A 56948-nucleotide genomic window follows, 5' to 3' on the forward strand; every position below is an offset into this window, starting at 1 on the left:
CCCCCCCCCCCCCCCCCCCCCCCAACCCGGGCCGCCAGCCGCCCGGCCGGCCCGGGCCGGTCGGGGGCCGAGGTCGGTCGGGGTGGGGGCGACCCAGCCCGGGGGTCAGCGGACGCTGCGGGCGAACTGGCGGGCGGCCCAGTAGACGCCGGCCGCGGCGAGCACCGCGATGATGGTCAGCCCCTGCCAGACCCGGTCGTCGCCGATGTCGCCGTTGAACAGGGCACGGGTGCCGTCGACCGCCCAGGAGAACGGGTTCCACTTGGCGACACCCTGCAACCAGCCCGGCGCGAAGGCGAGCGGCAGCAGGATGCCGGAGAGCAGCAGCACCGGCTGGGCCACGGTGTTCATCAACGGTGCCAGGGCATCCTCACTCTTCACCTTCAATGCGACGCCGTAGGAGACCGCCGAGGTCATCAGCGCGATCAGGGCGAGCATCAGGTACGCCAGCAGCAGGTCACCGATGAACACTCGCAGGTCGAACAGGAGCGCGAGCAGCGTGATGATGACGGCCTGGGTCATCAGCGACACCACGTCGCGCAGCGACCGGCCGAGCAGCAGGGCGAGCCGGCTGACCGGGGTGACCCGGGAACGTTCGATGACCCCGGCGCGTAGCTCGGCGATGAGGCCGAAGCCCTGGAACAGGCCGCCGAAGATGGCCAGCAGGACCAGCAGACCAGGCACGAAGATCTTGTACGCCTCGGCCTGGGTGGGCGCGTTCAGTGCGGGCTTGAGCAGCGGGGCGAAGAGCAGCAGGTACATCACCGGCTGGAAGACGCCGACGAAGACCCACACCGGGTTGCGCAGCAGCAGGTGCAACTGCCGTTGGAAGATCAGCCAGGTGTCGCGAGCGAGCTTCATGAGATCTCCGGGTCGGGTCAGGACTCGCGCAGCGAGCGGCCGGTCTTGGTGAGGAAGACGTCGTCGAGGCTCGGGCGGTGCAGCTCGATCGACCTGAGGTCGAGCCCGGCCGCGTCGACCCGGCGCAAAATCCGTGGGATGGCGGTGGCACCCTCGTCGACGAAGAGCCGCAACCCGCCCTCGTCGAGCAGTTCCAGCCGGTTCACGTACTCCTCGCCGGCGAGCAGTTTCTCGGCCTCGCCGGTGGCGGTGACGTCCAGGCCGACCTGGACCACGTCGCCGGAGATCTCCCGCTTGAGGTCGGTTGGCGTACCCTCGGCGACCACCTCGCCGTGATCCATGATCGCGATGCGGTCGCAGAGCGCGTCGGCCTCGTCGAGGTAGTGGGTGGTGATGAAGACGGTCATCCCGTCGGCGCGCAACCGGCGGATCTCGTCCCACATGTGTGCCCGGCTCTGCGGGTCCAGCCCGGTGGTGGGCTCATCCAGGAAGACGATCTTCGGCTCGTGGATGATGCCGAGCGCGATCTCGACCCGGCGCCGCTGGCCACCGGAGTACGTCTTGCACTTGCGGTCGGCGAACTCGACAAGTTGGAACGCCTCCAGCGCCCGGGCGGCCCGTCGTTGCGCCTCGGTCTTGCGGATGCCGTACATCCGGGCCTGGAGCACCAGTTCCTCGCGGCCGGTGGATTCGTCCCAGGTGCTTCCGCCCTGGGCCACGTAGCCGATCCGGCGACGCACCTCGCCCGGATCCTTGAGCAGGTCGGCGCCGGCGATGGTGGCCTGGCCCCCGTCCGGCTCGATGAGGGTCGCCAGCATCCGCAGCGTGGTGGTCTTGCCGGCGCCGTTCGGGCCCAGGAACCCGAAGATCTCACCGGCCGGGACGTCCAGGTCGACGCCGCGTACCGCCTCGACGGTCTTCGTCTCCCGACCGGCCCGGCTGCGGAACGACTTCCGCAGCCCTCTGGTCTCGATCATGTCGTGCTCCCCGCTCGTGGCCTCTGTCGGCCATCATCGTCACCGGCACTCGACCACATCGGTACGACACCACGCCGCTCAATTACCTCGCCCGGGCAGTGCGCCATCCCACACTGAGCGATCGTTAGGGCCATCGGGGTGCCCGATAAACTCCCGGTCAGTAACCCGCCGGGAGGAGCCACCAGGTGCGCAAGGTACTCATCGCCAACCGAGGCGAGATCGCCGTCCGGGTCATCCGCGCCTGCCGGGACGCGGGCCTGGGCAGCGTCGCGGTGTACGCCGACTCGGACCGGGACGCCCTGCACGCCACGCTCGCCGACGAAGCGTACGCCCTGGGTGGTGACACCGCCGCGGACTCCTACCTGCGCGTCGACAAGCTGATCGACATTGCCGGTCGTTCCGGCGCGGACGCGGTGCATCCCGGGTACGGCTTCCTCTCCGAGAACGCCGACTTCGCCCAGGCGGTGATCGACGCCGGCCTGACCTGGATCGGCCCCAGCCCGCAGGCGATCCGCGACCTGGGTGACAAGGTGACCGCCCGGCACATCGCCCAGCGGGCCGGCGCCCCACTCGTCCCCGGCACCGCCGACCCGGTCGGCAGCCCCGACGAGGTGCTGGCCTTCGCCGTCGACCACGGACTGCCGGTGGCGATCAAGGCGGCCTTCGGCGGCGGTGGGCGCGGGCTGAAGGTGGCCCGCACCATGGAGGAGATTCCGCAGCTGTTCGAGTCGGCCACCCGGGAGGCGGTCGCCGCGTTCGGGCGGGGCGAGTGCTTCGTCGAGCGGTACCTCGACCAGCCCCGCCACGTGGAGGCGCAGGTCCTCGCCGACCAGCACGGCAACGTGATCGTGGTGGGCACCCGGGACTGCTCGTTGCAGCGCCGCCACCAGAAGTTGGTCGAGGAGGCGCCGGCGCCGTTCCTCACCGCCGCACAGCGGGCCCAGATCCACGACAGCGCCAAGGCAATCTGCCGGGAGGCCGGCTATCACGGTGCCGGCACCGTGGAATACCTGGTGGGCAGCGACGGCACCATCTCCTTCCTGGAGGTCAACACCCGACTCCAGGTGGAACACCCGGTCACCGAGGAGACCGCGGGCATCGACCTGGTCCGCGAGCAGTTCCGCGTCGCCGACGGCGAGAAGCTGCGGTTCACCGAGGACCCGACCCCGCGCGGGCACTCGATCGAGTTCCGGATCAACGGCGAGGACCCGGGCCGCAACTTCCTGCCCGCCCCCGGTACGGTCACCGCGCTGCGGCTGCCCACCGGTCCCGGCGTGCGGGTCGACACCGGCATCTCGGCCGGCGATGTGATCGGCGGCAACTTCGACTCCTTGCTCGCCAAGGTCATCGTCACCGGTGAGACCCGGACCGAGGCGTTGGAGCGGGCCCGCCGGGCGCTGGACGAGATGGTGGTCGAGGGGATGGCCACGGCGCTGCCGTTCCACCGCCTGGTGGTGCGCGACCCGGCATTCACCGCCGAGCCGTTCACCGTGCACACCCGGTGGATCGAGACGGAGTTCGACAACACCGTGCCGCCGTTCACCGCCGTTGCCGGAGCCGTCGCCGGTCCGGCGGGGCGCGAGACCGTCGTGGTCGAGGTGGGCGGCAAGCGGCTGGAGGTGAGCCTTCCTGCCGGTCTCGGCGCCGGTACGGGCAGTGCCGCGCCGGCCGCTCGCAAGCCCACCCGCCGGGGCGGCGGGACCACGGCGGGCGCGGCGGCGAGCGGTGACTCGCTCACCTCGCCGATGCAGGGCACGATCGTCAAGATCGCGGTCGCCGACGGCGACACGGTCGCCGAGGGTGACCTGGTGGTGGTGCTGGAGGCGATGAAGATGGAGCAGCCCCTGCATGCGCACAAGGCCGGTACGGTGAGCGGCCTGTCGGCCGAGGTCGGTGCGGTGATCACCGCGGGCGCGGCGATCTGCACCATCGCCTGAGGTGTGACGGACGTCAGCGGAGCGTTTCGGCGGCGACGGCACAGACGGCGACGGTCAGCGCGGTCAGCACCTGCGAGTCGAGCCGCCAGTGCTGCCAGTACAGCGGCATGTCCAGCACGCGGCCGGGTGCGATGTCCACGCAGCGCCCGGCGGCCAGGTCGGCGTCGGCGAGCTGCTCGGCCATCAACCCCCAGCCGAGCCCGAGTCGGATCGATTCGTTGAAGGCGGGCACCGACGGCACGTAGTGCACGGGCGGATCGAGGGTGCCCCCGGTCACCGCACGCAGGAAGCGGTGTTGGATGCGGTCCTTGCGGTCGAAGACCACCACCGGCGCAGCGGCGGCCGCCGCCCGGGTCAGCCCGTCGGCGAACCAGCGGTCCGCCAGCGCGGGCGCGGCCAGGGCCCGGTAGCGCATCGCGCCGAGCCGGCGGACGCGGCAGCCCTGCACCGCTTCGCGCTGGGCGGTCACCGCGGCGGTGACCGTGCCGGCGCGCAGCAGCTCGGCGGTGTGGTCCTGGTCGTCCTGCCGGATGTCGAAGGACAGCTCCGGCTGGTCGGGCAGCCGGGCCAGCGCGGCGGGGAACCAGGTGGCGAGCGAGTCGGCGTTGACCACGATGGCGACCCGGGTGCGACCCCGGTCGCCGCCGAGCGGTCCCCGGGCGTCGGCCAGCGCCTCCCGTTCCAGCAGCGCGAGCTGGCCAGCCAGGCGCAGCAGTGGGCGGCCGGCCTCGGTGGCGTCGCAGGGCCGGTGGCGGCGGACGAGCACCTGCCCGACGGTCTCCTCCAGCGCCTTGATCCGTTGGCTGACCGCCGACGGCGTGACGTGCAGCAGCCGGGCCGCCGCCTCGAAGCTGCCCTCCGAGACGACGGCCGCGAGCGTACGGAGCTGGGTGGAGTCGACACCACTCATGTAGCTGAGCTTAACCAGCCGAAGAATCTTTAGCTGGACTCAGGAAACGGGGCACCTCTAGCGTCGGCCACATGCTCACCTCCGTCGTCGCCGGTTTCTCCCTGTCCATCGCCCTCATCGTCGCCATCGGCGCGCAGAACGCCTTCGTGCTGCGCCAGGGCCTGCGCCGGGAGCACGTGGTGCCGGTGGTGCTGACCTGCGCGCTCTCCGACGCGCTGCTGATCGGGGTGGGCATCGCCGGGGTGGGCTCGGTGGTGGCCGGCCGCCCGGTCCTGCTCACCGCGATCCGTTGGGGTGGGGCGGCGTTCCTCCTCGGGTACGCGGCACTCGCCGCCCGCCGGGCGTTGCGTCCCGCCGCACTGGCGCCGGCCGACCGGCCACCGGCCCGGCTCGGCCCGACGCTGCTGGCCTGCCTCGCCTTCACCTACCTCAACCCGCACGTCTACCTCGACACGGTGCTGCTCCTCGGCGGCATCGCCCAGCAGCACCCGCACCGATGGTTGTTCGGCGTGGGCGCGGCGGCGGCCAGCGTGCTCTGGTTCGCCGCGCTCGGTGCGGGCGCGTACCGGCTCGCTCCACTGCTCGCGCGTCGGCGGGTCTGGCAGGTGCTCGACGGCGTGATCGCGGTGGTGATGATCGCAGTGGCGGTGGCCCTGGTACTGGGCTGAGTCATGATGGCCGGGTGCGGTTCCTCAATGGCGTGAATCCCGGGTACGACCTGACCTACAACGACGTCTTCATGGCGCCGGCCCGCTCCGAGGTGGGTTCGCGGCTCGACGTGGATCTGGCCACCGGCGACGGTACCGGTACCACCATCCCGCTGGTGGTGGCGAACATGACGGCGGTCGCCGGCCGGCGGATGGCGGAGACGGTGGCCCGACGCGGCGGCATCGCGGTGATTCCACAGGACATTCCGATCGACGTGGTGGCGGAGGTGGTCGCCTGGGTCAAGCAGCGGCACCTGGTGCACGACACGGCGATCGCGCTGGGCCCGAACGACACCGTCGGTGACGCCATCCACCTGCTGCCCAAGCGGGCCTACGGTGCGGTGATCGTGGTCGACGACGACCGCCGCCCGATCGGGGTGGTGACCGAGGCCGACACCGTCAGCGTGGACCGGTTCACCCAGTTGCGGCACGTGATGTCGACCGAGTTGCACACGGTGCCCGCCGACGCGGATCCGCGTACCGGCTTCGACCGGCTCTCGGCGGGCCGGCGGCGGCTGGCGCCCGTGGTGGACGACGCGGGCCGGTTGGTCGGCGTACTCACCCGCCCCGGTGCGCTGCGGGCGACGCTCTACAAGCCGGCGGTGGACGCAATCGGCCGGCTGCGGATCGCGGCGGCGGTGGGCATCAACGGCGACGTGGCGGGCAAGGCGAAGGCCCTGCTGGAGGCCGGAGTGGACACCCTGGTCGTGGACACTGCGCACGGCCACCAGGAGCGGATGATCACGGCCCTGCGGACGGTACGCGGCCTCGACCCGGCCGTGCCGGTGGCGGCCGGCAACGTGGTCACCGCCGACGGGGTACGCGATCTGGTCGACGCGGGTGCCGACATCATCAAGGTGGGTGTCGGTCCGGGCGCGATGTGCACCACCCGGATGATGACCGGGGTCGGGCGGCCGCAGTTCTCGGCGGTACTGGACTGCGCGGCGGCCGCCCGGGCCCTGGGCCGCCACGTCTGGGCCGACGGTGGGGTGCGGCACCCTCGGGACGTGGCGCTGGCGCTGGCCGCCGGGGCGTCCAACGTGATGATCGGCTCCTGGTTCGCCGGCACCTACGAGTCCCCCGGTGACCTGTTCACCGACGAGGAGGGCCGGCGCTACAAGGAGAGTTTCGGCATGGCCTCGGCGCGGGCGGTGAGCGCGCGGACCGGCGACGACAGCCCCTACGACCGGGCCCGCAAGGCGATCTTCGAGGAGGGCATCTCGTCCGCCCGGATGTACCTGGACCCGACCCGTCCCGGCGTGGAGGACCTGATCGACGAGATCATCTCGGGAGTGCGCAGCGCCTTCACCTACGCCGGTGCGCGCACCCTCGACGAGTTCCACGAGCGGGTGCTGATCGGCGTGCAGAGCACCGCCGGCTACACCGAGGGAATGCCCCTGCCGACCAGCTGGTGAGGCCGGGGCGGGCACCGGCTGACAACGTTCAGTCGGTGCCCGGGGCCGGTGTGAAGAGATGCCGGATCACCGACCGGGCGGCGTCACCCGGGTCCTCGCCCAGCCCGGCGGGGAGTGCACCGGCCAGCCAGAGGGTGGCGAAGCCGTGCACGATCGACCAGGCCGCCAGCACGTCTCCCTGCGGCCCGTCGGCGGCGGGCGTGGGACGGCCGGACCGGTGCGCCAGTCCAGCGCGCAGGACGGCGCCGGAGCGTTCCCGGGCGGCCCGCAGCTCGGCGTCGTCGGTTCGGTAGAGATCGGGGTGGAACATCACCTCGAAGTGAGCGCGATGCCCGACGGCGAACCTCACGTACGCCACGCCGAGATCAAGCAGCTCGTCGCCGGCCCCGGTGAGCGTGTCGGCGAGGGTGTCGAAACCCTGCGCCGCGATCGCGGTGAACAGGCCGGCACGGTCGCCGAAGTGGTGTGCCGGTGCGGCGTGCGAGACGCCGGCCCGGCGGGCCAGGTCGCGCAGGCTCAGCGCCGCCGGACCCGACTCCTCGATCGCCTGCACGGCCGCGGTGAGCAGGGTCCGGCGCAGGTCGCCGTGGTGGTAGCCGCGGGTGTCGCTCATCACCCCACCGTATCTTGTCGTTGACAAGATACGGTGGCCGGGGGCAATCTTGACACCGACAAGATATGCGATTGAGGGAGGGTATCGATGGCTCCGCTGATCGCCCTGGTCGCCGGCACCGGTCTCGCCCGGTTGGTCGGCCTGGCAGGGTTCTCCGCGCTCGATGGATGGCATCCGGCGCTGCGGGTCGGGCTGGCGCTCATGTTCGTCATGACCGGGATGGTGCATTTCGTCGGCCCTCGGCGGCGGGACCTGATCGCCATGGTGCCGCCCCGGCTGCCACGGCCGGAGCTGCTGGTCACGGTGACCGGGGTGCTGGAACTCGCGGGGGCGGTCGGGTTGCTCGTGCCGGCCACCGCCCGCTGGGCCGCCGCCGGGCTGGCTCTGCTGCTGCTGGCCATGTTCCCGGCGAACGTCTCCGCCGCCCGCCGCCGACTCACCCTGGCCGGACGCCCGGTCACTCCGCTCGGCGTCCGTACCGCGCTGCAACTGGTGTTCCTCGCCGCCACGGTCGCGGTCGCGGTCGGACCGTGAGCCGGCGCTCACCGCCACCCGCCGCTGCGGTCGCGGTCGGTCCGGGAACTGGATCCGACCGCGACCGTCGGCCTCAGTGGGCCGGCAGCAGGTCTCCGGAACGAGCAGCCACCACCGCGCCGATCAGTTCGATCGCCTCGGCCGCGGGCTGCGGTTCCAGCGAGCGGCCGTCCCGCAACCGCAACGCCACCCGGCCGTCGGCCGCCTCCCGGGCGCCCACCACGGCGGCGTACGGGATCCGGCGGCGGACCGCGTCGCGGACCCGGGCACCGAGCGTGCCGCCGTGGTCGACCTCGGCCCGCAGGCCCGCCTCGGTGGCCCGCCGGGCCAGGTCGACCGCGACGCCGGCCTGGTCGTCGCCGATCGGCAGCACGACCAGCTGCACCGGGGCGTACCAGGCCGGGAAGGCTCCCCCGTGCACCTCGATCAGGTACGCGAACAGCCGCTCCATGCTGCCGGCCAGGCTGCGGTGCACCATCACCGGACGCCGTCGTTCGCCATCGGCGTCGGTGTACGACAGGTCGAACCGCTCCGGCTTGTCGAAGTCGAGCTGGACGGTGGAGAGGGTGTATTCGCGCTCGGCCGCGTCCCGCACCTGGATGTCGATCTTCGGGCCGTAGAAGGCGGCCTCGCCCGGCGCCTCGGTGTACGACACCCCGTCGAGGGCGGCGCGGAGCAGGTCCTCGGCCCGCGCCCACTGCGCGTCGTCGCCGACGTACTTCTCCCCCGACCCGCGCAACGACAGCCGTACGCCCGCCGGCCGCACGCCCAGCGCCGCGTGCGCGGCCCGGATCAGCCGCAGGATCTCCGACACCTCCCGGCCGACCTCTTCCAGCGCGCAGAAGTTGTGCGCGTCGTTGAGGGTGATGGCGCGTACCCGGGAGAGTCCACCGAGCACCCCCGAGCGTTCCGCCCGGTACATGCCCCCGATCTCCGAGACCCGCAGCGGCAGTTCCCGGTAGGAACGCCCACGGGACCGGTAGACCAGGGCGTGGTGCGGGCAGAGCGCCGGGCGGAGCATCAACTCGTCGTCGCCCTCCCCCAGCCGCATCGCCGGGAACATCTCGGCGGCGAAGTAGCCGAGATGCCCGGAGACCTCGAACAGCTCCCGCCGGCCCAGCGGCGGGGTGTACACCTGCTGGTAGCCGGCCCGGCGTTCCAGGTCACGCAGGTACTCCTCGACGGCGTGCCGGGCGGCGGCACCGGCCGGCAGCCAGATCGGCAGGCCGGCACCGGAGAGCGGATCGGTGGCGAACAGGTCCAGGTCCCGGCCCAGCCGGCGGTGGTCGATCATGTCAGGCTCCTTGGTCGTACGCCCCGACACGACCCTCGACCCACGACGCACGAGTGCCCCGGGCGGATCGCCCGGGGCACTTGCGTAGACGAAGACGTCAGTGCGGCGCGCCAGGCTTCCCCGGCGTCGTCGTCAGCACCGCACTGCTCATGGGCGGAGATTACGCCCGTCCCGCGCACCGCCGCACCTCATTTGACCGGGCCGCTGGCACGGGACCTGCCAGCGGCCCGGCGGCGGCCCGGGCGTCAGGAACGGGGGACCCGACGCTCACCGGGCCGCGCGCCGACAACGGTACGCCGCTGAGGGAGATTTCGGCGACCGTACCTCGCCGTCAACCGTCATCGATATGTTTGCTGACCGGGCGGCCGGTCACCCGGGGTAAATCCGGATGCCCGTCGGGGTGGTCCCGGGGTCGGATTTCGGTGCTCGTCCCGGATCCGCCTGGGGTGCCCGCGAGGACAGGCTGAAGCATGCCTGGAATCCGGACCAGCGGTGCACTGGCCCTCGGTGGGATCGTCCTCGCGGCGGTGCTCGCCGTCATCGGTCATGCCGGCGTCAGCGACCTCGACCCGGTCAGTCTGACCGTCAGCGACTACGCCGTCTCCGACTCCGGCGAGGTCATCCACGTGGCCATGCTGCTGCTCGCCGCCGCCTCCGCCGTACTCATCCCGACGCTGGGTAAGTTCGGTTCACCAGGCGATCGGCGAGCGCCCACCCCCATCGCTCGTGCCGGTCACCGGGGTCGGGCGGCCGAGTGGCTGTTGGCGGTCTGGGCGGGCGGGCTGCTGGTGTCGGGTCTGGTGCCGACCAATCCGCCCGGCACCGAGATGGGTACGGCCGCCTACGTGCACCGGTACGCCTCGGTGGTCGCCTTCCTGGCGCTGCCGGTCGCCGGCTGGCTGCTCGCCGCCCGACTGCCCAGCGGTGCCCGTGCCGGGCACTGGCTGCGCGCCCTGACCGTGACCAGCCTGCTGCTGGCCGCCAGCATGGCCTGGTCCGCCTACCCCGGCGACCGTGCCTACTACGGCCTGATCGAACGCTTCCTCATCCTCGCCGAGGTGGCCCTGCTCGCCGTCATCGCCTACTCCAGTTCGTGGAGCATCAGCTGGCGGCCGGCCTCGGTCACCGAGCCGGACAGGCTGGGATAGATGGTGATGGTCTGAGCCAGTTCGTTGACGGTGAGGTTGTTCTCCACCGCCAGCGTGATCGGCATGATCAGTTCGCTGGCCTTCGGTGCGACCACCACTCCGCCGATCACCTGTCCGCTGGCCGGGCGGCAGAACAGCTTGACGAAGCCGTCCGGGATCTCGTCCATCTTCGCCCGGGCGTTGCCGCCCAGCGGCAGCATCACCTGACGCGCCGGCACCTTGCCGGCGTCCACCTCGTCCTGGGAGACCCCGACGGTGGCCAGTTCCGGGTCGGTGAAGACGTTCGCCGAGACGGTACGCAGCCGCAGTGGCCGGACCGCCTCGCCGAGCGCGTGCCACATCGCGATCCGGCCCTGCATCGCGGCGACGCTGGCCAGCGGCAGCACCCCGGTGCAGTCGCCGGCCGCGTAGATGCCGGGCACGTTGGTCCGGGACACCCGGTCCACCGTCACGTAGCCGCCCCGGGCCAGTTCGACGCCGTACTCGGCCAGGCCCAGCTCGGCGGTGTTCGGGATGGAACCGACCGCGATCAGCGCGTGTGAACCGGAGACCGTACGGCCGTCGGAGAGCTCGACCTCGACCCCGTCGCCGATGCGTCGGACGCCCTCGGCGCGGGAGTTGTTCAGGATGCTCATGCCTCGGGTCCGGAAGACCCGCTCGATCGCCTGGGCGGCGTCGGCGTCCTCGTGCGGCATCACCCGGTCGCGGCTGGAGACCAGGGTCACCTCGACGCCCATCGCGAGGTACGCGCTGGCGAACTCGGCACCGGTGACACCGGAACCGACCACGATCAGGTGCTCGGGCAGCTCGGGCAGGTCGTAGACCTGTCGCCAGGTCAGGATGCGCTCCCCGTCGGGCAACGCGGTGGGCAGTTGGCGGGGCGTGGCACCGGTGGCGATCAGCACGGTCGAGGCGTCGATGGCGTACGCGGCCTCCTCCCCGTCCGGCGTGACGATCACCCGGTGGGTGTGACCGAGCGTGTCCTCGCCGAGCCGGGCGCGTCCGGACACGAAGGTGACCCCGGCCTTCACCAGCTTCGCGTGGATGTCGGCGGACTGTGCCAGGGCGAGCCGCTTGACCCGGTCGTGGACCGCCTGGGCGTCGACGGTGACCGCCTCCAGCCCGTCGGAGTGCACCCCGAACACCTCGGTGTCGCGGTAGCCGGTCACCACCTCCGAGCTGGCGATGAACGTCTTCGACGGTACGCAGTCCGACAGCACGCAGGCGCCGCCGGCGCCCTCGGCCTCCACGACTGTGACGTCGGCGTCCAACTGGGCCGCCACCAGTGCCGCCTCGTAGCCCGCCGGCCCCCCGCCGATGATCACGATCCGGCTCACCACGACCGCCCCTCCTCGATGCTCACAGTGACTTTCTTCTCCCTGGCGCGTCCGACACGCACCGTCGTATTCTCCCCGACGCTCCGGCCGGGCTATCGTCATCGCCGTGCGTCATTACGCCGCCTACGGCTCGAACCTGGACCCCGCGCGGATGCGTGCCTACTGTCCGCATTCCCCGATGGTGGGCATCGGCTGGCTGGAAGGCTGGCGGCTGACCTTCGCCGGTGAGGACGTCATCGGCTGGGAGGGCGCCGTCAGCACCGTGGTCGAGTCGCCCGGCGACCGGGTGTTCGTGGCGCTCTACGACATCCACCCGTACGACGCGGCCCAGTTGGACGAGATCGAGGGGGTCACCTCCGGCACGTACCGGAAGCTGACCGTCCGCGTCTCGACCCTGGACGGCGACGTCACCGCCTGGGTCTACGTCTTCGACGGTTACGAGGGTGGTCTGCCCACGTCCTGGTACCTCTCCGAGATCGCCAACGCCGCCGAGAAGGCGGGCGCGCCGGACGACTACGTCATCGACCTGCGGTCCCGGCCCACCGGCACCGCGTCGGCGTAGCTCGTCTCCCACCGCTCCAGTCTGCTACCGGTCGTGGTGGCACCGGGCGGCGACCCCGGGTCCCGGGAAGATCGTCCCGGGATGGGTCGGTTCTCACCGCTGCGCGTGGGTCCGCGCCAGGGTCAGCAGCTCGACCAGTTCCGCGCCGTCGGCCGGACCCAGCGCCGTGAACGCCGGGGCGACGAGCCGGTCGGTCATCGCCTCGGCCCACAACCGCCGCCGCACCAGCGGTCCGACCGGCGGGTACGGTGGCGGCCAGCCGCAGGCCATCGCGCCGCTGGTGCCCTCGGGACCGGCCAGCACCGCCTCCAGCGGCGTCATCCCGCTGGCGCGCACGGCCACCAGGTGCGCCCCGGTGAAGTGTTCGCGCAGCAGGCGTAGGCCGGCGGCGACCCGGGCACCGGCCGTCGCCGCGTCCGTCGGCATGGCCCGCCACGCCGCGAACAGTGGCATCGCACTGGCGTCGGCCGCCGCGACGGCCCGTTCCACGAGCACCGCGAGTCGGTCGACGCGGGGCAGGTCACCCAGCATCTCCTCGCCCCACCGGCAGCACTCCGCGAGGCTGGCGGCGGCCACCTCGGCCGGCCGGACCGTGCGGGCGGCGGCGTCCCAGCCGTCGGCCACCGCATCGGGAGCGATGAAACCGAGCGCCGCCGCCACGGTCTCGGCCCGTACGTCACCGAGCGCGCCGGCCCGACCGGTGACGTAGAAGGCCCATCCGGAGATGCCGAGCAGCCGAGCCCGCCGCAGCGTGGTCGGGCACCGGTTGTACGCCTCCCCGAGGGTGAGCACCGCCGGCTTGCTGGCCGCCGCGACCTGCTCCGGCGTCATCCCGCCCCGCCCGCGCGAGGTCCACCCGACGCTGCGTACGTGAAGGATCCACCCGACGGTCCGTCCATGAGGGACCAGTCTGCCGGTCAATCGTCGGCGTCGGCATCCCCCTCCTCGGCGTCCAGCGCCTCCATCGCGGCCTCGACCTCGCCGGCCCGTCGTCGGGCGGCGCTGACCGATCGTTCGGCGGCCCGACGGGCCAGCCGGGAGCGGCTGAGTTCCTGCTCGGCGACGGCCCGGCGGCGTTCCAGTTCGGCGAGTTCCGCCTCGACGGCGTCCAGCGCGGCCAGCCCGTCGCGTTCGGCCTCGACCGCGCCGGCCAGGTCCGTCTCGGCCCGGCCCTGGTCGGTACGCGCCCGGTCCAGCTCCTTCTGCAACGCCCTGCGGCGACGGGACCGTTCGGCGCGGGCAGCCCGCTGCGCCTGTTCGGCCCGCAGCGTGCCCCGGTCCGGTGGACGCTGCCGGACCGGAGCCGCGGGTGGCGGTTCCTCGTCGCCGGTCACCAGGCGCAGCTGCGGACGGGGTACCTCGCCGAACCCCGCGTAGTGGGCCGGGCGCAGCAGTCGCCCGGAGCGCACCTGCTCGGCCACGTCGACGTCGGAGAGTGCGGCGTTGAAGGTCGCCTCGACCTCGGCCAGTGGCAGCTTCCCACCCGACGGGGCCCCCTCGACGCCGGCGGCGAGCCGGCGTACCTCGGCGACGAGCGCCCCGACCACCGCCCGCCGCTGCGCGGACAGCTCCCGCAGGCGCGGGCCGCGCAGCTCGCGCTGCGCCTCCCGCAGGGCTTCGGCCAACTGCGCCAGCTCGGACACCAGCTCCGGCCGCTCCAACGCCATCAGGTTGACCAGCCAGGCGGCCACGGTGGGGCGACGCAGCCGGGCGATCTCCCGGGCGGTACCCGGGTCACCGGCACGGCGGGCCAGCGCGACGGCATCGTCCCGGGCGGCGACGAACCGGTCCGGCGGCGTGCGGTAGAGCTGCTCGACGAGGTCGGGTGGCGGGCCGGGCATCGGCTCAGCCGTCGATCCGGCTGCCCGGCTCCAGCCGCTGGTACTCGCTGCCCGACAGCGCCGTGTACTGCCGGTCGAGCACCGCGTAGCCGTTGTCGTTGAGCAGGGCGTCGTGCAGCGCGAAGACCCGACGCGGTGCCACCGCCCGGATGAAGTCGACCACCTCGGAGAACTTCGACCAGGGCGCGTGTATCGGGGCGAAGAGGGTGTCGACCTGGACGTCGTCCGGCACGAACAGGGCGTCGCCCGGGTGGTAGACGACGTCGTTGAGCAGGTAGCCGAGGTTGTCGATCACGGGGATGTCGGGATGGATCACCGCGTGCCGGCCGCCGTGGGCGCGTACCGGGATCCCGGCGGCGGTGAACGACTCGCCCGGGGACACCGGACGCAGCACGTCGGCCGCCTCCCCGAGTGGGCCGGCCAGCGACGCCGGGCCGTGGACGACCAAGGGACGCCGAGCCAACTGCCGGTGCACCGCCGCCGCGTCGAGGTGGTCCGGGTGCTCGTGGGTGATCAGCACGGCGTCGGCCCCGTCCAACGCCACCGCCGGCTCACTGAACATTCCTGGGTCGATGACCAGCACTCCCCCGTCGTGCTCGACCCGCAGGCACGAGTGGGCGTACTTGGTGAGCCGCATCGTGATGCCTCCCATATCGATTCGTGACGTCCTGAGCGCAGTCTGCCGGAACCCGCGCGGTGGTGTGTGGCGTCCGAGCCATTGCCCGCCCGGGCAGCAGAGAGGGGAACGGGGATGGAGATGCGAAGAGCCCGCCGGCACGGGACCACGGCGGTGGCGACTCTGGCCGCGCTGCTGATGCTCGCCGGCTGCGGCAGTGGCAGCGACTCGGGGACCGCCGACAGCGCCGCCGCGCCGGCACCGGCCCAGGAAGGCGGGGGCGCCCCGGCGGAGGCCGGCGCCGACGCACAGGGTGGGGCCGGCGCGGCGGCGGACACCCGGGTCGACCAGCGGTCCATCATCTACACCGGATCGCTCCGGGTGCAGGTGGAGAATGTGGACAACGCCGCCCGGGACGCCGCCGCCGCGGCCACCCGGGCCGGCGGCTTCGTCGGCGGCGACCAGCGCCGCAGCTCCGACGCGGACGCGGTGGCCGACCTCGAACTGCGGGTGCCGGCGGAGCGGTTCTACGCGGTCGTGGAGGAACTGGCGGGCCTCGGCAAGCCGGAGCGCCGGGAGATCGGCACGCAGGACGTCACCGAGGAGACCATCGACCTCGACGCCCGGATCACCAGCCAACGGGCCCGGGTGGAGAGCGCGCGACGGCTGCTCGCCCAGGCCGACTCGATAAGCGACCTGGTGAGCATCGAGAACGAACTGGCCCGGCGGGAGGCCGACCTCGCGTCGCTGGAGGCGAAGAAGCGGCGGCTGAGCGACCTCACCGCGCTGTCCACCATCACGGTCACCCTGGTGGGGCCGGGTGTCACGGTCCCCGATGAGGAGAACCAGATCGGCTTCCTGGTGGGGCTCAAGGGCGGCTGGCAGGTCTTCCTGGCCTCGATGACCATCCTGCTCACCGTGCTGGGTGCGGTCCTGCCGTGGCTGCTGGCCTTCGGCGTACCGCTGGGGGCGCTGTGGTGGCTGGCCCGCCGTCGCCGCCGGAACCGACCCGCGGTGCCGGCTCTGGTCGCACCGGTCGGCGCGCCACCACCGCCGGGTGTCAGCGCGCCGCCGTCAGTGCCTGGAGCGCGGTCTGCACCATGAGGCGTACGCCCACCGGGATGGCCCGTTCGTCCACGTCGAACGACGCCCGGTGCAGGTCGACGTTCGGCCCGGAGCGGCCGACCCCGAGGCGGGCCAGGGCGCCGGGGACGTACTCCAGATACCAGGAGAAGTCCTCGCCGCCCATGCTCTGCGGGGTCTCCGCGACGCCCTCCGGGCCGAGGGCGGCGGCGGTGGCGGCGTTCAGCACCCCGATGGCCCGCGCGTCGTTGCAGACCGGCGGGCGACCGCGCAGGTACTCCAGGTCGACGGTGGCCCCGGTCGGTGCGATGACGTCCCGAACCACCTGAGAAACGATCTTCGGGGCCAGTTCCCAGGTGTCGCGGTCCATCACCCGCAGGGTGCCGGAGGCGGACGCCTCGGACGGGATGACGTTGTACCGGGTGCCCGCGGAGGCGTGCCCGAAGACCAGCAGCAGTCCACTGTTCGCCGGCACCCGACGGTTGACCAGGGCGGGCACCTCGGTGATCAGCCGGCCGAGCGCGTCGACCAGGTCCACGGTCAGGTGCGGGCGGGCGGTGTGACCGCCGGGGCCGGTGAGCCGGACGGTGACGTTGTCCGCGGCGGCGGTGATCGGACCGACCCGTAGGCCCACCTGGCCGACGGGCAGGCTGGGGTCGCAGTGCAGTGCGAAGATCTGCACCACGTCGTCGAGGCCGCCGGCCTCGATCACCTCAAGCGAGCCGCAGGGCAGGATCTCCTCGGCGGGCTGGAAGATCAGCCGGACCCGGCCCGGCAGCTCGCCCAGATCGGCCAGCTGCGCGAGCAGCATGCCGACGCCCAACATGATCGTGGTGTGCACGTCGTGACCGCAGGCGTGGCAGACCCCCTCGACCGTGGAGCGGTACGGCACGTCCTTGACGTCGCTGAGCGGCAGCGCATCGATGTCGGCGCGCAGTGCGATCACCGGACCGTCCGGGCGGCCGTTGATGTCGCAGATCACCCCGTTGCCCTTGGGCAGCAGGCGCGGCTGCAACCCGGCCAGGGAGAGTTCCCGGGCCACCAGGGCCGCGGTCTCGAACTCCGCGCCGGACAGCTCCGGGTGCGAGTGGATGTGACGGCGCGTGGCGATCAGGCCCGGTACCCGGAGGGCGAGCAGGTGGTCCAACTCGAAGGGCAGGGGCTGGGAACCGGTTGGCGCATCCGGCCAGGACGGCGCCAGTTGGTGACCGGTCGGCATCGTCAACGCACTCGTCACGTCGAATTCTCTTCGATCACTAGAAATGGATGGATCATCGGGAACAGCAGACAGCGTAGACCCACGATGGTGACTCTGCGCAACCTCGTTCCGGTGATGATCGGACCGCGCAGCGTCACGTATGCCCTGCTGAGAGCGTCCGTAGGTGAGCGGCACAGCAGGTAGATCGCGGTCATACGCCGTCATCCACCCCTCACCTCCTACAACGCGTAATCGTGCCGCGAGCGCCGAGAATCTTCGCGAAACTCTCGTCGTCGTTCCGAATTGTCGCATTAGTCGCGCCGATGAACTGACGGTACGACAATTACCCGACCACGCGCGGCAACGATCACCCGTGGACGTTCACACGCACCGAGGCCCGCCGACCGCACACCATGTGCGTTCGCGTGATCATTGGCAGCGGAGTACCCGGGTACGGCCCGTTCGACACGCTGCGCGACGGGCAGTGGTGCTCGGCGGCGGAGGAACGGAGGTCAGAACCGGTCAGTGGGCTGGTAGCGGCCCCAGACCTCGCGGAGCGCCCCACACACCTCACCGACGGTGGCGCGCTCGCGCAGCGCCGCCTTCATCGGGTGGAGCACGTTGTCGGTGCCGGAGGCGGCCTCCCGCAACTCGACCAGGGCCCGCTTCACGGCTGCCGAGTCCCGCTCGGCCCGCAGCTTCGCCAGTCGCTCGGCCTGGGCGGCCTCGATGGCCGGATCGACCCGCAGCGGCTCGTACGGCTCCTCGGCGTCGATCGTGAACCGGTTGAGTCCGACCACCACCCGCTCAGCCGAGTCGATCTCCTGCGCGATCCGGTACGCGGACTGCTCGATCTCCCGTTTCTGGAAACCGACCTCGATCGCGTCCACCGCCGACCCGTGCTCGAAGACCCGGGCCATCAGCGCGTCCGCCGCCGTCTCGATCTCGGCGGTCATCGCCTCCACCACGTACGAGCCGGCGAACGGGTCGACCGTGGCGGTGAGATCGGTCTCGTAGGCGAGTACCTGCTGGGTACGCAGCGCCAGCCGGGCCGCCTTCTCGGTGGGCAGCGCAATCGCCTCGTCGAAGCTGTTGGTGTGCAGCGACTGGGTGCCGCCGAGCACCGCGCCGAGCCCCTGCACCGCCACCCGGACCAGGTTCACCTCGGGCTGCTGGGCGGTCAACTGCACGCCAGCGGTCTGGGTGTGGAAGCGCAGCATCATCGACTTCGGGTTCTTCGCGCCGAACTCGTCGCGCATCAGGCGGGCCCAGATCCGCCGGGCCGCCCGGAACTTCGCCACCTCCTCCAGCAGGGTGGTGCGGGCGACGAAGAAGAACGAGAGCCGGGGGGCGAAGTCGTCCACGGCCAGCCCGGCGGCGATCGCCGCCCGGACGTACTCGACGCCGTTGGCGAGCGTGAACGCGATCTCCTGCACGGGCGAGGCGCCGGCCTCGGCCATGTGGTAGCCGGAGATGGAGATGGTGTTCCACTTCGGCACCTCGGTGCGGCAGTAGCCGAAGGTGTCGGCGACCAGCCGCAGCGAGGGCTTCGGCGGGAAGATGTACGTCCCCCGGGCGATGTACTCCTTGAGGATGTCGTTCTGGATGGTGCCGTTGAGCGCCGAACCCGGAACGCCGTTCTCCTCGGCGACGAGTTGGTAGAGCAGGAGCAGCACCGAGCCGGGCGCGTTGATGGTCATCGAGGTGGAGACCTTGTCCAGCGGGATGCCGTCGAACAGCAGCCGCATGTCCTCGATGGAGTCGATGGCCACGCCGACCTTGCCCACCTCGCCGTGCGCGATCGGGTCGTCGGAGTCGTACCCCATCTGGGTGGGCAGGTCGAAGGCGACGGACAGGCCCATGGTGCCGGCCCGCAACAACTGGTGGTAACGCGCGTTGGACTCGGTGGCGGTGCCGAAGCCCGCGTACTGCCGCATCGTCCACGGACGGGAGGTGTACATGGTGGGGTAGACCCCACGGGTGTACGGGAACTCACCCGGTGCGCCGAGCCGGGAGTCCAGGTCGCCGGGAAGATCAGCAGGCGTGTAGACGCCCTTGATCGGGAAACCGGACTCGCTTGACCGCGGTTCGCTCATCAACGGATGGTAGGACGCGCGGAGGGCCACCGACGGGTGAGGGGTACCCCACATTACGTCGGCACAGCGGCGACAAGAGGTGAGTGGCCGCACACGTACCGTCGAGTAGTGGAAACGTCCGCCGCGCCGGCTTTCGCATCGGGCGTCTGAACCAGCAAGATAGGGGGGTTGTGTCCCAGCCCTCTCGACTTCCCCCGGTGGCTTTTCTGTGACTCAGATCCCGACGTGGAGCGGCGGACCAGTCAGCACTCCCACCAACGGACGCGCGACCCCCGGCACCGTCATCGGCGACCGGTACTCGCTGCGCTCGGCGGTGGGCAACGGCGGCATGGGCACGGTCTGGCGGGCCACAGACACGCTGCTGCGCCGTGACGTGGCGGTCAAGGAGGTCGTCCTCCCGCCCGGCCTGGCGCCGAGCGACCGCGACTCGATGTACGAACGCACCCTGCGCGAGGCCCGCGCCGCCGCCGCCATCGCCCACCCGGCGGTGGTGCAGGTGTACGACGTGGTCACCGAGGCCGGGCGGCCGTGGATCGTGATGGAGCTGCTGGACGCCCGCAGCCTCGCCGACATGGTGATCGAGGACGGGCCGATCGCCCAGCGGGTGGTTGCCAAGATCGGCATCGCGCTGCTCGGCGCGCTCGAGGTGGCGCACGCGATCGGCGTGCTGCACCGCGACGTCAAGCCCGCCAACGTGCTGATCTGCTCGGACGGCCGTTGCGTGCTCACCGACTTCGGCGTCGCCCGGATGCCCACCGACGTGCAGCTCACCACCCCGGGCATGGTGCTGGGCTCACCGCACTTCATCTCTCCCGAACGGGCCATGGGGCAGGAGTTCGGCCCCCCGAGCGACCTGTTCTCCCTCGGCGTGACGCTGTACACCGCCGTGGAGGGCCGGCCGCCCTTCGACCGGGGCGACCCGATCGAGACCATGCACGCCGTGGTCGAGGATCCGCCCGCGCCGCCGCAACGCAGCGGCCCGTTGACCCGGGTGCTGATGGGTCTGCTGGAGAAGGACCCGGCCCGCCGACTCGACGTGCACACCGCGCGCGCCATGCTGCGCGAGTTGCTGGCCGGTCCGCTGAGCAGCAGCGCCGCCGGAGTCAACTCGATGACCGACCAGTACTCCGTGATGCCGGTGCCGCAGCCCGCACCGATCAGCGTGCCGGCCGCCCCGGCCAAGCCGGCCCCGTCCGGGCAGATCGGCGGCCGGGCGATGCTGGGCCCCGGCGAGTCGCTCACCGACCGGCTGGCCGCGCTGCGCCGGGGCGAGCGCCCCGGCCAGGCCGCCCCGGCCAGCGCCGCCGCGATGGACGACACCAGCGCCGACGCCCTGGCCCGGCCCGGGCAGCGGGGTACCGCGATGTCCCCGCCCCCCGCCGGCCGCACCTACGGCGGTGCCGACGCGACCCAGCGGATCGGCTCGGACAGCAACCAACGGGTCGGGCCGGAGGTCTTCGGCTACGGCGGCCAGCCCGACGCGACGCAGCGGATCGGCGGCTACGGCGCCGGGCCCGACGCCACCCAGCAGCTCGGTGGCTACGGCACGCGACCCGAGGCGACCCAGCGGGTCGGTGGCTACGGTAGCCAACCCGACGCGACGCAGCAGGTCGGCGCCTACGGTGCCGCGCAGTGGCCGGCCGCGCCCCACCAGCCGTACGGCACGTCGGCCCCCGCTGCCGACAGCGACAGCGGGAGCAGCCCGGTGGACCGGGCGAGGGCCGCCGGCACCCGGGTGGTCGACACCGTCAAGGGCTGGCCACGCAAGATGCAGCTGGCGGCGGCCGGCGGCCTCGCGGTGCTGCTGTTGATCGGCATCGTGGCCTTCGCCAGCGGCGGCGACGAGACGCCCACCACCCCGGTGGCCGAGCCGTCCGCGTCGGCGGACGAGGGTCCCGGCATCGAGATGCAGGAGCACTCGGCGCGCGGGATCCAGATGCTGGTGCCCGAGGGCTGGAAACGGGCCGCGCCCGCCGGTGGGGTCTACATCGACTACACCGACCCGGAGGACAGCGGCCGTCGGGTGCGCGTCCTCAACGAGGAGTGGAGCGGCACCTCGGCCCGCTGGGCGCAGGTCGCCGAGAACGGCCTGAAGACCCGGTCGAAGTCCTGCGCGAAGCCGTACACCCAGGTCGCCATGGCCGAGAAGGAGCTGGCTGGGAAGCCCTCGGCCGAGTTCGAGTACACCTGCGGCGAGGGCGACGAGATGCGGCACGGCATCTGGCACGGGGTGGCCCATGACGGCCGGCTCTACTCGTTCTACCTCACCTCGACCGACGCCCGCTTCGAGGAGAGCAAGCCGATCTACGCGGAGATGCTCAAGTCTTTCCAGCTCACGTCGGCCGGCTGAGCCGGGGCGCACGCCCCTGGAGATCCCTCGCCGTGCTATCAAGAGGCCATGGCGGCGGAGACCACTGACCTCGACACCATCCGCGAGCGGGCCGAACGCTGGCTCGCCGACGATCCCGACCCGGCCGGCCGGGCGGAGCTGCGGGCGGTGCTCGACCAACTGCCGGGCAGCGCGCCGGAGTTGGCCGACCGGTTCGCCGGGCCGCTGACCTTCGGCACGGCGGGGCTGCGCGGGCCGCTGCGGGCCGGCCCGAACGGGATGAACCTCGCGGTGGTCACCCAGGCCGCCGCCGGGCTGGTCGCCTGGCTCGCCGCCCAGGGCGGCACCGGGCCGCTGGTGATCGGGTACGACGCCCGGCGCGGTTCCCGCGAGTTCGCCGAACGCACCGCCCAGGTGGCCACCGGGGCCGGACGGCAGGCGCTGCTGCTGCCCCGCCCGCTGCCCACCCCGGTGCTCGCGTACGCGGTGCGGCACCTGTCGGCGGTGGCCGGGGTGATGGTGACCGCCAGCCACAACCCGCCGCAGGACAACGGCTACAAGGTGTACCTCGGTGCCGAGCTGGGCGGGAAGCTGGGTGCCGGGGCGCAGATCGTGCCGCCGGCCGACGCCGGCATCGAGGCCGCCATCCGCGCGGTCGGTCCACTGACGCAGGTGCCGCTCGGCCCCGCCGGCCAGGTGCTCGGCGACGACCTGGTCGCCGCGTACGTGGCGCGGGCGGCCGGTGTCGTCTCCCCGGGCGGGCCCCGGGAGCTGACCGTGGCGTACACCCCACTGCACGGTGTCGGTGCGACGGTGCTCACCGCCGCGTTCGCCGCCGCCGGTTTCCCGACGCCCGGCGTGGTACCCGACCAGGCCGAGCCGGACCCGGACTTCCCCACCGTCAGCTTCCCCAACCCGGAGGAGCCGGGCGCGGTGGACCGGCTGGTCGCGCTCGCCGAGCGCACCGACGCCGACCTGGCCATCGCCAACGACCCCGACGCCGACCGCTGCGCCGTCGCCGTCCGGGAGCCGTCCGGCGGCCCCGACGCGGCACCCGGCGAGCCGGATGCGGCAGGCGGACCGGGTACGGATGCGGCAGGCGGACCGGGTACGGATGCGGCGGGCGGGCCTGGCTGGCGGATGCTGCGCGGGGACGAGGTGGGTGTGCTGCTCGCCGACCACCTGATGCGACGCGGGGTCACCGGCCTGTACGCCACCACAATCGTCTCGTCGTCGCTGCTACGGGCGATGTGCGCGGCGCGCGGGCTGCCGTACGACGAGACGCTCACCGGGTTCAAGTGGATCGTCCGAGCCGGTGCGGGGAGCGAGCCACTGGTCTTCGGTTACGAGGAGGCGCTCGGCTACTGCGTCGCTCCGGACCACGTACGTGACAAGGACGGCATCACCGCCGCACTGACCGTGGCCGAGCTGGCCGCCGGCCTCAAGGCGCAGGGGCGCACGCTCACCGACCGGCTCGACGAGTTGGCCGCGGAGTTCGGCGTGCACCAGACCGACCAGCTCTCGGTGCGCGTCGACGACCTGCGCCTGATCGCCGACGCGATGGGCAGGATCCGCGCCGCCACCCCGACCACCCTGCTCGGCCAGCCGGTCACCGAGGCACAGGACCTGCTCCCCGACGCCGACGTGGTGATCCTGCGTACCGCAGCGGCCCGGGTGGTGATCCGCCCCTCCGGCACCGAACCGAAGCTCAAGGCGTACCTCGAAGTGGTGGAACCCCCCACCGACGGCGACCTAGCGGCGGCCCGCACCCGCGCGGCAAGCGCCCTAACCACCCTCCGCACCGAAATCGCCCACGCCCTAGACCTCTAACCCCCACCCTGCTCTCCCCCACCCACCCCGTTGATCATGAAGTTGTTGTCCGGGACACGCCGAGTAGCCGACAACAACTTCATGGTCAACGGAGCGAGGGCGACGCAGCGGTGGGTCAGCGGCGGGGGCCGAGGGCGTGTTCGACGGCGCGGCCGAGGGCGGCCACCACGAGGGCGACCGAGGGGCGGATCACGGAGTCTTCCAGGTTGACCTCGCCGGAGAAGCCGGCACCGCTGGCGATCTCCTCAAGCCGGCGGCGGGCGGCGTCGGCGTCCTCGCCGGTGACCCCGAGTGCGGACTCCATCCGGAGCACGGCGACCAGGGTGGCGAGGGCGGCGGTGCGCTCGTCCGGAGCGGCGCCGGTGAGCACCACGGCGAGCCGCTGCCGGGTCTCCTCCTCCACCGTCGGGTCCACCACCGGGTAACGGTGCACGTGGATGAAGCCCAGCTCGGTCTCGTCGACGTCCCGGACGACGCCCTGCTCGCAGAGGTCGCCGAGAATCCGGTCGCGCAGGCCGTGCCGCAGCCGCTGCACCCAGGACGAGGGGCTGTGCGGCGTGTCGGCCACGATCTTGGCCAGCACCGCGTCGGTGACCGGTTCGCCGGTCGGCGTCGGGTCCACCGCGGTCAGGGCCCCGTCGGTGTACGCGATCCGCCCGGCCAGGGCCAACTCGATGAGGACGGCGGCGGCCATCCCCAGGTCGAGGCTGATCCGCGGCAGCGTCGCCTTACCCGTTTCGTCGTCGTACGCGAGCAGGAGCAGTTCCTCGGCGAGTGGCACACCAGTCATGGCCCGAGACGGTAGCCGGTGCCGGCACCACCCGCACCACAAACCGCCGGGCCTCAGAAGCGGGGCATGCCGCCGAACTGCCGGTCACCGGCATCGCCGAGGCCAGGCACGATGAACATGCTGTCGTTGAGACCGTCGTCGATGGCGGCGGTGACCAGGCGCAGCGGCAACCCGGAACGCTCCAACCGCTGGATGCCGGCCGGCGCGGCGAGCACGCAGAGCACGGTGATGTCGGTGCAGCCGCGCTCGGCCAGCAGCCGGCAGCAGTGCTCCAGGGAGCCACCGGTGGCCAGCATCGGGTCGAGAACAAGCACCGGCAGACCGGTGAGGTCCCGGGGCAGGGACTCCATGTAGGCGCGCGGCTCGAAGGTCTCCTCGTCACGGGCCAGCCCGACGAAGCCCATTGAGGACTCGGGCAGCAGCCCCAGCGCGGCGTCGGCCATGCCGAGACCCGCTCGCAGCACCGGCACCAGCAGCGGCGGGTTGGCCAGCCGGGTGCCCTCGGTGGCGGTCACCGGCGTCTGCACCGGGTAGGTCTCCACCGGGAAGGGGCGCGCGGCCTCGTACACCAGCATGGTGGTGAGTTCGTGCAGCGCCGCCCGGAACGTAGAGGAATCGGTGCGCTCGTCCCGCATGGCGGTCAGCCGGGACTGGGCGAGCGGGTGGTCAATGACGAGTACGTCCACGATCGCTCAACCTACCCGTCCCGGATACCGACGCGCGGGCCCCGGCCGCGACCAGCGACCTCGCTCACCCGTGCGCGCCCCGGCGAACGTAGTGACCAAGATCACGCGGCGTCAACCTGCGTAGACTTCGGGGCATGACGGCGACAGCGACGTCGGCCCGCTCGGACCTCTCCGAGCTGGGACGATCCGAGACCGCTCTGCGGACCTTCCTGCACGGCCTACCGGGCGTGGACCAGGTCGGCGCGGAGCAGCGGGCAGCCCAACTCGGCACCCGATCCATCAAGACCACCGCCAAGGCCGAGGCGATCGACCTCGCCATCCGGATGGTCGACCTGACCACGCTGGAGGGCGCGGACACCCCGGGCAAGGTACGGGCGCTCGCCGCGAAGGCGCTGCGGCCCTCTCCGGCCGACCCGTCCTGCCCGCACGTCGGTGCGGTCTGCGTCTACCCCTCGATGGTCCCCCACGTGGCCGAGGTGCTGCGCGGCAGCGCTGTGCATCTGGCCAGCGTGGCCACGTCGTTTCCGTCGGGCCAGGCACCGCTGGAGATCAAGCTCGCGGACACCCGCGCCGCCGTCGAGGCGGGCGCCGACGAGATCGACATGGTGATCAACCGTGGTGCCTTCCTGGCCGGCCGCTACGCCGAGGTGTACGACGAGATCGTCGCCACCAAGGAAGCCTGCCGGGACGCCCATCTGAAGGTGATCCTGGAGACCGGCGAGCTGGCCACCTACGACAATGTGCGCCGCGCCTCCTGGCTGGCGATGCTCGCGGGCGCCGACTTCATCAAGACCTCCACCGGCAAGGTTCCGGTCGCCGCCACCCTGCCGGTGACGCTGGTGATGCTGGAGGCGGTCCGCGACTTCCGCGCCGCCACCGGGCGGCAGGTTGGCGTGAAACCGGCCGGCGGCATCAAGACCACCAAGGATGCGATCAAGTACCTGGTCATGGTCAACGAGACCGTCGGCCCGGACTGGCTGCACCCCGACTGGTTCCGCTTCGGCGCCTCCAGCCTCCTCAACGACCTGCTGATGCAGCGCACCAAGCTGACGACCGGCGTCTACGCCGGCCCCGACTACTTCACCCTGGACTGACCGCGATGTTCGAATACGCACCCGCCCCCGAGTCACGCTCGGTGGTAGACCTCAAGCCCTCGTACGGGCTCTTCGTCGACGGTAAGTTCGTCGACCCGGCCGACGGTGGCAGCTTCAAGTCGATCAACCCGGCCTCCGAGGAGGTGCTGGCCGAGGTCGCCGAGGGCGGCGCGCAGGACGTGGACCGCGCGGTCCGGGCGGCCCGCAAGGCGTACGAGAAGGTCTGGGGGCCGATGTCGGGCCGGGACCGGGCCAAGTACCTGTTCCGGATCGCCCGGATCATCCAGGAGCGCTCGCGTGAGCTGGCCGTGCTCGAGTCACTGGACAACGGCAAGCCGATCAGGGAGTCCCGTGACGTCGACCTGCCGCTGGTCGCCGCGCACTTCTTCTACTACGCCGGCTGGGCCGACAAGCTGCCGCACGCCGGCTTCGGTTCCAACCCGCGGCCACTCGGGGTGGCGGCGCAGGTCATCCCGTGGAACTTCCCGCTGCTGATGCTGGCCTGGAAGATCGCCCCGGCGCTGGCCGCCGGCAACACGGTGGTGCTGAAGCCGGCCGAGACCACCCCGCTCACCGCGCTGCTGTTCGCCGAGATCTGTCAGCAGGCCGACCTGCCGGCTGGTGTGGTCAACATCGTCACCGGTGCCGGTGAGACCGGCCGGGCACTCGTCGAGCACGACGGCGTGGACAAGGTCGCCTTCACCGGCTCCACCGACGTCGGCCGGGCCATCGCCCGCGCGGTCGCCGGCAGCCGCAAGAAGCTCACCCTGGAACTCGGCGGCAAGGCCGCCAACATCGTCTTCGACGACGCCCCGGTCGACCAGGCCGTCGAGGGCATCGTCAACGGGATCTTCTTCAACCAGGGGCACGTCTGCTGCGCCGGTTCCCGGCTACTGATCCAGGAGTCCGTCGCCGAGCAGGTGCTCGAATCACTCAAGCGCCGGATGGCCCAGCTGCGGCTCGGCGACCCGCTGGACAAGAACACCGACATCGGGGCCATCAACTCGGCCGCCCAGCTCTCCCGCATCCGCGAGCTGACGGCGGCCGGTGCCGCCGAGGGCGCGCAGCAGTGGTCACCGCCGTGTGAGCTGCCCGAGCGGGGCTTCTGGTTCGCGCCGACCATCTTCACCGGCGTCACCCAGGCGCACCGGATCGCCCGCGAGGAGATCTTCGGCCCGGTGCTGTCCGTGCTCACCTTCCGCACCCCGGCCGAGGCCGTCGAGAAGGCCAACAACACGCCGTACGGGCTGTCGGCGGGGATCTGGACCGAGAAGGGCTCCCGGATCCTGTGGATGGCCGACCGACTGCGCGCCGGGGTGGTGTGGGCCAACACGTTCAACAAGTTCGACCCCACCTCGCCGTTCGGTGGCTACAAGGAGTCGGGCTACGGTCGCGAGGGCGGCCGGCACGGGCTGGAGGCGTACCTCAATGTCTGAGCGGGTCGCGGTACGCAAGACGTACAAGCTCTTCGTCGGCGGGAAGTTCCCGCGTAGCGAGTCGGGACGGTCGTATCTCGTGCAGGACTCCAACGTCTCACTGGCCTCGCGCAAGGACGCGCGGGACGCGGTGGTGGCCGCCCGCGCGGCGGTGAAGGGCTGGGCCGGGGCGACCGCGTACAACCGGGGTCAGATCCTCTACCGGGTCGCCGAGATGCTGGAGGGCCGGCGCGAGCAGTTCGTCGCGCTCGGTGTGCCGGGCGACGAGGTGGACGCGGCGACCGACCGCTGGGTCTGGTACGCCGGCTGGTCGGACAAGCTCCCGCAGGTGTACGGGGGCGCGAACCCGGTCGCCGGGCCGTACTTCAACCTGTCGGCACCCGAGCCGACGGGTGTGGTGGCGGTGGTCGCCCCCGAGACACCGGCCCTGCTCGGGCTGGTCAGCGTGATCGCCCCGGCGATCGTCACCGGCAACACGGTGGTGGTGGCCGCCTCGCCGACGGCACCGCTGGCCGCGGTGACCCTGGCCGAGGTGCTGGCCACCTCGGACCTGCCGGGCGGGGTGGTCAACATCCTCACCGGCCGGCTGTCCGAGACCGTACCCACGCTGGCCGCGCACATGGACGTCAACGCCATCGACCTGACCGGCGTGACCGACCCGGAGCTGGCGGCCGACCTGGAGGTCAAGGCGGCGGAGAACCTCAAGCGGGTGCTCCGGCCCGTAGCGGGCGGTCACGACTGGTCGGCGGATCCGGGGCTCGGGCGGATGACAGCCCTGCTGGAGACGAAGACGGTGTGGCACCCCAAGGGGGTTTGACGCTCCTCGCTCTGGGGGTTTCCGGGGAGCCGCCGCTATTGGGGTTTCCGGGGAGCCGCCGCTATTGGGGTTTCCGGGGAGCCGCCGCTATTGGGGTTTCCGGGGAGCCGCCGCTATTGGGGTTTCCGGGGAGCCCCGCCCGCTCCGGGCGGTCAGGCTTGATCCCGGCGCGGGCGGGGCTCCCCGGAAACCCTGACCTGCGCACGGACCGTTGGCGGGTCACGGCTTCCGGGGCGCTGCCCAACGTCGGGTCCCCGGTCCGCCGACCTTTCCGGTCCGCCGTCCTTCCCGGTCCGCCGTCCTTCCCGGTCCGCCGTCCTTCCCGGTCCGCCGTCCTTCCGGTCCGCTGCCTCCGTCTCTCCCCTTCTCGTTCGGCCCTTCCCGTTCCGTTCTGTTCCGTCGCGTTTCGTTCCGCCTTTGTTGCTTGTTGCCCCGGGTGCTCACTCAAGATCCGGACAACTTCCCGGAAACTGCTGGGTCGACTGGGTGACGAGGCAGCACTATTCCTGAAGTTGCTGCGGTGGGGCGGGCGCGCGTGGGGTGAGGTGGGCGTGGGTGGGGTGGGCGTGGGTGAGGTGGGCGTGGGTGGGGTGGGTCTACTACGGGGGGTAGGATTGGGGGGTGACTCGGCTGGGGGATCTTGAGCGTGCGGTGATGGACGTGCTGTGGGACGCGGTGCCCGGCACGTCGGATGGGGTCACCGTGCGCGAGGTGGCCGACGCTCTGGACGGACGCGAGTTGGCGTACACCACCGTGATGACCGTGCTGGACCGGCTGGCCGGCAAGGGCATGGTGCAGCGCGAGCGGGAGGGCCGGGCGTGGCGGTACCGCGCCGCGGCCAGCCGGGAGGCGTACATCGCCCAACTCATGCTCGACGCGCTCGACCTGGGCGGTAGCCGGGACGCGGCGCTGGTCCGGTTCGCCCGCTCGGTCACCGGCACCGAGGCGGACGTGCTGCGCGCCGCCCTCACGGCGGACGCCGGGCTGACGGCCGACGCACCCGGGCAGGTCGGGCCGGCAGGTGACGCACCGAAGCGGACCCCGACGGCAGCCGAGGCACCCGGGCAGAACCGGACGACAGACGACGCACCCGGGCAGAACCGGACGACAGGCGATGTGTCAGGGCAGGCGGTGGACGGCCTTGCGCGCGGGCTGACCGAACGGGTGGAGACGCCGCTAGCCGACCGGGCGGCGCAGCCCGGCCTGGCCGACGAGGCCGTGGAGCGGTAGGGGCGACGCCGTGGCGCACACCCTGCACTTCGCCGCCTCGATGGTGGCCTGCTGGCTGATCGCCCAGGTGCTGGCCCGCTCCACCTGGACGTGGCGCAGCCCCCGGGTGGCGATCCTGTGCTGGCAGGCGATCGGCCTGGGGGCCGGCCTCTCCGCGATGGGTCTGCCGATCGCGTTGGGTCTGGCGCCGTACCAGCGGGGCACCGGCAGCGCCCTGCTGGCGCTGGTCGGCGACCTTTGGCACAGCACCCTGCCAGCCGACCTCGGTGCCGTGCACCTGGGGTTGGTCGGCGTCGGTCTCGGCATCGGGGCGGTGCTGCTGACCACGACGGTACGCAGCATCCACGGTGCCGTACGCGCCCAGCGTCGGCATCGGGAGCTGCTCACCCTGGTCGCCCGACGGGATCCGACCGTGCCCGGTGCGCTGGTGCTCGACCACCCGGGTGCAGCGGCGTACTGCCTTCCCGGGGTGAAGCCCCGCGTGGTGGTGAGCGCCGGCACGCTCAGCCTGCTCGACCGGGCCGAACTGGCGGCTGTGCTCACCCACGAGCGGGCGCACGCGCAGGAGCGGCACGATCTGGTGCTGCTGCCGTTCACCGCGCTCTGCCGAGCGCTGCCCTGGTTCGGCTGGGTCCGCGAGGCGCACGAGCGGGTTTCCCTGCTGGTCGAGATGCGCGCCGACGACAAGGCCCGCGAGTTGCACGCCGAGGCCCCGCTGGCCGGTGCGCTGCGCCGGTTCGCCGCCGCCGGGAACCGGATCACGCCGGCCGGCGCGCTCGGCATGGGCGATCAGGATCTGGACGTACGGGTGCAGCGGTTGCTGGTCACCGCCCGCCCACCCCGACTGCTCGGCGCCACCGTGCTGGCCGTGACGGCGACCGTGGCCGCCCTGCCGGTCTCGCTCTTCCTCAGCTGACCCGACCCTGAACTAACCCTGATCATGCCGGTCCGGCGCGCATCACGCGCCTATATGTAGAGACGCTATGGGTAGTCTCCCTATCTGCATCGACCCCCGTCCCGGGAGAGCCGACATGGACACCCTGCTCCTCGCTCGCCTCCAGTTCGCCGCGACCGCCTCGGTCCACTTCCTTTTCGTGGCCGTCACGCTCGGCCTGGTCACCCTGCTCGTCGGGATGCAGACCGCGTGGGTGGTGACCGGCAACCACAGGTGGGAGCGGCTGACCCGCTTCTGGGGCCAGCTCTACGTGATCAACTACGTGCTCGGCATCGCCACGGGCATCGTCATGGAGTTCCAGTTCGGGCTGAACTGGAGCGGGCTGTCGCGCTACGTCGGCAACGTCTTCGGCGCCCCGCTGGCCATCGAGACCCTGGTCGCCTTCTTCCTGGAGTCGACCTTCCTCGGCATGTGGATCTTCGGCTGGCACCGGCTGCGCCGTGGCGTGCACCTCGCGCTGCTCTACGGCGTCGCGATCACCGCGTACGCCTCGGCGTTCTGGATCATGGTGGCCAACTCCTGGTTGCAGAACCCGGTCGGCTACGAGGTACGCGACGGCGTCGCCCACCTGACCGACTTCCCGGCGTTGCTGACCAACCCGGCCCTGGGGATGGCGCTCGGGCACGTGCTGTCGGCGGCTCTGCTGACCGGCGGGCTTCTGATGGCGGCGATCAGCGCGTGGCACCTCAACCGGCGCACCACCGACCATGCGCTGTTCCGCACCTCGCTGCGGATCGGGCTGGTCACCGCCGCGCTGGCGATAACCCTCGTACAGGGGTTCGGCTTCGCCCAGTTCGGGCCGGTGGGCGGGGTACAGCCCACCAAGTTCGGGGGCAACCCCGAAGCCGACGCGCTGATCGCCGACTGGACCGCCAGGTTCGGCCCGGGCGACTACCTGCCGCCCGCCCTGTCCAACGTCGGCCTGGGCTTCATGATCCTCATCGGCTTCGCCCTCGGCCTGCTCTGGCTGCTCGTCCCCCTGCTCTGGCGAGACTGGATCATCCGTCTCCGGTTCCCGCTCTGGCTGCTGATGCTCGCCCTGCCCCTACCCTTCGTGGCACTGATCCTCGGCTGGATCGCCCGCGAGGTCGGCCGCCATCCCTGGGTGGCGTACGGGCTGCTGCCGGTGGACCAGGCGGTTTCTCCGGTCAGCCCATGGCTGATGGCGAGCTCACTGGTCGGGTTCACCCTGCTGCTCGGCACCCTCGCCGTCACCAACTGGGTGCTGCTCGCCCGGCACGCCGCCCGTGGTGCCGCCGATCCCGCGCTCGGCCGCCGGCCGGCCCAACCGCCCGCCGACGATTCCCGTCCCGAACCCGCGTTCGCCTGAGGAGCCGGAGATGGAACTCGCCTGGTACGCCCTGCTCGGCCTCTTCTTCGCTGGCTACCTGGTACTCGCCGGCTACGACTACGGCGTCGGCCTGCTGCTCGCCGGTGACGCCGACGTGTCCCGCCGACGCGCCGCGCTCAACGCGGTCGGGCCGTTCTTCCTCGGCAACGAGGTGTGGCTGGTGGCCGCCGCCGGCATCCTGTTCGGCGCGTTTCCCGTGCTGGAGGGGGAGTTGCTCGCCGGCAGCTACCCGGCGGTGGCCACCGCGCTCGTCGGGGTGATCCTGGTGACCGCCGGGGTGCAGCTGCGCAGCCGTCCGGGCAGCGGAGGGGCCCGCGCCGCGTGGGACCGGGTGATCGTGGTCGGTAGCCTGCTCGCCGCGCTCGGCTGGGGTGTGGTGCTCGCCGGACTGCTCCAGGGCGTACCGCTGCAGGCCGACGGACACGTGGCCGGGGTGACTCACCTGTTCACCCCGTTCGCCGCCGCCACCGGGTTGGCCGTGGTGGCGCTGGTGGTGGCGCACGGGGCTAGCTTCCTCGCGCTCCGGTTGCCGGCCGTCGAGGGCGACCGGCTCCGGCCGCTGGCCCGCCGCCTGCTGCTCACCGCGATCGTCGCGGTCGGCACGGCCGCCGTCGTCGGTCTGTTCTCCGACCGGGTACGCGCCGCCGCGCAGCGCCCTGCGGTCGGCGTACTGCTGGCGGTGTTGCTGGTGGCGGCCCTGCTGGCGGCGCGGGTGGCACTCGGGCGGCGGCGCCTCGGCGTGGCCTTCGCGGCCACCGCGACGGCGCTCGCCCTGCCGGTGCTGCTGGTCGGGGCGACCCTCTGGCCGTACGTGCTGGTGTCGACCGTGGAACCGAGCGCGTCACTGACGGTTGCCGACGCGGCCGCCAGCGGACCGACCCTGCGGCTGCTGGGCTGGCTGACGGTACCGCTGCTGCCGGCCCTACTAGGCTTCCAGGCGATGTGCGTGTGGATTTTTCGAGGACGAACCGACGGTAGGGCACCGGTGTACTGGTGAACCGCCGCCCCTTCGACCCGCGGCTGCTGCGCCGGGTTCCTGCCGCCCGACGTGACCTCGCCCTGCTCACGCTGCTCGGCGTGCTCGCCGCCGGGCTGGTCGTGGCGCAGGCCACCGCCCTGGCTGTGCTGCTGGCCACGGCCTTCACCGGGCAACTGGACCGCGCCGCGCTGGTCGGGCTGCTGGCCACGGTCGCGGCCCGCTCGCTGGTGGTCTGGGCACAGGGCGCGGTGTCCGCACGGGTGGCCGCCACGGTCAAGGCGGCGCTGCGGGCCGACCTGTTGGGCGCGGTCGGCCGGCACGGACCCGGCTGGGTCGCCGGCCAGCGCGCCGGGCAACTGGCCACCCTCGCCGGTCGCGGCCTGGACGCACTCGACGCCTACTTCACCGGTTACCTGCCGCAGCTCGTGCTGAGCGTCACCGTGCCGGTCGCGGTGCTGGGTCGGGTATTCCTCGCCGACTGGAGTTCGGCAGTGATCATCGCGCTGACGCTGCCACTCATCCCGATCTTCGGGGCGCTGCTCGGTTGGCAGGCCCAAGCCGCCACCGAGCGGCAGTGGCGACGGCTGTCCCTGCTCGGCGGGCACTTCCTGGACATGGTGGCCGGGCTGCCCACGCTGCGTGCGTTCGGCCGGGCCCGGGCGCAGACCGACGCGGTACGGCGGATGGCCGACGGTCACCGGATCGCCACCATGAAGACGCTGCGGATCGCCTTCCTCTCCGCGCTGGTGCTCGAACTCGTGGCCACCCTGTCGGTGGCGCTGGTCGCCGTCCCGGTCGGCATCCGACTGCTGGGCGGTGGTCTGGCACTGCAGACCGCGCTGCTGGTGCTGCTGCTGACCCCGGAGGCGTACCTGCCGCTCCGGGCGGCCGGCAGCCGGTTCCATGCCAGCATGGAAGGGCTCACCGCGCTGGACGAGGCGCTCACCCTCTCCGGCTCGGCACCCCCGGCACCGGCGGGTCAGGCGGGCGCGTCACCGGACGGACGTGCCGAGATCCGCTTCGAGTCGGTGACCGTCGCGTACGAGCGCACCACGGCGCTACGCGATGTGACGCTGAAAATCCGGCCCGGCGAACGCATCGCGATCATCGGGCCGAGCGGCGCCGGCAAGAGCACCCTGCTGAACCTGCTGCTCGGCTTCGTCCGCCCGACCGAAGGCCGGGTCACCGTCGGCGGGGTCGACCTGGCCGACGCCGATCTGGACGGCTGGCGGCGGCAGGTGGCGTGGGTACCGCAGCGGGCCCACCTGTTCGCGGCGTCGCTGGCCGACAACATCCGGCTCGGCGCCCCCGACGCCACACCGACCGCTCTCGCCGCCGCGGTCCACGTCGCCGCGCTGGACGAGGTGGTCGCTGCCCTGCCCGACGGGCTGGACACTCTGCTGGGTGAGCGGGGACACGGCCTGTCCAGCGGGCAGCGGCAACGGGTGGCGCTGGCTCGGGCGTTCCTGCGCCACGCGCCGGTGGTGCTGCTCGACGAGCCGACCGCGCGCCTCGACGCCGCCGCCGAGTCCGTGGTGCTGTCGGCCACCCGCGAGCTGGTCGCCGGCCGCACCGCACTCCTGGTGGCCCACCGGCCGGCACTGCTTACCGACGTCGACCGCATTCTGCGGGTCGAGGACGGGCGGGTCACCGAGCTGACTCCGGTACCGGCCGGGGAACGCCCATGAGCGAGCGCAGCGAGCGAATCATCGGGTTCGGTGCGGTGGCGCCTCATCGTGACGCCGAGCGAAGCGAGGTGGCGCGATGAGCGAGCGCAGCGAGCGAATCATTTGGCCCAGTGCGGTGGCGCCTCATCGTGACGCCGAGCGAAGCGAGGTGGTGCGATGAGCGAGCGAGTCATCGGGCCCAGCGGACCCCCGCCCGAACTGATCGTGCTGCGGCTGGCCCGGCCGTACCTGAGACGCCTGGTCGGTGCCGGGCTGCTCGCCGCGGCGACCGAGTTCGCCGGGCTGGCCCTGATGGCGACCGCCACCTGGCTGCTGATGACCGCCGCCGGTCAACCCCCGCTGGACCGGCTCACCGTGGCGATCGTCGCGGTACGGGCGCTGGCGGTGAGCCGTGGGGTGCTGCGCTACACGGAACGCCTGGCCGGGCACGACGCGGTGCTACGCCTGGTCACCGATGTCCGGGCCGGGGTCTTCGACACCCTGGCCAGCCGGCGCGGCGATCCGCCCCGTAGCGGGGACGCGCTGAGTCGGCTGGTCTCCGACGTGGAGGCGGTACAGGACCTGCTGCTCCGGGTGGTGGTGCCGGCTACCGCTGCCGGGCTGGTGAGCGTACTGGCTGTCGGGCTGGCCGCACTGGTCTCGCCACCGGCCGCGCTCGTGCTCGCCCTCGGGCTGCTGGTGGCCGCCGTCGCCCTGCCGGCGCTGGCGACCGCGCTGACCCGACGGGCCGCTGCGGAGGTGGCCCCACTGCGCGGTGCGCTCGCCACCGACGCGGTCGATCTCACCCATGGCGCCGCCGACCTGGCCGCCTTCGGCGCGACCTCGGCGGCGCTGGCGACAGCCGGGCGGCGGGCCCGCCGGCTGGCCCGGCTGGAGCGGCGACTCGCCGCACTCGGCTTCGCCGTCGACGCGGCCGGGGTGCTGGTGGCCGGCCTCACCGCCGGTGCGGTGGTGTACGTGGCCCTCGGCGCCGGCGTGGACGGGGTGCTGGTCGGTGTCCTGGCCGTCGGCACACTGGCCGCCGTGGAGATCGCCCTCGCCCTGGTCGGGGCGGCCCGTCAGTGGACCGGCTTGCGGTCCGGACTGGCCCGGGTCGCCCAGCTCCTGGCAACCGACGACGCGGGCCCCGCCGAGACCGCCCAGACCGCCCAGACCGCCCAGACCGCCCAGACCGCCGAGACCGCCGAGACCGCCGAGACCGCCGAGACCGCCGAGACGAGCGTGACCGGGCCGTCCGGCACGCCCGCTGGCGGGCGGTCGTTGGGACCGAGGCCGTCGGTCCGGTTCGACCGGGTGACGGTTCGCTACCGGATCGGTGCTCCCGCCGCGCTCGACGGCTTCGACCTGGAGCTACCGCCAGGCCGCCGGGTCGCGGTCGTCGGTCCGAGTGGGGCGGGCAAGAGCACCCTGGCCGCCGTCCTTACCGGCGCGGTGTCCCCCACCGCCGGCCGGGTCACGCTGGACGGGCGGGATGTGTCGGCCTGCCCGGCCCAGGAGTTGCCTCGCCTGGTCGGCGGACTGCTGGCCGAGGCGTACGTCTTCCACGCCACCGTGCGGGATAACATGCTGCTCGGTCGGCCGGATGCGGACGAGGACGCGCTGCTCGCTGCCGCCACCGCCGCCGGGCTGGCGGACTGGGTCAGGGCCCAGCCGGACGGCTGGGACACCGTGGTCGGCGAGGAGGGCGGGCAGCTCTCCGGTGGGCAACGTCAGCGGCTGGCGCTGGCCCGCGCCCTGCTGGCCGCACCCGGCGTACTGGTGCTCGACGAGCCCACCGAGGGCCTCGACCCAATCGCCGCCGACCAGGTGCTGGCCAGCACGTTGGCCTCGACCTCCGCCGGGCACTCGGTGCTGCTGATCACCCACCGGCTCAGCGGCCTCGCCGAACTCGACGAGATCGTGGTGCTGGACGGCGGCCGGGTCGTGCAGCGAGGCCGGCACCCGGCGCTCGTGGCGGCACCCGGGTGGTACCGGGATCAGTGGGTGTTGCAGCAGGCCGCCGAGCACGGATACCTAGCCCTGTCGGGCTGATCCGTCGGGGCGCCCTCCGGGATGTCCCCGAGGCCTGAACACCAGCTGGCATGGCAGGGTTGGGGCCATGCCGGTCAGGGATGACACGTTGGTCGAGGAGCACCTGCGGCAGCTCGCCGGCCGGCTCCATGGGCCACGGCGGTTGCGGGCCGACCTGATGACCGAGGCCCGCCACGGGCTGCTCGACGCCGTCGAGGCGTACCGGGACAGTGGCCTGCCGGCGGGTGAGGCGTCGCGACAGGCGGTCGCCGACTTCGGCACGCCGGATCAGCTGGCCTCGGCCTACCAGGCCGAACTCGCGGTGGCCGCGCTGCGCGGGCTGTCGCTGCGAGTGGTCGCCTTCGCCGCGACCGGCTCGATCGCCGGTGATCTGACCTGGCACGGATCGAGTTGGAGCACCGGCCCACCACCACCCTCGGGTTACCTGCTCTTGTCACAGTCGGTGGAGTGGATCTGGGCAGGGGCGTTCCTGTTCGGTCTGGCCGGGCTGGCACTGGTCGCGGCCACGGCCCGCTCGGCGCGGCCGGCACTTACCGCCCTGGCGCGCGGCGCCGGTGTCGCGCTGACCGGGACCGCCCTGCTGGGCGCGGTGGCCGGGGTCGGTCTGTTCTCCTGGTCGATCCTGCTGTGGGACGCGGCCCTGACCTGGCCGCCGATGATCATCGGAATGGTCGTCGGCGCCGCCGCCCAGGTGTGGCTGGGCAGCGCCGCCCGCACCTGGCTGCTGGCCACCCGCTGACGTCAGCCCGCCGTGGTGGGGGTGGTGCCCGGGTCCAGGAATCGGCCGACCGTGGCACTGAACTGGCGCCACCCGGACCGCTGGTCGGTCAGCGCCCGCCGGCCGGTGTCGGTCAGCTCGTAGGTCCGCCGTTCCCGCCCGTTGACGGTGCTCCACGCGCTGACCACGTGGCCGGCCCGCTCCAGTCGCCGCAGTGCCGGATAGACGGTGCCGGTGGGCAGGTCGAGGCGACCCTCACTGCGCGCCCGCAGGGCCTCGATGATGGCGTAGCCGTGCAGGGCCCCCCGCTCCAGCACGGCCAGGAGCAGGGCGTCGAGGTGTCCGTGCAGCGCCTGGGCGTTCATGCGTAGACACGCTACTTGTTATCCGGGTGGCGAGCCACCGGGGTGCGGCCAGCGGTTACCGAGCGCAGCCAACTAGGGTATGTGCCCAGAGTCACTCACCGGCATCAGCGCCGGGGGTGGTAGCCCGACGCACACGGAGGTCACCGTGGCACGCCAGTCGCCCCAACGGCCGGACGCCGACGAGCCCGAGCTCGATGACACGACCGGCACCAGCGAGCCGGACGTCGCCGAGCCGGCCGACGCCGCGCCCGACGCCGCCGCGGCGGAGACCGCGAACCGCGCACTCTGGGACGAGCTGCGGATCGATCCGGTGGAGATCGCCCTGCCGGCCGGCACCGGCTTCACCCTTCGCGCGTACCGATCGGCCCGTGAGCTGACCCCGACCGACGTGGCCGAGCGGGACGCCGACGACCCCTTCCTCGCCCGTCGGCAGGTCGGCCCGACCGAGAGCGACGACGAGGAGGAGGGTGACGTCGTCATCCTCGACGAGGACGTCGCCCGGGACTTCGCCGAGAGTGAGGACGAGGAGAAGCAGGCGCAGCGCGACGACGACACCACCGAGGACGGCAAGGACGACGCCGACGAGGTCACCGCGGACGAGGCCGGCGACGAGGAGGTGCCGATCTTCCTGACGCACAAGGGCCGGTTGCTGCTGTTCAAGACGCCCGAGTCGCTTGTCAGCTTCGTTCGTTCCGGCGCACCCAACGACCTGTCTCAGCTGGACAGTTGGGGTGAACTGTCCGAACGGGTGGAACCGGCCGACATCGCGCCGCTGGACGATGACGTCTACGAGCTCGACCTCGTCGTGGAGAACCTCCGCGGCGGGCACGACACCTGGGATCCGACGCTGCTCATCGAGGCCGGCGAGGTCGCCCGCGACCTGGCGTACGCCCTGAGGCTGCCCGCAGTGCTGGACATGCTCGCCACCGGCTCCAGTCTCGACGACCTGGACGAGGCGCTCCGGGCGTCGGTCGGCGGCGGCATCGGCGGCTTCATGGGACGGCGTAGGCTGAAGAAGATCGGGGCACAAACCGCAAGCCTGGGTTGGCGGACCATTGTCGGGAAGATCTCTGCGGTCGTGGACTGGCGCGACTGACCCGCACCAGGGACCATCAGTCTCTGGCAGAGAAAGCCCTGAGTCCCGGGAGGAGGACGACGCCGTGGCGCTCGTGCGCGTGTACTGCGGTCTGACTTCGGCGGACCCGGCCGACCGACCGGTCTCGACCGGATCGGCGCTGACGTCCGCTGTGGTCGACGACGCAGGCCGTCTGCTGCATGTCTGCGAGATCGGCGACGACCCGACGGGCTACGCCCGGCTGGTCACCCTGCTCGTGGAACGTTCCGGCGGGCCGAGCGGTGCGGCGATTGCCGCCGACAGCGACGACCACACCATCACCTCTCTGCTCAGCGCCGCCGGTCGCCCGCTGGCGATCGCCGACGACGACTCGGTCGACGACTTCGCCGAGCGGTTCGCCGACGACGACTCGTTGGAGGAGATGCAGTCGCCGCCGGCCGTTCGGCGCGCCGTCGGTCTCGCCCGGTCGCTGCAGGCCGGGGCGCTGTCGGCGGTGACCCTGCCGGCTCCCCGTGAGCTCGCTGGCTACAAGCAGGTCCTCGCCGCACACGCCGCGCTGGCCAGCGGTCGGCACTCCGCCGCGGTCGCGCTGCGCGAGGTGCTCCGCGAGCTCTACCCGGCCGCGCTGCGCGCCTACCCCGACCCCGCCGAGCCGATCCCGCTGGCTGTGCTGGACGCCCTGCCCGAGCCAGGCATGCTCACCGACGCGGCCGGCCGGGGCCGCGACGCCGCGGTCACCGCGGATGCCGTAACCGCCCAGCTCGCCGCCGAGGGCGCGGGTGACGCGGAGGCGATCGACGAGGCGGTCACCGCGCTGCGGGTCGCCATCTCCGAGACCCCACGGCGGGCCACCGTCAACCGGGCCCTGACGTCGGCCGCCGCGGAGACCATCAGGCAGGCGGTCGCCTCGGTGCGGGCCTGCGACGCCGGCTGCGACGCACTCGTCGGCGCCCTGCGCGCCCGCACCGCCGGGCCGACGCCGGCGTCCGGCCGGCGAGCTGCCGCGCGGCGCGGCGAGCAGGTCGGTGAGTTGTCGGCGAGTTCCCCCGTTACCCAGACCGGCCTGCGCTCCGTGCGACCCGGCGGACCCGAGCCGGCCGGTGGTCGCCGCAGCCGACCGGAGCCGGTGCCGGGCAACGTCCCGCCGGCCTCCCCGCGTCCCCTCGGCCCCCCGCCGGTGGCGCCCGCGCCGGTGACTCCCCCGCCGGTGGCGCCCGCCCCCGTGACGCCGGCCGCCGTGGCCGGCCCCCCCGTCGCGCCGTCACGTGCCGACTCGCACCCTTCCCGCACGGACGGTCCAACCAACCGGCCGATCTCCGCTCCGCCCCCGCCGCCGCCCGGGATCACACCGATCGCGCCGACGCAGCGCGGCTCAATCCCGCCCGCCGAAGCAGGCGAGCCGTTCCGGCCGACGCTCACCACCGCGGCGATCAACAGTGCCCGGGCCGAGCGCCAGCGGACCGTCATCCCGCCTCGACCGAAGACGAACGGCGAGCCACCGGCACCGACCGGCGGCTTCAGTGCCACCGACCTCAGCGTCCCGGTGCCGGCGCCCCGTCCGGAGCAGGAGAAGACCGCTCCTCCGGGATCCCGCTCGAACTGGCCGCTGGTGAACAACCCGGACAGCCCGGCCGACACCACGCCCCGCAACCCGGTTGTCGGCTCCTACGAGGACCGGGGGCGGCGCAGCGCTCCCGAGACCCCCACCGACAACGGTGCCGACCGCCGGGTCACTCCGCCCTGGCTCGCCGACGATCTGCCGCCGGAGCCGCCGGTGTTACGACTGGTCGAGCCGCCGCCGCTGGCCGACCGGGCGTTGCGCAACGGGGCCCAGCCGCCACCGGAGGCGCCGCCGCTACGGCTCGTCGACCGGGAAGGCCCCGAACGCGGCAACCGGGGGGCCGAGCGGCTGGACCTTCCGCCGACCCGGCGTCCGGCGGAGCCGTCGATCGAGCACCGGACGCCGCCGGTCTCCGACGAGGGCGACGGCGATCTGCTGATCTTCGCGCAGGCCCGTTCCGCCTGGTTCGTGGGCCACGGCGAGGAGGCCGACCTGGACTGGTCGACAATGGCCGACAGCGGTTGGCAGGCCGCCGAGCAGGCGGCCCGTCCTGCGGTGGGTGCTGAGACGAACGCCGGGCTACCGAAGCGGGTACCGAAGGCCAACCTGGTGCCCGGCTCACCGTTGCGGGAGGAGCGTCCGCTGCGGATCGTGCGCGACGCGGCCAGCCTGGCCGAGAACACGACCGGCTACTTCCGGGGCTGGCGCCGGGGGCAGGAGATCGGTGGGTTCGCGGTCGGCGGCCGTCCCGGGCGGGAATCCGCCGGCGGCTGGGACTTCACCCGCGACACCGGCGATCGCGACGACGATCGGGAGTACGAGTACCGCTCCGCCGGATACCGTTCCTGAGGCCCCACCAGCACGACGCCGGTGAGGTGGGCTCATAGCTTTCCACCTGCGTGTTTCTGCCCACAGCCGGATAATTTGACGCCGATTCGCCGGGGCCGGGAGCATACCCGCGGAACAGGCGGCGGCAGGTCGCCGGGCGGGGAGGCGACTCATGGCGACACCGGTGACCGACCCCTGCGTGGTCACTCGACGCGGCGTACTGGCCGCAGCAGCGGGCACGCTGTTGCTGGGGGCCTGCGGGCGGGACGGCGGGCGGGAGAACGCCGTCACCCGGCCCGCTCCCGGTCATGAGTTGGTCGTCGGTGCCACGCTTGAGCTGAGCGGCCCAGGTGCGGCGCTGGGGGTGCTCCAGCAACGGGCGCTGGCCATCAGCGCGGCGACCCTCAACGAGAAGGGTGTTGCGGTCGGCAACCTCCGCCGGACAGTCCGCCTCGAGGTGCTGGACAATCGCAGCGCCCCTCGGCTGGCCGCCCAGCAGGCGACCGAGCTGGGCCGTCGTAGCGACGTGCACGCCCTGCTCGGAGCCACCCTGGCGGAGACCTCGATGTCGGTCATCGGGGTGGCGCAGAGGCTCCGGCTGCCGTTCGTGTCGTTGGCGTTCGGCGACTCCATCGCGGTGCCGCTGGCCCAGCGCGCCTACATCTACAAGGTCACGCCGGACGCCAGCGACGTGGCGCGGCGGCTCGCCCAGCTGATCAGCGCCGAAGGGCTACGCCGGGTGGTGCTGCTGGCCGAGAACGGGCTGCACGGCGACTCGGGTGTCAGGGCCATGCGGGGTGCGCTGCGGACCGCAGAGGTCGGGCTGCTCCGCACCGTACGGCTGCCGGCTGGCAAGGCCGGCCTGGCCGGCGCCGCCGAACTGGCCGTCGCGGCCCGCGCCGACGCTGTGGTGGTGTGGGCGACCGCGCCCACTTCCGGTGCTGCCGCGCGGGCGCTACGCGCCGCCGGGCATGACGGTGAGTTGTTCTTCGACGCCGGAGCCGTCGCCGAGGAAACTCTGGACGGTCCCAATCTGGCCGCGGTAGAGGGCTCCTACGCGGTCCACCCGTCGTCGCTCGGCGGCTCCACAATCGCCAACAGCAGCGCCGTCGGGCGCGCCTACCGCGACCTCGTCTCGACGTACATCCGCGCGCACGGCGCCTACCGTGGCTTCGCCCCGTACGCCTCGGACGCGCTGCTGCTGATCAGCACGGCGGCCCGGTTGGCCGACAGTGTGGACCGTGGTCGGCTGCGGGCGTACCTGCAGAACCAGGTCACCGACGGTCTGGCCGGGATGTACTCGTTCACGCCCATCCGACACAGCGGCATGGACCGCCACTCGCTGGGGGTGTACCGCGTCGACGGCGGGGCCTGGAACCGGCTCAGCTGACCACGGTGGGCTCCGCAGGACGTCCACCCACCTCATCCGGTCGCCAACCAGCGCCCGATGTCGGCGGTAGCCGTCACCGGGCGCTGGTGCCGATCATCAGGCGGGCGCGACGGCCCGGGAGCGACGCATCGTGAGCACGTACTCGACAAGCGAGATCAGTACGTGCTTGGTCGACTCCCGGTTCCGGGCGTCGCAGGCCACCACCGGCACGTCGCTGGAGACGGCGAGCGCCTCCCGGACGTCCTGCGGGTCGTGGTACTGCATCCCGTCGAAGCAGTTGATGGCCACCAGGTACGGCAGCCGCCGATGCTCGAAGAAATCGATCGCCGCGAAGCAATCGGCCAGCCGGCGGGTGTCCACCAGCACGACCGCGCCGATCGCACCCCGAACCAGCTCATCCCACATGAACCAGAAACGGGTCTGACCCGGCGTACCGAACAGGTACAGGATCAGGTCGCGATCGATCGAGATGCGGCCGAAGTCCATGGCCACCGTGGTCGTCGTCTTGCCCGGCACCTGCCGGGTGTCGTCGACGCCGACTCCGGCGGAGGTCATGATGGCCTCGGTGGTCAGCGGCGTGATCTCCGAGACCGAGCCGACCAACGTCGTCTTGCCGACGCCGAATCCACCGGCGATAACAATCTTCGCCGACGTCACGCGCCCGCTCGGGGCCGGCGGTCGGTGCGACATGTCAGAGCCTGCGAAGTCCACTCAGCACCCTCTCCAGCAATTCAGTGCCCACCGCGTCGTCCGAGTCGTCCAGGATGGTCGGCTCGTGGACCGCGACCAGGCCGTCCGTCGCCATGTCGGCGATGAGCACCCGGGCCACGCCGAGCGGAAGCTGCATCCGCGCCGCGATCTCCGCGAGCGACTGCACGCGTCCGTCGCACAGCGCGGCGATGTACTGGTGCTCACGGCCTTGGCCACCATTGCCAGTGGCAGCGGCCCGACCGCGCACCGTCGTCTCGACCAACGCCTCCAAGGCGATGTCGAGGCGGGGACGGGTACGACCGCGGGTCACGGCGTATGGACGGACCAGCGCGCCGGTCGGCTCGTCACGATCAGCCATGTTGCCGCTCACCTCCTTCGTACCCGGCACCGGTTGGACCGGTGCTACCCGTCGTATGCAATGTTCTCGCCCCGCCTGCCCCCACCGGCCGGCGCGACGATCAGCCCATCATCCCCACAGCCGTGCGCGGCTGTGGGGTCAGGGCGTCGCCCACCCGATCGACGAGCAGGGCCATCTCGTAACCAACCTGTCCCACGTCGCAACTACGCGCGGCGAGTACCGCGAACGACGAGCCGTCGGAAATCGACATCAGGAACAGGAAGCCATTGTCCATCTCGACCACGGTCTGCAGCACGGCGCCTCCCTCGAAGCAGCGGGCCGCGCCCTGGGTCAGGCTGACCAGGCCGGAGGCGATCGCCGCCAGCTGGTCCGCCCGATCCCGCGGAAGGTCTCGTGACGACGCCAGGAGCAGGCCGTCCGCGGAGACGGCGACCGCGTGCGCGACACCGGGTACCCGATCGGCGAAGTTGGCCAGCAGCCAACCGAGATCCTGCGTACTAGTCATCCTTCTTGCTCCTTCTGCCCGCTCCCGGCCACCGGGCCAGAGCCAGACTGCGAGGACTGCTGCCCGCCCGGAGTTCCCTCCGGGCCGGTCGGGTTGTTGTCCGAAGGGTGACTACGTCCCCGTTGGACACCCCGGTGGTAGGCGGAGAGCAGACCGCGTACCGACTCCGGGTTACGGCGCTGTACCGAGGTGCTGGGCTTCTCCACCGCCCCCGGCACGAGCTGCGCCATCGGCGTGCGCTTCGGCAGCCCGGTCTCGGTGGTGCCAGCTGGTGGCGCCTGACTGGCGGCGGTGGCCGCCCGCCAACCGTCGTCGGCCGCGGTCCGCCAGATGTTCTCCTGTGGTGCCGGACGGTGCGCGGGCGCGCTGTCGGCAGCGCCGGGCCGAAGCCCACCACTCGCTGCCGCGCCGTTCCCGCCGGACGCGCCCGCCCCCGTCGGAGTCTGTGCCATCGGTGCGTTACCTGTCGTCCCGGTCTGGGTCTGCTGGGCCGGCCGATTGACGACGTCGACCGTGGAGAGCTGCTGAGTCGTCGCGCCGGCCGTAGTCGACTGACGCGCACCCGCCGACTCCTCCGGACCCGGCCGGCGGGTACGGAACCACGCCGACTCCAGCTCCCGGAAGATCGGCAGCTCCATCGTCTCGTCGGCGTACCGCTGCCGGCTCTGGGCCTGCGGCGGCGTCGGCGTCGTCGGCGGGTTCTGCGCCGGTGCGGGACGCGCAGCCGGCGTCTGACGCTGCACCCGAGGCAGCTCGGTGGTCATGTCCAGGGCGGCGGCCAGCCGCTCGGGCACGGCTGGGGCGGCCGGCTCCCCGGCCACCGGCGGCCATGCCGGAGGCGCCGAGGACGTACCGGTGCCGGGTGCCGCCGAGACGGGCCGCTGCGGCAGCGGGTGGCCGGGCGGCGTCGATACGGGTGAGCCGGAGACGGGCGAGGCCGACACGGGGTGACCGGAGACCGGGGCCGCCGACACCGGCGGGGCCGAGTACGGCGTACCGGAGACCGGGGGCGACGACACCGGGGGCACCGCCGGTGGGGCGTACGGCCCGGCCTCGGGGCTGCTCGGCAGCTGACGCGGGATCGCCGGCGGCTGACCACCCGGCTCGTCGGTGTGCCGGCGCTGCGGCAGCGGGTCGATCGGATGACCGTTCGAGGTGAGCGGCGCGTAACCGTTGCCGTTGCCGCCGGTTGTGCCGCTGGCACCGGTCAGGTCCGACCAGGCGGGCAGGTTGCCTCCGCTACCCACCGTGGTCGGCGTCCCGGAGCCGTTGCGGCTGGCGGGGTCGAAGGGCCGACCGCCGAGGGTCACCTGGTTGCCCGAGCTGCCCGGGGTACGCGCGGCGGGCGGGACCGGCGGGTGCGCGCCGTTGCCGAGCGCCGCCAGCGCACCGAACGCCGGGGCCGGTCCGGACGAGGGGCCGGCAGCTGCCGGCAGCGCCGCGGGCTGCTGCCCGCGGCCGGACAGTGCCCGGGGCACCAGCACGGTTGGCGGCAGCGTGACCTCGGCGACGGTGCCCCGGTCGCTGCCGGGACGCAGCTCGACCTTGACGCCGTGCCGGGAGGCCAGGCGGGCGACCACGACCAGACCCATCATCCGGGAGACGGCGACGTCCACCTGCGGCGGCGTGGCCAGCCGCTCGTTCAGCTCGGTCAACTGCTCGCCGCTGATGCCGATACCTCGGTCCTCGACGTACAGCGAGGCACGGTCGCCGACCCGGCGAGCCTCCACCAGCACCTGGGAGTCCGGCGGCGAGAAGGCCGTCGCGTTGTCGAACAGCTCGGCGACGAGGTGGACGAGGTCGTTGACCGCGTGCGCGGCGACCTCGATGTCCCGGTCGATCACCCCGAACTCGATCCGGGTGTAGTGCTCGACCTCGGACTGGGCGGCGCGCAGCACGTCGATCAGGGCGGCCGGCTCGCGCTGCACCCGGGTCGAGTCGGCCCCGGCGAGGACCAGCAGGTTCTCGTCGTTGCGGCGCATTCGGGTGGCGAGGTGGTCCAGCTGGAACAGCTCCGCCAGGCGGTCCGGGTCCTCCTCGCCGCGCTCCAACCGGTCGAGGTGGCCGATCAGTCGGTCGACCAGGATCTGGGACCGACGGGCCAGGTTGACGAACATCGTCGCGACCGACGAGCGCAGCGCGGCCTGCTCGGCGGCGGTCCGGACGGCCTCCAGGTGAACCGCGTTGAACGCCTCGGTCACCTGGCCGAACTCGTCCTTGCTGCGCACCGGCAGCGGTTCGGCGATCTGGTTGGCCAGTTGTACCGGCGAGAGCTGCCCGGTGACCTGCGGGTCGCGCAGCCGGGCGACGGCCTGGGGCAGCCCGTACTGGGCGATGGAGAGCGCGCCCTGACGCAGCTCACGCAGCGAGCGGGCCATCGACCGGGCCACCAGGAAGGCCAGGAAGATGGCCAGCAGCAGCATGGTGAGCAGCAGGCCGGTCTCCAGGAAGACCGTGCGCTGCACCTCGGAACGCAGATCGCTGGCCTCGCTCACCACGTCGGAGTCGAACTTCGACTCGACCGAGCGGATCAGCTGGCCGTTGGCGACCAGCGCCTCGTCCCACTGCTGCGGGGTGAACGAGATGCCGGCGAGGTTCTGGGAGTTGTCGGCGTTGACCTGGCTGATGTAGATGGTCGCCTGCCGGCGGTCGCCACCACCGATGGTCTGGGCGTGGAACTCCGCCTCCGCCTCGGTGGCCACCGCGTCGAAGCTCTGCTGCGCCTGCTGCTGACCGGTTTCACTGGAGATGTAGTCGGTGCGCAGGGTCGAACTCATGCCGCCCGAGATCAGCGCGCGGTGCACGACCACCCGGCGAACGGAGAGCCACTCCTTCTCCCGGGCCACGGCGGCAGCGGCCCGCATCCGGTCGCTCAGGTCGTTGTCACCGGCCAGCTGACTGGCCGAGTCCCGGATGGTGAGCAGCTGGTTGATCAGCTCGTCGTAGGACTGGAGCGCGTCGGTGATCCGGAACTTGCCGTTCAGCACCTGACTGCGGGCGCCCGGCAGGTCACCGAGCCCGTCGTCGATCTGGCCGAGCAGCCCGCTCAGGCTGACCGGCAGGTCGGTGAGGTCGGACCGCTGCTGCGAGTAGGGCGCCTTGTCCTGGTCGACCCGCGCCGCGACCTCGTTGTAGCGGGTGGCCGCCGCCTCCTTCTGCGCCGCGGTACTCCGCTGCGGATCCAGACCCAGCAGCAGCACGGCCGCGGTCCGCTCGTCCTGCAGGCCGTCCACCAGCGCACCGGAGTGGCTGATGAGTTCGGCGAGGTCGCCGGCGCGGTTGGCGTCGTTGAGCGCGTCCAGGTGGTCGACCAGACCGCTGGTACCCACGACGACCGTGGCGATGGTCGGCACGATCATGATGAGACCGAGCTTGGACCAGATCGGCATGTCGCGGAGCCGACCGACCGGCCGGCGTAGACGCGACAGGAGAGAACCTGCCGTCTTCGGCCGTTTGCTCACGTCACCGCCCTCGTGATTGCAGCGTCCGCGTTGCCCCCGGACAACGCCCAGCAGCCGACCCGGCGGGTCGGACCATCCGAGATTCCATCACGCCGCCACGGAAAGAGAAAGCCCAGGTTGGCCGCAGCCGGAGGTGTGATGAGATGTTGATGCAATTTGATCGCGTTCCGTCTGTTCGGAGTTACTTGAAGTAATGAGCAGCCCGCACCGAGTCGTCCTCCTGGCTGGCCCTTCCGGCTCCGGAAAGTCGTATATAGCGCAACAAACCGGGCTGCCGGTGCTCTGTTTGGACGATTTCTACAAGGACGGCGATGACCCAACGTTACCGAGACGGAACGGTCAGATCGATTGGGAGTCGCCCGATTCGTGGGACGCCGAGGCGGCGGTGGAGGTTATTGACCAATTGGTCCGGCACGGCCGGGCAGACGTGCCGGTGTATGCCATCAATCAGGATCGACGGGTGGCCACTCGGCGCTTCGAGCTGACCAGTTCGCCACTTTTCGTGGCCGAAGGGATCTTCGCCGCCGAGATCGTCGGGGAGTGCCAGCGACGCGGGCTCCTCGCCGGGGCGTACGCCCTGCGCCGGCCGCGCAGCGCGACCTTCCTCCGTCGGTTGGCCCGGGACCTCGCCGAGCAGCGCAAGGGCCCCCGGGTCCTGCTGCTGCGCGGCCTGGCGCTGCTACGTGCCGAGCCGGCCGTGCTGCGTCGGCAGACCCGGCTCGGTGCGGAGGCCGCCCGGGGCCGGGACGTGCTGCGCCGGGTGGCAGGTCTGCTCGCCGCCGGCCATCCGCCGCGGACCGGCTGACCCCGGCCCGGGCTTCGTTCAGCCCAGCAACTTCGCGTACGCCGGCTTGATCACCTCGTCGATGATCCGTAGCCGCTCGTCGAAGGGGATGAAGGCCGACTTCATCGCGTTGATCGTGAACCACTGGAGCTCGCGCCAGCCGTAGCCGAACGCGTCCACGAGCAGAGCCATCTCCCGCGACATCGAGGTGCCGCTCATCAACCGGTTGTCGGTGTTCACGGTCACCCGGAAACGCAGATCTCGCAGCAGCCCGATCGGATGCTCCGCGATGGACGCGGCGGCGCCGGTCTGCACGTTCGACGACGGGCACAGCTCCAGCGGGATCCGCTTGTCCCGCACGTACGCGGCCAGCCGGCCGAGCTGGGGCTGCGGGCCGGGGGCGATGTCGTCGACGATGCGGACCCCGTGGCCGAGGCGGTCGGCGCCACACCATTGGATCGCCTGCCAGATGGAGGGCAGCCCGAACGCCTCACCGGCGTGGATGGTGAAGTGGAAGTTCTCCCGCTGGAGGTACTCGAAGGCGTCCAGGTGACGGGTGGGCGGGAAGCCCGCCTCCGCACCGGCGATGTCGAAGCCCACCACACCGTGGTCGCGGTGCCGTACGGCCAGCTCGGCGATCTCCTGCGAACGGGCCGCGTGGCGCATCGCGGTGAGCAGCGTGCCCACCCGGATCGGCGTACCGGCCTCGGCGGCGAGCGTGCTGCCCTCCACGAAACCGGCCAGCACCGCCTCGACCACCTCGTCGAGGGTCAGGTTCTGCTCCAGGTGCTGCTCCGGGGCGAACCGCACCTCGGCGTAGACCACCCCGTCGGCGGCCAGGTCGAGGGCGCACTCCCGAGCCACCCGGCGCAGGGCGGCGCTGGTCTGCATCACGGCGACGGTGTGCGCGAAGGTTTCCAGGTAGCGCTCCAGGGAGCCCGAGTCGGCCGCCGCCACGAACCAGCGCCCCAACTCCGCCGGATCGGTGGTGGGCAGAACGTGACCGATCTCCTCGGCCAGGTCGACGATCGTGGCCGGGCGCAGGCCGCCGTCCAGATGATCGTGCAACAACGCCTTCGGCGCCCGGACGATGTCCTCGTATCCGACTACCGTGCTCATCACCGCTCGCCCCGCTCACAACCCATGCTCCCGACCCTAGTCGGCTCCTCCGGCCGGCGACCCGCGCAGGGCGGGTGTCGACGCCCTCGGCCGGCCCGGACGGCCCCGACGTACGCCCTAGACTCGACACGTGAGGCAGCCGTGATGGATTCCCGCGTCGTGGCCCGGCTGCGCTGTCCCGTCTGCCACGACCCGCTCGCCGAGGTCGCGACCGGCGCATCCCGGTCGTTGCGGTGCCCGCGCCGGCACAGCTTCGACATCGCCCGGCAGGGCTATGTAAATCTGCTCACCGGCCGCGCTACGCACAGTGGCGACACCGCCGAGATGGTCGCCGCTCGGGCGGACTTCCTGTCCGCCGGCCACTACGACGTCATCTCCGCCGCCCTCGCCGCCGACGCCGACGCTGCCCTCGCCGCCGCCGACGCTGCCCTCGCCGCCGCCATCCCCGACCAGGTCCTCGGCGCGTACCCGCTGGTGGTGGACGCGGGCGCGGGCACCGGCCGGCACCTCGCGGCGGTGCTGGCTGCCGTGCCCGGGACCGTCGGTCTCGCGCTGGACATCGCCAAACCCGCGCTTCGCCGGGCCGCCCGCGCCCACCCGCGGGTCACCGCCGCGCTGGCCGACACCTGGCAACGACTACCGCTGGCGGACGCCTCGACGGCGCTGTTGCTGAACGTCTTCGCGCCCCGTAACGGCGCCGAGTTCCGCCGGGTGCTCGCCCCGGGTGGACGACTGCTGGTGGTGACGCCGGCCAACGACCATCTCACCGAACTGGTCGCCGCACTCGGCCTGCTCCGGGTCGACCCGGCCAAGGCGGACCGGGTGGCGGCCAGCCTGGCCGGACATTTCACCGAGGAGTCGACGGCCGTGCACCGGCAGGAGCTGACGCTGTCCCGCGCGGAGGTGGCCACCCTGGTCGGCATGGGTCCGAGCGCCTGGCACGCCGACCCGGCAGGGTCTGCGGCCCGGATCGACGCCCTCGGCGAGCCGGTCCGGGTGACCATGGCGGTGCGGCTCGGCACCTACCGTCCGGCCCAGGCCTAGGTGGAGAGGTCTACCTCTTCCCAGCCGGGGGGCTCGTCGTGGTACGGCCCGCGCAGGATCACCGCCCACTCCAGCGCCCACCGACGCTGACCGATCGCGTTGGCGTCCACCAACCCCGGCAGGCTCCGGCCGGCGCGGCTCACCTCAAGGTACGACCAGTCCAGGCAGTAGTGCAGGTCGAGCAGGGCCGCCGCGTCCGCCGGATGCTGCGGCGCGGCCAGGATCCGGGTTCGCCACTGCCGGAAGGTCTCCCCCTCGACAATGTGCGGCAGCCGCTCCACCAGGCGGTCGTCGGCCGGCATGGTGGGATCCAGCTGCTTGGTCAAGCCGAGCACCCAGGCCAGCGAGAACAGTGCATCGTGATGCAGCACGAAGGAGCGGTGGTCGCCCTTGGCCCCGGTGACGAACTGGAACTCCGGCGGGGTGACCATCTCCATCAGATGCGAGGCGAGCAGCCAGCTCATCGCGGCCTGGGGCGGCATGCCGAAGCATCGGGCCAGGATCAGGTGCAGCACTGCGATCCGTGCCTCGATCGCCGCCGTCGGCCGCAGCTCGATGTCGTCGCCCGGTTCCCAGACCAGCGGAAACTGCGGCGGTGGCAACGGCAGGCGCAACCGGGCCAGCTCCTCCAGGCTCGCCTCACGCACCTCGCGGGGGTCGGGGGCAGGCACGATCACGGCAACATCCCTGTCTGATCACGATGTCTCGGCGCCGACGGTCCCCCCTGGCCTGCGAGAATAGCGGCCCTCACGCTCCGACACCATGGCCGGGACCAGGGTTTCGTCACTCGACGCGTTCGATCACCAACGGCGCCGCGGCCGGCGGTCGGGCCGCCACGGTCACCGCCCGGGCGGCCTCCGCCAGCGCCGCCGGAATCAGCTCCGACCGCTCGGCCCGCAGTTCGTAGAGGGGGTCACCGGCGCGCACCGGGTCGCCGGGGCGCTTGTGCAGCACCACCCCGGCCGGCACGCTCACCGGGTCCTCCTTGCGCGCCCGACCCGCGCCGAGCCGCCACGCGGCCACCCCCATGGCGTACGCATCGACCGCCGCCACGTGACCGTCCGTGTCGGCGCGGACCACCTCGACCTCGGTCGCCTCGGGCATCGGGGCGTCCGGGTCCCCGCCCTGCGCCCGGATCATCGACCGCCAGACGTCCATCGCCCGCCCGTCCCGGAGGGCGGTGCCGGGGTCGACGTCCGGCAGTCCAGCCGCGTCGAGCATCTCCCGGGCCAGCGCCAGGGTCAGTTCCACCACGTCGGCCGGGCCGCCACCGGCGAGCACCTCCACCGACTCGGTCACCTCGATGCCGTTGCCGATCGCCCGACCGAGCGGGGTGGACATGTCGGTGAGCAGGGCAACGGTCTTCACTCCGTGCGCGCCGCCCAGCTCCACCATGGTCCGGGCCAGTTCCCGAGCATCGTCGACCGACTTCATGAACGCGCCGGAGCCCACCTTGACGTCGAGCACCAGCGCCCCGGTTCCCTCGGCGATCTTCTTGCTCATGATGGAGCTGGCGATCAGCGGGATGGCCTCGACGGTGCCGGTGACGTCACGCAACGCGTACAGCTTGCGGTCGGCCGGCGCGAGCCCGGAGCCGGCCGCGCAGATCACCGCACCGATGTCCCGCAGTTGGGCGGTGAACTCCTCGTTGCTCAGCGCCGCCCGCCAGCCCGGTATCGACTCCAGCTTGTCCAGGGTGCCGCCGGTGTGGCCGAGCCCGCGCCCGGAAAGCTGCGGCACCGCGGCGCCACAGGCGGCCACCAGCGGGGTGAGCGGCAGAGTGATCTTGTCACCGACGCCACCCGTCGAGTGCTTGTCGACGGTCGGCCGGGCCACCGAGGAGAGATCGAGCCGCTCGCCACTGGCGATCATCGCGGCCGTCCAACGGGCGATCTCCGGGCCGGTCATCCCGTTCAGCAGGATCGCCATGGCCAGCGCCGACATCTGCTCGTCGGCCACCACCCCCCGGGTGTACGCATCCACCACCCAGTCGATCTGCCCGTCGGACAACACCCCCCCGTCCCGCTTGACCCGAATAACATCAACCGCTGCAAACCCACTCATCAGACAGATCTTCCCTAGTCAAATGGCGATACCGGTACGCGCACCGTGCCCCCGGAGGGGATGGGCCGACCGTGCCCGGCGGAGGGATCAAGCCTGACCGCCCGGAGCCGGGCACGGTCGGCCCATCCCCAAAGCTCAACCACCCCAGCGAACCGGGATCTCCGTAGGCGGCTCACCCTCACCGGCCCAGAAGATCGTGCCGGACGTGTCGACCACCACCACCCGGGGCGTACGCGCCAGCCCCCAGCCGATCGCCTCCGCCGAGTCGTCCCAGCTCGGGCCCTCCTCCAGCACTCCGGTCTCGGCGCCCGCGTCGTCGCCGGCCGAGCGTTCCCAGTAGGCCGTCCAGACCTGCTGGCCGGCGGAGAGGTCGGGGTGCACGAAGACGGTGCCCCGGCCGCGCCAGGCAGCCAGCCGGTCGGGTACCACCGGCACCGGCCGTTCCCCGGTGACCGCCTCGATGTCGGCAACGTCGAAGGCGTGCGGCAACAGTTCGGCCATCCGCAGCGGACCACCCTTGGCCTCGACCAGACATTCCGGTCCGCCCTGTTCCCACAACAACTGCCGGCAGCGCCCGCACGGCATCAGCGGCTCGCCGGTGGCGTCGACGCAGGACAGCGCGACGATCCGGCCGCCGCCCGTGGCGTGCAGTGCGGAGACGACCCCGCACTCGGCGCAGAGCGTCACGCCGTACGCGGCGTTCTCGACGTTGCAGCCGACCACGACCCGGCCGTCGTCGACGAGAGCCGCCGCGCCGACCGGAAACTTCGAGTACGGCACGTACGCGTGCCGCATGACCTCGGTGGCGGCGGCGCGCAGCCGCTCCCAGTCGATTTCCATGGTGAGCTCCCTGGGTCAGCCCTTGATGTACGGCTTGCCGTCCGCGGCCGGTGCCCGGACCCGACCGACCAGCCCGGCCACGGCCAGGATCGTCGCCAGGTAGGGCAGCATGGCCAGGAACTGACCGGGAATCACACTGTTGATCGCACCGAGGTAGGTGGCCAACTGGTCGGCGAAGCCGAAGAAGAGTGCGGCGAGCAGCGCGCCGGTCGGACTCCACCGGCCGAAGATCAACGCCGCCAGGGCGATGAAGCCCTTGCCACCGATCATGTTCTTGGTGAATGAGAAGAGCGCCAACGTGTAGGAGGCACCGCCGATGCCGGCGACGGCACCGGCCATGACCACGTTGCGGTAGCGCAGGCCGAGCACCCGCACACCCAGGGTGTCGGCCGCCGTGGGGTGCTCACCGACCGACCGGGTCCGCAGGCCCCACCGGGTACGGAACAGCGCGATGTGGATCACGAGCACCAGGAGCAGGGCCAGGTAGAGGAAGATGTTGCCGCGGAACAGCGCCGGCCCGAGCAGCGGAATGTCCGACAGCAGCGGGATCTCCCAGTTGCTGAAGCGAGGTGCGCTGTTGTAGCGGGCGGCGTCGGTCTGCATCAGCCGCTCGTAGAGGAAGCCGGTGATGCCGACCGCCAGCAGGTTGAGCACGATGCCCATGACCACCTGGTCGACCAGGTAGCGGATGCTGAACACGGCGAGCAGCAGCGAGATGAGTGAGCCGCCGATGGCGGCAGCGACGAGTCCCACCCAGACGCTGCCGGAGATGCTGCCGAAGAGGGCGCCGCTGAAGGCGCCCATCAGCAGTTGCCCCTCGATGGCGACGTTCACCACGCCGGAGCGCTCGCACAGCACACCGGCCAGCGAGCCGAAGATCAGCGGCAGGGCGAGCAGGAAGGTACCCCGCACGATGTTCACCAGCGGCATGAAGTTCTGCCCGGTAGGTGCGGCGGAGACCTGCCAGCACAGGAACGACAGCACGAAGGCGACCAGGCCGGCGGCGAGCACCGGCACGAACCAGCGCTTCGGCAGGCCGGCGAGCAGGGCACCGCCGGCGGCGAGCACGATCAGGCCGAAGACGATCGCGCCGACGGTGCCGTTGACCTCCAGCGCGGCGCCCGCGGCGTCCTCGCTGAGCGTGAAGCGGGCCTGCTCACCGGTGGCGAGCGCGCCGAACAGCACGGTGGCCAGCAGGCCGAGGGCCAGCAGCACCAGCCCGACCTTGCGGTTACGGGTCCAGAAGCCCTCGGCGACCGCCGCGACCGCGACGTCGGGAACAGCCGTGGTGGACATGCCTCACCAGCCCTTCGCGAGGCTCGTCTGCAACCGGGCGGTGCGCGCGGCCCGGAGCTGGAAGATCGCCTTTACCAGTGCCGGCGCGGCGATGAAGATGACGATCAGGGCCTGGAGCACGGTGACCAGCTCCAGCGAGATCCCCGAGTACGACTGCATCCGGTTGCCGCCGGCCTGCAACGCACCGAACAGCAGCGCGGCCAGCGCAACCCCCCACGGTTTCACCCGGCCGAGCAGGGCGACCAGGATGCCGTCGAATCCGATCTGGGCGACCACCAGTGGGGTCAGGGCCGCAGCGGTGGTGCCGAGCACCATCTGCGAGCCGCCGAGACCGGCCAACGCACCGGCGAAAACCATGATCAAGACGTACGTCCGGGTGACGCTGATGCCGGCGGTGCGGGCGGCGTCCGGGTTGGCGCCCACCGCCCGCAGCTCGAAGCCGAGTGTGGAACGGTTCAGCAGCCAGGCGACCGCCCAGGTCGCCAGCACGGCCAGGATGATGCCGGCGTGGGCACGCAGCCCGTCGCCGAAGAGTCGCGGCAGTTGGGCGGAGGCGTCCACCGGCCGGCTGATCGCGTCGGTGCGGGTCGGGTCCTGCACCCCGTTCTGCACGATCAGCCAGGTGAGGAAGTAGACCGCGATGTAGTTGAGCATGATCGTGTTGATCACCTCGTGGGCGCCGGTCCGCGCCTTGAGGATGCCCGGGACGAAACCCCAGATCGCCCCACCGAGTGCGCCAGCCAGGACGGCGACCAGCAGGTGCAGGCCGGGCGGCAGCGGCAGCAGGAAGCCGGCCAGCGCGGCCAGGATGACACCCATCGTCGCCTGCCCCTGCGCGCCGATGTTGAACAGGCCGCCCCGGAAGGCCAGCGCCACCGACAGACCCGTGAAGACCAGCGGTGCGGTGTAGGTGAGCGTCTCCGAGATCGGACTCAACGCGGCGTTGACGGTGGTCGCGGCCGGATCGAAGACCGAACCCTTGAACAGATTCGCGTACGCCTCACTGACAAGCGTCCAACTGGCGTTTATCGCGTCCGACGGGCGGGCGGTGATGTAGCCGTAGGTGGCCAGCACCTCCGGGTCGGAAATGATCATCAGGATGGCACCGACGACCATCGCCAGGACCAGCGAGAGCAGAGTCACCGTGAAGGTGTTGGCCGCCCACAGGTTCTCCAGGAACAGCCGCCCCAGCGTGGGACGCGGTCCGGGCTCGCCGGGTGTGGTGGCCGCCTCGGCGCGTTCGGTGTTGCCGAGCGCGGTCCGGCCGGCCTGGTCCTCGCTCGCCGGTTCCTTGTCCGGGGATCCCGGCTGTGCGTTCCGGTCACTCATGGCGGGACTCCGCTTCGCTCCGTGCCGCCACGAGGCCGCCGTGCCTGGTGTTTCGCTCGCTCATCGGTTCTTCTCGTCCTCGCTGCCGGTGCCCTCGGCGGCCGGTGCCACGCCGTCGGTGGTGGCCGCGACGTCACGATCGGTGGTCGCCGGAGTGCCCGCGCCGGAAACCGCGTCCGCGTCGGTGATGGCGGGCGGGTCCGAATCGACGGTCGCCGTCGGTCCGGCCTCGGCGCCGGATTCGACATCGGGGGAGCCGCCCGTCCGATCCGGGGTGACGCCGGCCATCAGTAGGCCGATCTCCTCGCGGGGGGTGTCCGGGCCGACCACGCCGATGATCCGTCCGCGGTACATCACCGCGATCCGGTCGGCCAGCCCGATCACCTCGTCGAGTTCGCTGGAGACCACCAGCACGGCGGTGCCGGCGTCGCGCTCGCGGACGACCCGGCTGTGGATGAACTCGATCGAGCCGACGTCCACCCCTCGGGTCGGTTGGGCGGCGATGAACAGCGTCAGCGGCCGGGCAAGTTCCCGAGCCACGATCACCTTCTGCTGGTTGCCGCCGGAGAGGGTACCGACTGGCGCATCGGCCGACGAGGTACGTACGTCGAACTGCTCGATCCGTTCCCGGGCCGACCTGTTGATCTCGTCCGGCCGCAGCGACAGGCCCCGGCCGAAGGGCGGCCGGTCGTACATGTCCAGCACCAGGTTCTCGGCGACGGTGAACTCCTTGACCAGGCCGTCGACGCTGCGATCCTCCGGCACGTAGCCCACACCCGCCCGGAGCACCTTCTTGGTGGACCAGCCGTCGATCCGCTGCCCGTCCAGAGTGATCGTGCCGGCGAGCACCGGGCGCAGCCCCATGATCGCTTCGATCAGCTCGGTCTGTCCGTTGCCCTGCACTCCCGCGACGCCGAGCACCTCGCCCGCGCGTACGGTCAGGTCGACGCCGTCAACCGCCCGCACCTGACGGTCGTCGTCGACGACCAGGCCGGAGAGTTCCAGGACGGGCTCGCCCGGGGTGGCCGGAGCCTTGTCCACGGTGAGCCGGACGGTGCGGCCGACCATCAGCGCGGCCAGCTCGTCCCGGCTGGCCTCGGGCGAGGCGGTGCCCACGGTCTTTCCGCGCCGGATCACCGTGATCCGGTCGGCGAT

49 protein-coding genes and 1 pseudogene (1 of these 50 running past the window's edge) are annotated in these 56948 nt (G+C 72.1%); 24 read left to right on the plus strand and 26 right to left on the minus strand.

Translation table 11 applies throughout. The features are described 5' to 3' along the window. Positions 1 to 105: 105 nt before the first annotated feature. Complete coding sequence (locus tag KBX00_RS11805; RefSeq protein WP_210826190.1) at positions 106 to 861, minus strand: ABC transporter permease; 756 nt, start codon at positions 859 to 861, stop codon at positions 106 to 108. A 17-nt stretch (positions 862 to 878) separates the two neighbouring features. After that, entirely contained in the window at positions 879 to 1838 is a 960-nt protein-coding gene (locus KBX00_RS11810; protein WP_210826192.1) for an ATP-binding cassette domain-containing protein, read from the minus strand. Positions 1839 to 2023: 185 nt separating this feature from the next. Between KBX00_RS11810 and KBX00_RS11815 the strand changes: the two genes are divergently transcribed. Continuing rightward, positions 2024 to 3775: a biotin carboxylase N-terminal domain-containing protein gene (locus KBX00_RS11815; RefSeq protein ID WP_210826194.1), complete on the plus strand. Its 1752-nt coding sequence runs from the start codon at positions 2024 to 2026 to the stop codon at positions 3773 to 3775. A gap of 13 nt (positions 3776 to 3788) precedes the next feature. On the opposite strand, the gene KBX00_RS11820 is transcribed toward KBX00_RS11815, so the two are convergent. After that, entirely contained in the window at positions 3789 to 4685 is an 897-nt protein-coding gene (locus KBX00_RS11820; RefSeq protein ID WP_210826196.1) for a LysR family transcriptional regulator ArgP, read from the minus strand. 71 nt (positions 4686 to 4756) lie between these two features. Here KBX00_RS11820 and KBX00_RS11825 point away from each other — a divergent pair, with 71 nt between their 5' ends. Beyond that, positions 4757 to 5353: a LysE/ArgO family amino acid transporter gene (locus tag KBX00_RS11825; RefSeq protein ID WP_210826198.1), complete on the plus strand. Its 597-nt coding sequence runs from the start codon at positions 4757 to 4759 to the stop codon at positions 5351 to 5353. 14 nt (positions 5354 to 5367) lie between these two features. Next, entirely contained in the window at positions 5368 to 6807 is a 1440-nt protein-coding gene (locus KBX00_RS11830) for a GuaB1 family IMP dehydrogenase-related protein (protein ID WP_210826200.1), read from the plus strand. A 28-nt stretch (positions 6808 to 6835) separates the two neighbouring features. On the opposite strand, the gene KBX00_RS11835 is transcribed toward KBX00_RS11830, so the two are convergent. Then, entirely contained in the window at positions 6836 to 7420 is a 585-nt protein-coding gene (locus KBX00_RS11835; protein WP_210826202.1) for a TetR/AcrR family transcriptional regulator, read from the minus strand. An 87-nt stretch (positions 7421 to 7507) separates the two neighbouring features. Between KBX00_RS11835 and KBX00_RS11840 the strand changes: the two genes are divergently transcribed. Continuing rightward, positions 7508 to 7954 carry a DoxX family protein gene (locus KBX00_RS11840; protein ID WP_210826204.1) on the plus strand — a complete coding sequence of 149 codons (447 nt, stop codon included), beginning with the start codon at positions 7508 to 7510 and terminating at the stop codon, positions 7952 to 7954. 73 nt (positions 7955 to 8027) lie between these two features. Here KBX00_RS11840 and thrS read toward each other — a convergent pair whose 3' ends face one another. Then, positions 8028 to 9248 (minus strand): threonine--tRNA ligase, encoded by a 1221-nt coding sequence (gene thrS / locus KBX00_RS11845; protein WP_210826206.1) that lies wholly within the window; start codon positions 9246 to 9248, stop codon positions 8028 to 8030. Between the two features lie 470 nt (positions 9249 to 9718). Between thrS and KBX00_RS11850 the strand changes: the two genes are divergently transcribed. Beyond that, positions 9719 to 10396, plus strand: a complete 678-nt coding sequence (locus KBX00_RS11850) for a DUF998 domain-containing protein (protein WP_210826209.1) — start codon at positions 9719 to 9721, stop codon at positions 10394 to 10396. Here the strand turns inward: KBX00_RS11850 and KBX00_RS11855 are convergent. After that, a complete protein-coding gene (locus tag KBX00_RS11855; protein ID WP_210826211.1) occupies positions 10330 to 11733 on the minus strand; it encodes an NAD(P)H-quinone dehydrogenase in 1404 nt (467 codons plus the stop codon). The genes KBX00_RS11850 and KBX00_RS11855 overlap by 67 nt on opposite strands. A gap of 106 nt (positions 11734 to 11839) precedes the next feature. Here KBX00_RS11855 and KBX00_RS11860 point away from each other — a divergent pair, with 106 nt between their 5' ends. Continuing rightward, positions 11840 to 12295 carry a gamma-glutamylcyclotransferase gene (locus tag KBX00_RS11860; protein ID WP_210826213.1) on the plus strand — a complete coding sequence of 152 codons (456 nt, stop codon included), beginning with the start codon at positions 11840 to 11842 and terminating at the stop codon, positions 12293 to 12295. Positions 12296 to 12388: 93 nt separating this feature from the next. On the opposite strand, the gene KBX00_RS11865 is transcribed toward KBX00_RS11860, so the two are convergent. The 3 genes from KBX00_RS11865 to KBX00_RS11875 all read right to left on the minus strand — a co-directional run bounded on the left by KBX00_RS11865 (position 12389) and on the right by KBX00_RS11875 (position 14773). Continuing rightward, positions 12389 to 13126, minus strand: coding sequence for a hypothetical protein (locus tag KBX00_RS11865; protein WP_210826215.1), 738 nt, complete (start codon positions 13124 to 13126; stop codon positions 12389 to 12391). A gap of 86 nt (positions 13127 to 13212) precedes the next feature. Continuing rightward, the gene (locus KBX00_RS11870; protein ID WP_210826217.1) at positions 13213 to 14136 is read right to left on the minus strand and encodes a hypothetical protein; all 924 of its coding nucleotides are present in this window, start codon (positions 14134 to 14136) and stop codon (positions 13213 to 13215) included. Between the two features lie 4 nt (positions 14137 to 14140). Next, positions 14141 to 14773, minus strand: coding sequence for an MBL fold metallo-hydrolase (locus tag KBX00_RS11875; protein WP_210826219.1), 633 nt, complete (start codon positions 14771 to 14773; stop codon positions 14141 to 14143). Positions 14774 to 14887: 114 nt separating this feature from the next. Here KBX00_RS11875 and KBX00_RS11880 point away from each other — a divergent pair, with 114 nt between their 5' ends. Beyond that, positions 14888 to 15856 (plus strand): DUF4349 domain-containing protein, encoded by a 969-nt coding sequence (locus KBX00_RS11880; protein ID WP_210826221.1) that lies wholly within the window; start codon positions 14888 to 14890, stop codon positions 15854 to 15856. Here KBX00_RS11880 and KBX00_RS11885 read toward each other — a convergent pair. The 3 genes from KBX00_RS11885 to KBX00_RS11895 form a co-directional block, all read right to left on the minus strand. Beyond that, positions 15813 to 17072 (minus strand): amidohydrolase, encoded by a 1260-nt coding sequence (locus KBX00_RS11885; protein ID WP_210826223.1) that lies wholly within the window; start codon positions 17070 to 17072, stop codon positions 15813 to 15815. The two genes, KBX00_RS11880 and KBX00_RS11885, sit on opposite strands and share 44 nt — an antisense overlap. After that, entirely contained in the window at positions 17069 to 17248 is a 180-nt protein-coding gene (locus KBX00_RS11890; RefSeq protein ID WP_210826225.1) for a hypothetical protein, read from the minus strand. Before KBX00_RS11890 ends, KBX00_RS11885 begins: the two co-directional genes overlap by 4 nt. 297 nt (positions 17249 to 17545) lie before the next feature. Then, on the minus strand, positions 17546 to 19129 hold the full coding sequence (locus KBX00_RS11895) for a methylmalonyl-CoA mutase (protein WP_210826227.1): 1584 nt from the start codon (positions 19127 to 19129) through the stop codon (positions 17546 to 17548). A gap of 208 nt (positions 19130 to 19337) precedes the next feature. Here KBX00_RS11895 and KBX00_RS11900 point away from each other — a divergent pair, with 208 nt between their 5' ends. Both KBX00_RS11900 and KBX00_RS11905 read left to right on the plus strand, forming a co-directional pair. Further along, positions 19338 to 21479 carry a serine/threonine-protein kinase gene (locus KBX00_RS11900; protein WP_210826229.1) on the plus strand — a complete coding sequence of 714 codons (2142 nt, stop codon included), beginning with the start codon at positions 19338 to 19340 and terminating at the stop codon, positions 21477 to 21479. 48 nt (positions 21480 to 21527) lie between these two features. Continuing rightward, positions 21528 to 23288, plus strand: a complete 1761-nt coding sequence (locus KBX00_RS11905) for a phospho-sugar mutase (RefSeq protein ID WP_210826231.1) — start codon at positions 21528 to 21530, stop codon at positions 23286 to 23288. A 115-nt stretch (positions 23289 to 23403) separates the two neighbouring features. Here the strand turns inward: KBX00_RS11905 and KBX00_RS11910 are convergent, their stop codons facing one another. Together KBX00_RS11910 and upp are read right to left on the minus strand one after the other, a co-directional pair. Continuing rightward, a complete protein-coding gene (locus KBX00_RS11910; RefSeq protein ID WP_210826232.1) occupies positions 23404 to 24078 on the minus strand; it encodes a GPP34 family phosphoprotein in 675 nt (224 codons plus the stop codon). Between the two features lie 53 nt (positions 24079 to 24131). Then, entirely contained in the window at positions 24132 to 24764 is a 633-nt protein-coding gene (upp, locus tag KBX00_RS11915; protein WP_210826234.1) for a uracil phosphoribosyltransferase, read from the minus strand. A 134-nt stretch (positions 24765 to 24898) separates the two neighbouring features. Here upp and deoC point away from each other — a divergent pair, with 134 nt between their 5' ends. From deoC to KBX00_RS11965, 10 genes and pseudogenes are all read left to right on the plus strand, one after another. Further along, entirely contained in the window at positions 24899 to 25858 is a 960-nt protein-coding gene (gene deoC, locus KBX00_RS11920) for a deoxyribose-phosphate aldolase (RefSeq protein WP_210826236.1), read from the plus strand. A 5-nt stretch (positions 25859 to 25863) separates the two neighbouring features. Then, positions 25864 to 27294 carry an aldehyde dehydrogenase family protein gene (locus KBX00_RS11925; protein WP_210826239.1) on the plus strand — a complete coding sequence of 477 codons (1431 nt, stop codon included), beginning with the start codon at positions 25864 to 25866 and terminating at the stop codon, positions 27292 to 27294. Further along, a complete protein-coding gene (locus tag KBX00_RS11930; RefSeq protein ID WP_210826241.1) occupies positions 27287 to 28111 on the plus strand; it encodes an aldehyde dehydrogenase family protein in 825 nt (274 codons plus the stop codon). Before KBX00_RS11925 ends, KBX00_RS11930 begins: the two co-directional genes overlap by 8 nt. 621 nt (positions 28112 to 28732) lie before the next feature. Next, positions 28733 to 29161 (plus strand): annotated as a pseudogene (locus KBX00_RS11935) (BlaI/MecI/CopY family transcriptional regulator); the annotation flags it as partial. A gap of 190 nt (positions 29162 to 29351) precedes the next feature. After that, positions 29352 to 30257, plus strand: a complete 906-nt coding sequence (locus KBX00_RS11940; protein ID WP_210826243.1) for a M56 family metallopeptidase — start codon at positions 29352 to 29354, stop codon at positions 30255 to 30257. 115 nt (positions 30258 to 30372) lie between these two features. Further along, on the plus strand, positions 30373 to 31626 hold the full coding sequence (locus KBX00_RS11945) for a cytochrome ubiquinol oxidase subunit I (protein WP_210826245.1): 1254 nt from the start codon (positions 30373 to 30375) through the stop codon (positions 31624 to 31626). 10 nt (positions 31627 to 31636) lie between these two features. Continuing rightward, positions 31637 to 32644, plus strand: a complete 1008-nt coding sequence (locus KBX00_RS11950) for a cytochrome d ubiquinol oxidase subunit II (protein ID WP_210826247.1) — start codon at positions 31637 to 31639, stop codon at positions 32642 to 32644. Next, on the plus strand, positions 32641 to 34314 hold the full coding sequence (cydD, locus tag KBX00_RS11955; RefSeq protein ID WP_210826249.1) for a thiol reductant ABC exporter subunit CydD: 1674 nt from the start codon (positions 32641 to 32643) through the stop codon (positions 34312 to 34314). Before KBX00_RS11950 ends, cydD begins: the two co-directional genes overlap by 4 nt. A 156-nt stretch (positions 34315 to 34470) precedes the next feature. Beyond that, positions 34471 to 36345, plus strand: a complete 1875-nt coding sequence (cydC, locus tag KBX00_RS11960; RefSeq protein ID WP_210826251.1) for a thiol reductant ABC exporter subunit CydC — start codon at positions 34471 to 34473, stop codon at positions 36343 to 36345. Between the two features lie 67 nt (positions 36346 to 36412). Beyond that, complete coding sequence (locus KBX00_RS11965; protein ID WP_210826253.1) at positions 36413 to 37084, plus strand: permease prefix domain 1-containing protein; 672 nt, start codon at positions 36413 to 36415, stop codon at positions 37082 to 37084. A 2-nt stretch (positions 37085 to 37086) separates the two neighbouring features. Here the strand turns inward: KBX00_RS11965 and KBX00_RS11970 are convergent, their stop codons facing one another. Beyond that, positions 37087 to 37428, minus strand: a complete 342-nt coding sequence (locus KBX00_RS11970; RefSeq protein WP_210826255.1) for a PadR family transcriptional regulator — start codon at positions 37426 to 37428, stop codon at positions 37087 to 37089. Positions 37429 to 37507: 79 nt separating this feature from the next. Between KBX00_RS11970 and KBX00_RS11975 the strand changes: the two genes are divergently transcribed. From KBX00_RS11975 to KBX00_RS11985, 3 genes are all read left to right on the plus strand, one after another. Continuing rightward, on the plus strand, positions 37508 to 38524 hold the full coding sequence (locus KBX00_RS11975; protein WP_210826256.1) for a DNA primase: 1017 nt from the start codon (positions 37508 to 37510) through the stop codon (positions 38522 to 38524). 64 nt (positions 38525 to 38588) lie between these two features. Then, complete coding sequence (locus KBX00_RS11980) at positions 38589 to 40913, plus strand: transposase (protein WP_210826258.1); 2325 nt, start codon at positions 38589 to 38591, stop codon at positions 40911 to 40913. A gap of 151 nt (positions 40914 to 41064) precedes the next feature. Next, entirely contained in the window at positions 41065 to 42282 is a 1218-nt protein-coding gene (locus KBX00_RS11985; RefSeq protein ID WP_210826260.1) for an ABC transporter substrate-binding protein, read from the plus strand. Positions 42283 to 42378: 96 nt separating this feature from the next. On the opposite strand, the gene KBX00_RS11990 is transcribed toward KBX00_RS11985, so the two are convergent. The 4 genes from KBX00_RS11990 to KBX00_RS12005 form a co-directional block, all read right to left on the minus strand. Then, positions 42379 to 42972: an ATP/GTP-binding protein gene (locus KBX00_RS11990; RefSeq protein WP_210826262.1), complete on the minus strand. Its 594-nt coding sequence runs from the start codon at positions 42970 to 42972 to the stop codon at positions 42379 to 42381. A gap of 1 nt (position 42973) precedes the next feature. Beyond that, positions 42974 to 43351: a DUF742 domain-containing protein gene (locus KBX00_RS11995; RefSeq protein WP_091634396.1), complete on the minus strand. Its 378-nt coding sequence runs from the start codon at positions 43349 to 43351 to the stop codon at positions 42974 to 42976. A 100-nt stretch (positions 43352 to 43451) separates the two neighbouring features. After that, positions 43452 to 43856, minus strand: coding sequence for a roadblock/LC7 domain-containing protein (locus KBX00_RS12000; protein WP_013731521.1), 405 nt, complete (start codon positions 43854 to 43856; stop codon positions 43452 to 43454). After that, entirely contained in the window at positions 43853 to 47317 is a 3465-nt protein-coding gene (locus tag KBX00_RS12005; RefSeq protein WP_210826265.1) for a nitrate- and nitrite sensing domain-containing protein, read from the minus strand. Before KBX00_RS12005 ends, KBX00_RS12000 begins: the two co-directional genes overlap by 4 nt. Positions 47318 to 47777: 460 nt before the next feature. Here KBX00_RS12005 and KBX00_RS29235 point away from each other — a divergent pair, with 460 nt between their 5' ends. Next, entirely contained in the window at positions 47778 to 48122 is a 345-nt protein-coding gene (locus KBX00_RS29235; protein ID WP_301547797.1) for a hypothetical protein, read from the plus strand. A gap of 18 nt (positions 48123 to 48140) precedes the next feature. On the opposite strand, the gene KBX00_RS12015 is transcribed toward KBX00_RS29235, so the two are convergent. Then, entirely contained in the window at positions 48141 to 49220 is a 1080-nt protein-coding gene (locus KBX00_RS12015; RefSeq protein ID WP_210826269.1) for an adenosine deaminase, read from the minus strand. Positions 49221 to 49364: 144 nt separating this feature from the next. Between KBX00_RS12015 and KBX00_RS12020 the strand changes: the two genes are divergently transcribed. Beyond that, positions 49365 to 50264, plus strand: a complete 900-nt coding sequence (locus tag KBX00_RS12020) for a putative RNA methyltransferase (protein ID WP_210826271.1) — start codon at positions 49365 to 49367, stop codon at positions 50262 to 50264. Here the strand turns inward: KBX00_RS12020 and KBX00_RS12025 are convergent. The 6 genes from KBX00_RS12025 to KBX00_RS12050 all read right to left on the minus strand — a co-directional run. After that, positions 50261 to 50941, minus strand: coding sequence for a DUF4272 domain-containing protein (locus KBX00_RS12025; protein ID WP_210826273.1), 681 nt, complete (start codon positions 50939 to 50941; stop codon positions 50261 to 50263). The genes KBX00_RS12020 and KBX00_RS12025 overlap by 4 nt on opposite strands. A gap of 106 nt (positions 50942 to 51047) precedes the next feature. Further along, positions 51048 to 52328, minus strand: coding sequence for a thymidine phosphorylase (locus KBX00_RS12030; protein ID WP_210826275.1), 1281 nt, complete (start codon positions 52326 to 52328; stop codon positions 51048 to 51050). Between the two features lie 135 nt (positions 52329 to 52463). Further along, positions 52464 to 53168, minus strand: a complete 705-nt coding sequence (locus KBX00_RS12035) for a cytidine deaminase (protein ID WP_210826277.1) — start codon at positions 53166 to 53168, stop codon at positions 52464 to 52466. 15 nt (positions 53169 to 53183) lie between these two features. Beyond that, positions 53184 to 54464, minus strand: coding sequence for an ABC transporter permease (locus KBX00_RS12040; RefSeq protein WP_210826279.1), 1281 nt, complete (start codon positions 54462 to 54464; stop codon positions 53184 to 53186). Positions 54465 to 54467: 3 nt separating this feature from the next. Continuing rightward, positions 54468 to 55793, minus strand: coding sequence for an ABC transporter permease (locus KBX00_RS12045; RefSeq protein ID WP_210826281.1), 1326 nt, complete (start codon positions 55791 to 55793; stop codon positions 54468 to 54470). A gap of 60 nt (positions 55794 to 55853) precedes the next feature. After that, positions 55854 to 56948 carry the 3' portion of an ABC transporter ATP-binding protein gene (locus KBX00_RS12050; RefSeq protein WP_307868514.1) on the minus strand. 717 nt of this gene lie beyond the right edge of the window, so only the last 1095 of its 1812 coding nucleotides appear in the window; the start codon falls outside the window, past its right edge; the stop codon is at positions 55854 to 55856.

The sequence above is a fragment of the Micromonospora sp. C95 genome (assembly GCF_018070465.1).
In the GTDB taxonomy this organism is placed as follows: Bacteria; Actinomycetota; Actinomycetes; order Mycobacteriales; family Micromonosporaceae; genus Micromonospora.

What these genes read in the sequence shown, in the direction of transcription:
- KBX00_RS11865 (WP_210826215.1), bottom strand. Translation starts at nt 13,126, where the DNA reads ATGACGCCGGAGCAGGTCGCGGCGGCCAGCAAGCCGGCGGTGCTCACC.
- KBX00_RS11945 (WP_210826245.1), top strand. Translation starts at nt 30,373, where the DNA reads ATGGACACCCTGCTCCTCGCTCGCCTCCAGTTCGCCGCGACCGCCTCG.
- KBX00_RS11875 (WP_210826219.1), bottom strand. Translation starts at nt 14,773, where the DNA reads ATGCGGCTCACCAAGTACGCCCACTCGTGCCTGCGGGTCGAGCACGAC.
- KBX00_RS12000 (WP_013731521.1), bottom strand. Translation starts at nt 43,856, where the DNA reads ATGACTAGTACGCAGGATCTCGGTTGGCTGCTGGCCAACTTCGCCGAT.
- KBX00_RS11895 (WP_210826227.1), bottom strand. Translation starts at nt 19,129, where the DNA reads ATGAGCGAACCGCGGTCAAGCGAGTCCGGTTTCCCGATCAAGGGCGTC.
- KBX00_RS11825 (WP_210826198.1), top strand. Translation starts at nt 4,757, where the DNA reads ATGCTCACCTCCGTCGTCGCCGGTTTCTCCCTGTCCATCGCCCTCATC.
- KBX00_RS11890 (WP_210826225.1), bottom strand. Translation starts at nt 17,248, where the DNA reads ATGACCGCGATCTACCTGCTGTGCCGCTCACCTACGGACGCTCTCAGC.
- KBX00_RS11850 (WP_210826209.1), top strand. Translation starts at nt 9,719, where the DNA reads ATGCCTGGAATCCGGACCAGCGGTGCACTGGCCCTCGGTGGGATCGTC.
- KBX00_RS12030 (WP_210826275.1), bottom strand. Translation starts at nt 52,328, where the DNA reads ATGAGTGGGTTTGCAGCGGTTGATGTTATTCGGGTCAAGCGGGACGGG.
- KBX00_RS11840 (WP_210826204.1), top strand. Translation starts at nt 7,508, where the DNA reads ATGGCTCCGCTGATCGCCCTGGTCGCCGGCACCGGTCTCGCCCGGTTG.
- thrS (WP_210826206.1), bottom strand. Translation starts at nt 9,248, where the DNA reads ATGATCGACCACCGCCGGCTGGGCCGGGACCTGGACCTGTTCGCCACC.
- KBX00_RS12045 (WP_210826281.1), bottom strand. Translation starts at nt 55,793, where the DNA reads ATGAGTGACCGGAACGCACAGCCGGGATCCCCGGACAAGGAACCGGCG.
- KBX00_RS12035 (WP_210826277.1), bottom strand. Translation starts at nt 53,168, where the DNA reads ATGGAAATCGACTGGGAGCGGCTGCGCGCCGCCGCCACCGAGGTCATG.
- KBX00_RS11835 (WP_210826202.1), bottom strand. Translation starts at nt 7,420, where the DNA reads ATGAGCGACACCCGCGGCTACCACCACGGCGACCTGCGCCGGACCCTG.
- KBX00_RS11820 (WP_210826196.1), bottom strand. Translation starts at nt 4,685, where the DNA reads ATGAGTGGTGTCGACTCCACCCAGCTCCGTACGCTCGCGGCCGTCGTC.
- KBX00_RS11930 (WP_210826241.1), top strand. Translation starts at nt 27,287, where the DNA reads ATGTCTGAGCGGGTCGCGGTACGCAAGACGTACAAGCTCTTCGTCGGC.
- KBX00_RS11805 (WP_210826190.1), bottom strand. Translation starts at nt 861, where the DNA reads ATGAAGCTCGCTCGCGACACCTGGCTGATCTTCCAACGGCAGTTGCAC.
- KBX00_RS11950 (WP_210826247.1), top strand. Translation starts at nt 31,637, where the DNA reads ATGGAACTCGCCTGGTACGCCCTGCTCGGCCTCTTCTTCGCTGGCTAC.
- KBX00_RS11905 (WP_210826231.1), top strand. Translation starts at nt 21,528, where the DNA reads ATGGCGGCGGAGACCACTGACCTCGACACCATCCGCGAGCGGGCCGAA.
- KBX00_RS12015 (WP_210826269.1), bottom strand. Translation starts at nt 49,220, where the DNA reads ATGAGCACGGTAGTCGGATACGAGGACATCGTCCGGGCGCCGAAGGCG.
- deoC (WP_210826236.1), top strand. Translation starts at nt 24,899, where the DNA reads ATGACGGCGACAGCGACGTCGGCCCGCTCGGACCTCTCCGAGCTGGGA.
- KBX00_RS12040 (WP_210826279.1), bottom strand. Translation starts at nt 54,464, where the DNA reads ATGTCCACCACGGCTGTTCCCGACGTCGCGGTCGCGGCGGTCGCCGAG.
- KBX00_RS11970 (WP_210826255.1), bottom strand. Translation starts at nt 37,428, where the DNA reads ATGAACGCCCAGGCGCTGCACGGACACCTCGACGCCCTGCTCCTGGCC.
- KBX00_RS11925 (WP_210826239.1), top strand. Translation starts at nt 25,864, where the DNA reads ATGTTCGAATACGCACCCGCCCCCGAGTCACGCTCGGTGGTAGACCTC.
- KBX00_RS11810 (WP_210826192.1), bottom strand. Translation starts at nt 1,838, where the DNA reads ATGATCGAGACCAGAGGGCTGCGGAAGTCGTTCCGCAGCCGGGCCGGT.
- KBX00_RS11985 (WP_210826260.1), top strand. Translation starts at nt 41,065, where the DNA reads ATGGCGACACCGGTGACCGACCCCTGCGTGGTCACTCGACGCGGCGTA.
- KBX00_RS11995 (WP_091634396.1), bottom strand. Translation starts at nt 43,351, where the DNA reads ATGGCTGATCGTGACGAGCCGACCGGCGCGCTGGTCCGTCCATACGCC.
- KBX00_RS11870 (WP_210826217.1), bottom strand. Translation starts at nt 14,136, where the DNA reads ATGCCCGGCCCGCCACCCGACCTCGTCGAGCAGCTCTACCGCACGCCG.
- KBX00_RS11910 (WP_210826232.1), bottom strand. Translation starts at nt 24,078, where the DNA reads ATGACTGGTGTGCCACTCGCCGAGGAACTGCTCCTGCTCGCGTACGAC.
- KBX00_RS11990 (WP_210826262.1), bottom strand. Translation starts at nt 42,972, where the DNA reads ATGTCGCACCGACCGCCGGCCCCGAGCGGGCGCGTGACGTCGGCGAAG.
- cydC (WP_210826251.1), top strand. Translation starts at nt 34,471, where the DNA reads ATGAGCGAGCGAGTCATCGGGCCCAGCGGACCCCCGCCCGAACTGATC.
- KBX00_RS11965 (WP_210826253.1), top strand. Translation starts at nt 36,413, where the DNA reads ATGCCGGTCAGGGATGACACGTTGGTCGAGGAGCACCTGCGGCAGCTC.
- KBX00_RS11975 (WP_210826256.1), top strand. Translation starts at nt 37,508, where the DNA reads ATGTGCCCAGAGTCACTCACCGGCATCAGCGCCGGGGGTGGTAGCCCG.
- KBX00_RS11880 (WP_210826221.1), top strand. Translation starts at nt 14,888, where the DNA reads ATGGAGATGCGAAGAGCCCGCCGGCACGGGACCACGGCGGTGGCGACT.
- KBX00_RS12020 (WP_210826271.1), top strand. Translation starts at nt 49,365, where the DNA reads ATGGATTCCCGCGTCGTGGCCCGGCTGCGCTGTCCCGTCTGCCACGAC.